Consider the following 53,567-nt stretch of genomic DNA (forward strand, 5'->3'; position numbering starts at 1 on the left):
GTTTTAAAACCACCCCTACCGGAGAGGTAATGCTCAATGACTACTAGCTTGAACTCTTTGCTGTATTTGGACATGAGACTGACCCTGTTGAGTTGGATTGGGTGTCCAACTTTTGTGGGTCAGTTCAAATGCAGTCCTTTTTTACTAATGCGAATTGAATTACTTCAGTTCAGCAAAAATAGAAGCGGTGATGTCTTCAACGTTACCAGTGCCACTTACCTTGCGATAGACTGGCGCTTTTACCTTGTCGGCTGGATTGCCTTGCGCAGCCCAAGAGGAGTAGTACTCCACTAATGGACGGGTCTGATCGTCATATACCTGCAAACGTTTGCGAACAGTTGCCTCTTTGTCGTCGTCACGCTGAATAAGATCATCGCCAGTCACATCATCTTTGCCTGCAACCTTGGGTGGGTTGTATTTGATGTGATAAGTACGGCCAGAGGCAGGGTGAACACGACGTCCGCTCATACGATCGATGATGGCATCAAATGGCACATCGATTTCTAAAACGTAATCGATAGGAACACCAGCATCTTTCATGGCTTGTGCTTGAGGAATGGTTCTTGGAAAACCATCAAACAAATAGCCTTTGCTGCAATCCGGTTGAGTCAGGCGATCTTTAACGAGGCCGATGATGATGTCATCAGAAACGAGGCCACCCGCATCCATAATTTTTTTGGCCGCAATACCGAGTTCAGTTCCTGCTTTCACAGCAGCGCGCAACATATCGCCAGTGGAAATTTGTGGAATAGCAAATTTTTCGCAAATAAACTGAGCTTGTGTGCCTTTTCCAGCACCTGGTGCACCGAGCAGAATCAACCGCATTGTTTTCCCCTTAGAAGAGCTGTCATTGTCCCGTATTTTGTCGGGATCTTAGAAACCTATTGCCTAGGATTATCCCCGAGAAGCTCCAAACTACTGAGGTTTTGACGTATTGGCCTAGGAGCCAGCCAGTAACTGGCGCACTCTTTCGAGGTCCTCTGGGGTGTCCACCCCAGCAGGCGGGGCTTCAGAGGCGGTATGAACGGCTATGCGATAACCATTCCAGAGGGCGCGTAGCTGTTCTAAAGCTTCAGCCTGCTCTGGAGGTGCTGGCTCTAGACGGGTGTAGGCCTGTAAAAAGTCAGCCCTATAGGCATAGATCCCCAGATGGCGTAAATGCGCTATTTTTTGGTTTGCCTGAGGATCTCTCACAAACGGAATCGGCGCTCTGGAAAAGTAGAGCGCTTCACCGGAGCGGTTAAGAACCACTTTCACCACATTGGGATTATTGATCTCTGTGGCATCGGTAATCGGTACGGCAACTGTGGAGATAGCACACTCTTGATGCTTGGCCAAAGTGCTGGCAACTTGATTGATTAATTCAGGTGGAATGAGCGGCTCATCGCCTTGTACATTCACAATCAATGCATTGCTAGGCAGCTTCAGTAGCTGCGCAACTTCTGCAATGCGATCGGTTCCTGTTGGATGGTCTGCACTAGTGAGTAAACACTCAATACAATGCTCATCGCAAGCAGCTTGTATCTCTGGTGAATCAGTTGCCACTACAACGCTTTGCGCAAGCGATTGCTTGGCACGTTCAGCCACGCGAATCACCATCGGTTTACCACTAATGTCCGCTAGAGGTTTTCTCGGTAAACGAGTGGATCCCAGGCGAGCCGGAATCACTACTAAAAAATCTGGAGCTTTGGAAGAATGATTCATTAAAGTGACTTGCTCAATGTATTAAGCAAGTTCATCAGCATTCATGTTGCGTGCTTCTTCAACCAGCATTACTGGCACATCATCCCGAATGGGGTAGGCCAGGCGATCGGCCTTGCAAATAAGCTCATGTTTCTCGGCATTTAAATGCAATGGGCTTTTACATAAGGGGCAAACCAAAATATCGAGCAGTCGTTTATCCATGATTTCTTTAATGGTGATCTATTTAGGTGATGACACAGTGTAGTGCTATGTACGCCAAACCTACAAGGTATAGCGGTAAGGATTGGGTCTTTGCAGAATGGATTGCAGCCAGTCAGCCAAGCTGTCTGGGAGGGCGAGAGTCATTGGGACCACCCAAATGCGCTCATCTGTAATTGCGGCGCATTTCACAGCATCCTTTTCAGTAATGAGGATGCATTGCGCATTGATCTTCTCAAAGAACTCGGTTGTATAGGTCGCATGATCTGGCAAGGGAATCGATTTAGCGGCAATCCCTTGTTTGAGGAGATCATCAAAAAAGCGTTGTGGATTACCCAAGGCGGCAACGGCAGTAATTTTGTTTGGTAAATAACTATCTGCAATTTGAGCAAGCATCTGCGTATTTGTAGGGTTGATCAATTGATAGGCATTACCCATATTACCTAAGAGCGAGAATGCGCGACGCCCTAAAAAATACTCATCCTGAGGACCAAGCTTAGATTCAGCACCTTTTGCTTTTCCAGTAAAGAGGGTGGCATCACGTTCACGTGTGGCGGGTTCGCGCAAAGGACCGGCAGGAAGTAGAAAACGATTGCCTTCACCCCGTCCATCGCGCACTACGAATTCAATATCACGCCCGCCTTCGCGAGCAGGCCAGCGCGCTAAACCACTGTGCTGCAAGCCATCGTCGCTAATGATGACGTTCACATTGGGTGAATACTTTAGTAAAGCCTGAATACTTTTTAGACGCTTTGGAAAAACCCAAATCGGAAATTGATCATGTGTACGTTTTGCAATCAATACAGGCTCGTCACCAACTAGGGTTGGATCAGAATCACTGCGAACTTGTAATGGTGTGATTTGAGAAGAAGATCCATAGCCTCGACTAATAATTCCAGGCCTCCAACCAAGGTGACTAAGACGTTCTGCTAGAGCGATCACGATAGGCGTCTTGCCAGTTCCGCCTACACGAATATTGCCCACAATAATGACTGGTACTGGAGCAGGCTGTTGCTTTACTAAGCCCGTATCCAGAATTAATTTACGAACGCGTATTACCAAGCCATAAAGCCAAGAGAGCGGCCAGAGCAATAAGCTCGTAGGGCCACGTCTTTCCCAAAACTTGGGGGCTTTACGGAAGTAAGAAAATGACATTGAGTAGTTTCTTGATTCGGTAATTACTTCTTGGTTTGGCTGCTAAACACGATATTGGACAGGTTAGCATCGCGCGCTGCTTCCAGTGCGCTCATGACCGCCTGATGGGGCGCTCTAGCATCGGCATCAATATTCACTTGCAGAGAGCTGGTGGCTTCCTTCTGGCTGCTTTGTCCATTTAGCTGAGTTAATGCATTGCTGAGTTGTGATCGATCTACCACTTTGCCATTCACTGCGAAGCGGCCATCGCGACTGACTGCAAGATGAATTTGCTTGACCTCTGCCTGGCTCTCATCGCCATTAGCGGTGGGTAAAGTGATGGCCAATTCTTGATAGCGCGTGAAGGTTGTGGAGATCATCAAAAAGATTAAGACCACCAACAACACATCAATAAAAGGAATGAGATTGATTTCTGGCTCTACAGGTGTAGCACTACCCCCAAGAGAAAATCTTCTCTTGGCTCGTGGGTGTGTTTCTAGCCAACTCATTTTGAAATGTCAGCAGCGTCGTTTGAAACGTTTGGATAGAGCTTCTTAAACAGTTGACGAGTAAATTCTTCACATTCACGTTGACGTTGATTGGCCATTGCGCGCAAACCACGCCAAGCTGCAAGAGCAGGAATAGCAATCAAGAGTCCAAATGCCGTGTTGTACAAAGCGACTGAAATACCGTGGGCTAATTGTTGTGGACTACCAGCAGCGCCATTAATAGCGCCTTGACTGCCAAAGATTTCAATCATGCCCACGACAGTGCCAAATAAACCCAATAGCGGAGCGACTGTGGCGATCGTGGCAAGTGCGCCTAAGTAGCGGTCCAACTTAAGCCAAGTGCTCTGTGCGGTCACTTGCAACTCCTCCAGCGCAGCATCAGCATTGCTGCCAGATAATTTCTCTTTTAGTGCGCATGCCAATAAAGGGCTTGCAGGAGAAAGGTTGGCCAATTCCGTAATCTGCTGCTCAGAAACGCTGGATTTGCTTCCAACCAACTGATTTGCAAGAGAAAAAACGCTTTCTAGGCAATTTTTGGGGAATATGTGCGTTTGACGCAGGTACCAGCAACGCTCTAATGCTATTGCTAAGCCCAATATGGAAATGATGAGGAGGGGCCAAATAGGCCAGCCAGCGGATAGTAAGATGGAGTACATAAGCTCAGTACTTTAGCTGAATTAAAAAGCCTGTTTCGGAAAGCTAGCCTGTGGATAACTCTGTGCAAAACTTTTTTGAGTTTGGTCTGTAAGTCCTTGATACATGGTCAGCGTGGTTTTATATTGGTTCAAATCGAATTTATTAGGCAGATTAATTCCTATATAAATCAATGGCTTGTATTTTAGATGTTGGATTTATGAGACGTTTTGGGTCAGTAATTACTTACTTATACGCATTAAACCTAGAGTGAATCTGTATCTGTGGATATTTATTGGCGCCTAAGCCAGATGGCTGTGAGATTAAAGAGAAAAAATGTCGGAAATATCAAGGGAAATTCTGAGTGTTGGCGATCTAAACCGCGCCATTGCTGCCTCTTTAGAGGACCGTTTCGATACTGTATGGGTGAGCGGGGAGATTTCCAACTTCAAGGCTTATGACAGCGGGCATTGGTATTTCTCATTAAAAGACGCAGAAGGTCAAATTCGTTGTGTCATGTTTCGTGGTCGCAACGGCCAAGTTGGGTTCATGCCGCAATCTGGGGATTTGGTTGAAGTTAGCGCTAGCTTAGGAATGTATGTTCCTCGTGGGGATATACAGCTCACGATTCAAACTTTGCGTCGTGCTGGCATGGGAGGTCTCTACGAAGCCTTCTTAAAGCTGAAAGCCAAGCTCGCAAAAGAAGGCTTGTTTGATGATGAGCGCAAGCGTGAGATCCCAACGCATCCGCGATCAATCGGCATCATCACATCACTGCAAGCAGCAGCACTCAAAGATGTGCTGAGTACTTTAGCGAGAAGAGCGCCGCATATTCCGATTGTGATTTATCCAACGCTAGTACAAGGACCTGATGCACCAGCCGGCATTATTGCCGCACTCAAAGCTGCCGAAAAAGAAAAAGCAGTAGATGTTATTTTGTTAGTACGCGGTGGAGGCAGTATTGAAGATCTCTGGGCATTTAATGATGAACAACTGGCTTATGCGATTGCAGATTCATCTATTCCAATAGTGAGTGGTGTTGGACATGAAACCGATTTCACGATTGCGGATTTTGTTGCAGACTTGCGCGCACCAACACCAACTGGCGCGGCAGAGCTAGCAGCGCCACGCCGAGATCAAATGCTGCAAGAGCTTGATGCCATCATGCAAGCGCTACTCCAGCGCATTAACCAACGAGTAGAGCGTGAGGCACAAACGCTGGATCAATTAGCGCTTCGCTTGAGTCATGCATTGCCCAATCCGGATCGCATGCGTGAGCAAATTCAGGGATGGCAGCAGCGCCTGAACCAGGCCTGGTCTGTGCGCATGGAAAATTGGAAGCGCAATCAATCGCACTATCAATCTCAGTTGGAGATGTTGAATCCACAGAGAACGTTAGAGCGTGGTTATGCAGTCATTCTGAGTAAAAACAAAGAAGCGTTGTGTGCGGTGCGCAAGCCAAATGAACTGGTCACCGATCAAGAGTATGAAATACAGGTTGCTGAAGGTAGTGTGACTGTGGAGTTAGCTAAAGTAGCTATTGTGAAATAGGAGATATTTCACTTGCCCAGAGGGCTAGAGGATATTGGGCTCTATCTGCAAGCTAACACCAAATTTATCGTGCACTTTATCGCGAATACACTTTGCTAGGCCTAGGATATCTTGAGCCGTGCCACCACCATGATTGACCAGCACCAGCGCTTGGTTTTCATAAACGCCGACTGAGCCCATACGCTGTCCCTTAAAGCCACATTGATCAATGAGCCATCCAGCCGCTAGCTTGCGTTTGCCTGGTGCGTCGGGATATGAGACTAGGTCAGCATGAGTTTTGAGCAGGGTTTCATATTGTTCATTCGGAACAATGGGATTCTGAAAGAAGCTGCCGGCATTGCCAATCACTTTTGGGTCAGGCAATTTATGTGTGCGGATCTTACAAACCGCTAAGAAAATTTCTTCTGCAGTGGGATTGGAGTTTTCAGCAAATTGTTTTGCTAGATCTGCGTAATGAATACGAGCCTGCCAATTTTTAGGAATACTAAAAACAACCTTTGTCACAATAAAGCGCTGGGGATTTTGCTTGAAGTAGCTATCGCGATAAGCAAAGTGGCAGGCCTCTTTTGCGAGGGTGACAAAGGCATGATCTTTCGTATCAAAGGCTTCGATACGATCGATGTAATCGCCGATCTCAACACCGTAAGCCCCAATGTTTTGAATTGGTGCTGCTCCAACGGTTCCAGGGATGAGTGCTAAGTTTTCTAAACCGGGTAAATCATTCTCTAGGGTCCAAGCAACAAGTTCATGCCAATTCACACCACCACCCACAGCTAAAAGACTGGCATCCGCATCGCTGGAAATAATTTCTTGTCCGGCAATATTCATGAGAAGGGTAGCCCCCGGTAGCTTGTTGGGAAGAATGACATTGCTGCCTCCACCCAAAACACGCCATGCTAGTTTTTGCTCGGCAATATCGGAGATGACTTCCGGAATTTGCTCGGGCGCGGTAATTTCGTAGGCTAGCTCTGCATTGGCGTCAAAGCCAAAGGTATTGCGCTGCTTCAAGCCCAAATTGGGTATTGATTTTGCTGCTTGGGGCGCATTTTGAGCACGGTTCATGCCACAATCTTATTCGTAAAAGAATCTAGCGAATATTTTTTAGGTGCAAAACTTGTAAAAGTCTCCAAAATATCTAGAAAATATGAAGATTGCTTGAATATTTACCAAAAAATATAGGGAGTAAAAATGCCAACATTTGACGTAGTTTGTGAGCCGGACATGATTGAACTCAAAAATGCTGTTGAGCAATCTAATAAAGAAATTACCAATCGTTTTGACTTTAAGGGCTCCGATAGCCGTGTAGAGCAAAAAGATGAAACTTTAATCTTGTTTGGTGATGACGACTTTAAATTAGGCCAAGTGCGTGATGTGTTGATTAGTAAAATGGCTAAGCGCAATGTGGACGTGCGTTATCTCAAAGATGACAAAACAGAAACCATTGGCAGTGATAAGCGCAAGCAGACCATGAAGATTCAAAAGGGTATTACTTCAGACTTAGCTAAAAAAGTAGTGCGCATCATTAAAGATAGCAAGCTCAAAGTGCAAGCCAGTATTCAGGGTGATGCAGTACGTGTCACTGGCGCTAAGCGTGATGACTTGCAAGAAACTATGGCTCTGCTCAAAAAAGAAGTTACCGAAGCGCCATTAGGCTTTAATAATTTCCGTGACTAATGTGATGTTTGAGGGGGTATAAGAGACCCCTTGCTTTATAGGTGCATGTATATTATGATAATATACATGCATGATAGATTTTCACCGAATTACTGGGTTCCAGTGGGATGCTGGAAACGCTTACAAGAGCGAAGAGAAGCATGGTGTAACTCAAGGAGAGGCAGAAGAAATTTTCTTTAATCAGCCCCTATTGGTTTCTGGTGATGAGAAGCATAGCGAAGATGAGCAACGTTATTTGGCTCTTGGTGTTACCTCGATTGGTGAATTTTTGTCCGTAGTTTTTACCTTGCGAAAGAGTGGCACTTTAATTAGGGTGGTTTCCGCAAGGCCAATGAGTAAGAAAGAGAGGGCATTCTATGAAAAAGCCTAGCAAAACAATTCCTAAATTCAAGAGTGAAAAAGAAGAGCGCGCCTTCTGGGAGAAGAGTGATTCTTCAGAATATTTTGATTTGTCAAGGGCTGTAAGAGTCACAATGCCAAATCTGAAGCCAACAACCACTTCAATATCGCTCCGCTTATCCCAGAGTATTTTGGAGAATATTAAGTTGCAAGCGAATAAGCTTGATGTGCCATATCAATCTTTGATGAAGATATGGCTTGCAGAAAAACTGGAAGAGGTTGCTAAGTAGTTATTGATATTTGGCTGCCTAGAGCCATGCAATCTTAAATGCCAATCTCTAAAAACATCCAAAATCAGATAGCCCCAGCAAGCCAAGAAGCCATTGAGCGCTTCTGCGATGCTTGCTGGTTGGAAGATGGCTTAGCTCAAAATAGTCTGTCCGCATACCGCAGAGACTTATTGTTATTGGCCCAGTGGCTCTATAAGGACTCGGGAGCTGATCTGTATGGAGTGACAGAAAAAGATCTAACAGCATATATTGCCCATCGACGTGCTGATAAAGCTACTACTGCTAATCGGCGCTTAACGGTTTTCAAACGCTTCTATCGTCATGCACTCCGTATCAATTTAGTGAAGAGTGATCCTTGTATTGGATTGCGTGCTGCTAAACAAGCACTCCGTTTTCCAAAGACCTTGAGCGAGGATCAAGTCACCGCATTACTCAATGCCCCCGATATCGAAACGCCATTGGGTCTACGTGATCGCACCATGTTGGAGCTAATGTATGCCAGTGGCTTACGCGTTTCAGAAATCGTTTCTTTAAAAACTGTTGCACTAGGTCTAAATGAAGGTGTAGTGCGAGTGGTCAATGGCAAAGGTGGAAAAGAGCGCTTAGTGCCATTTGGTGGTGAAGCAGGACAGTGGTTAAGACGCTATTTAGCAGAAGCGCGTACCCCCTTGTTGGAAGGTAAAACCACTGATGCGGTTTTTGTGGGTCGCCATACTGGCACAGGCTTAACCCGTCAGGCATTCTGGGCTTTGATTAAGAGATACGCAACAGTAGCTAATATTCCAGTAGCGCTGTCACCCCATACCTTGCGCCATGCATTTGCCACCCATTTACTGAATCATGGGGCTGATTTAAGGGTAGTACAGCTCCTTTTGGGCCATGCGGATATCTCTACTACCCAGATCTACACCCATGTGGCCCGTGAACGCCTCAAATCGATACATCAGCAGCACCATCCTAGGGGTTCATAAGTGTTTAAGATAGCGGTATGGATTTAACCCTCGACCTCTTGATTATCCCAATCGCCTATTTAATAGGCTCTATATCTTTTGCAGTGGTTGTGAGTAAGTGCATGCGCTTACCGGATCCTCATTCCTATGGTTCAGGTAATCCTGGCGCGACCAATGTGCTGCGCACGGGTAATAAATTAGCTGCAGTGCTAACTCTCGTTGGCGATGCATTAAAGGGTTACTTTGCTGTCATGTTGGCACGAGTTTTACTCGGTGATGAATCTCTTACTTCCACCATGAACTCCTGGCTCTTATGCGGCGTTGTGATCGCAGTGTTCTTGGGTCATCTCTTCCCCATATTTCATGGCTTTAAGGGTGGCAAAGGAGTTGCTACCGCTTGCGGTATTTTGTTTGGTATTAATTGGATTTTGGGATTAGCCACACTGAGTACTTGGATTATTGTGGCCACGTTTATGCGTTACTCATCACTGGCTGCATTAGCTGCTGCGATATTTGGTCCAATCTATTTCGTTTTCTTATTCGGCTTTCAGCCGATGGGCATTGCATTGCTGATCGTTTGCGCACTCCTCATTTGGCGTCATCGTAGCAATATTCAAAATTTGCTCAATGGTACTGAGGGCCGCATTGGTAGTAAGAAGACTCCAAAATAAGCATTCCTACTTCTCGCAAATAACTTCACTTTAATAAGGCCATCATGACTATTGCTTATGCATGCATTCTCTTTATGGGACTACTTCCCTATGTTGCTGCCGGTATCGCCAAAAAAGGCTTTGAAGGCTATGACAACGGTATGCCAAGACAGTGGCTTGCTAAACAAACTGGCTTTAGGGCGCGCGCTAATGCCGCTCAAGCCAATATATTTGAGTCGCTCCCTTTTTTCTTTGCCGCCGTCATCATTGCATCGATTGCTCATGCCCCACAGGACAGAATTGATCTCCTGGCAATCGGCTTTGTGATTGCGCGTATTGCTTACCTAGCTTGCTATATCGCTGATTGGCCTACTACCCGCTCCACAGTTTGGCTATTTGGCATGATTTGCGTAGTAGCCTTGTTCTTCCAGATTTAATTACAAAAAATACAGAACTGATTCTGAAAATATTCGAGACAAAAATTTATATGCCCATTAAAAAAACACCAGCCAAAAAAGTGGCTAGTAAAGCTGTGACGAAAAAAGTAAGCAGCAAAGAGGATGTGGGCACTCCACTATCAGTGGTGATTCGTCGTCGTATTGAGGCTCAAAAAGTGCGCTTTCATGCGAATGACAATATCTCTGCATTTATTAAGCCAGGTGAGTTGGAGGGTTTAGTAGATGAGGTTGCTGAGAAGATGCAGGCTGTTCTAGAAAGCCTCGTGATTGATACTGAAAATGATCACAACACTCAAAATACTAGTCGTCGTGTAGCAAAGATGTATGTCCAAGAGGTCTTTAATGGCCGCTATGTAGATCAGCCAACACTAACCAAGTTTCCGAATGTGAGCCGTTTAAATGAGCTCATGATTATTGGGCCTATTACGGTCCGTAGCGCCTGTTCGCACCACTTATGTCCCATCATGGGCCGCATTTGGATTGGCGTATTACCTAGTAAAGACTCTGCATTGATCGGTCTTTCTAAATACTCGCGCTTGACTGAGTGGGTAATGTGTCGCCCGCAGATTCAGGAAGAGGCGGTAGTAGAGTTGGCTGACATGCTCGAAAAGAAGATTAGGCCTGTTGGCGTAGCTGTTGTGATGGATGCTGATCACTTCTGTATGCAATGGCGTGGGGTTAAAGATCGTGACTCCAAGATGATCAACAGCGTCATGCGCGGTGCTTTCTTGAAAGACTCCAATCTGCGTCGTGAGTTCTTGGCTTTGATTGATCGTAAATAGGCCAATGAAAAAACTCCTCATTCTGTTAATCGTCTTGCTGGTTGGTTGCACAGTTGGCCCTCAGCGACAGGATTATCAAACGGCCATGAATGAAGAGGTGGAGTCACCGTTCTTTTACATTCCGGCGCTGAATCAAAAAGATTTTGCAGATCGCAGTTGGATTCTTTTGGCAGAATCTAAGTCTAAGGTCTGGTTTTATGACCCCTATACCTTAAATGAAGATGAAGAGGGCGTTGTTACTTTTGATGCATTCTTTTCCCCTAGGGAGAAAAATACTCTAGCGCCGTATAACGCTACTATCGTCGGCCCTTATCGCCAAAAGATGGATTGCTTTGGCAATTACCAATGGTCGGAAACTCTCTATACCCAAAATATTGTTTCCAAGGCACCTCTAGTGGGCGACACCAAGCCAGTCAATGGTTCTGGCTGGGTCAAGATCGCCCCAAGAACCGCTATGGCCTATATGCGTTCCCGAGTCTGTGGCAGAAAATTTATTGATGACCAAAACATCAATTATTTCTTATATCAAGAAAGCCCATTGCCAGCTCCGGTTGCCAAGAAGGCGCCCGTTGAAGTTTTTGATGAGAAGCTCAATAAGCAGATAGCACCTCCTAAGGAAGATGCAGTTGTCGAATCAACCGATGCGAAGCCACCAGTTTTCTATGAAGTCATTAATAACGAAGTCACTATTGTTGATATCAAGAAAGATATCCGCCAATTGAGGTTGAGTTCTTACTTGTTAAATAAAGATTTTCCCAAGCAAGTGGATTATGTATTTACGGCTAATTGCCAAAGTAATTCTTACTCAATCACCCCTCAGATCAGCGGTGAAAAATCCAGCAGCGCATTGGGCGCAAAAGATTCTTTAGCGGCCGTGGCATTTAATCGAGCCTGCGGAGATCATGGTGTCTATATGAAGTTGTCTAGTAAGGGCGGAAGATGAGCTCAAGATTGTTCTTCAGAGCGTCCCAAATTTGCTTGGTCATCTTAATGTTGGGGGTGATGATTTCTTGCTCCAGTTTTCCTTCTGAAAATCAGGATCCTTCAAAAAACAATAAAGCGACCTATAACAAGGACCTCAAGGACTGCCAAGAAGACTACCCAGAAGCTGGCTCAGGCGTGCATATCAGGCAATGGATCAATTGTATGAATTTGAAGGGCTGGAAATAGCTTCTCTTCGAAGCAACTTGTTTCTTTTTGGGTGTTGAATTCAGTCTTATCTTTCGCGGTAACCTTGCATTGCAATATTTGAGAATAATTCTCATCTATATCTTCATATAAATCATAGACTTACATGCTATCTGGATAGATTAATTCTTCTGCACTATGATCACCTTTAGTTTTTAGGGTGCATTGTCATTGCACAACATTCGCTGTTTTATTTTTTGGAGAATCCATGAAAAATAGTCGTCGCCAATTTATGATTTTGTCTGCTGCTGGTGCTTGTACATTGGCTTTGAACGGTAAAGTTCAAGCTCAAGCTATGGTTGCAGAAACTGATCCACAAGCAAAAGCTTTGCAATATGTTGCAGTATCTAAAGATGCTGGCAAGAATTGCGCTAATTGCGCTCTCTACCAAGGCAAACCAGATTCTGCTGCAGGTGGATGCGCACTCTTTGCTGGCAAGCAAGTGGCTGCTAAAGCTCATTGCAGTGCTTGGGCTAAAAAGGCTTAATTTAAAGTCAGTAATTACTTTGATCAATAAGGAAGACTGCTTCGGCGGTCTTTTTTATTGCCTCAACAGTTTGAAATCAGAAGCATTGCTGGGGTATAACAAAGATTCTTTATGACGCAATCTATGAAACACTCACTTAAATTTCTTCTAAAGCGCTACTCCTTTTACTTGGGTGGAGATCAACCTGCTGTGACCTGGTACGAGCGTTTTCGTTCTGCTTTAGGGGCTTTTATAGGTTTGATGTTAGTAATTACTGTCGCCATGTACCTTAGAGAGCTTAGTGGTATCGATGAATGGCTGATGGCTTCATTGGGGGCAAGCGCTTTATTGGTCTTCGTTCTGCCTGGCAGTCCAATGGCTCAACCTTGGGCTGTTATTGCTGGCAATACTCTGTCTGCCTTAGTTGGGGTGAGTTGTGCAATCCTGGTTTCGAGCCCCTTGCTGGCTTTGCCGATGGCTGCTGCACTCTCTATTTTGGGAATGTTTATGTTGCGCTGCTTGCATCCACCAGCAGCGGCAGTGGCTTTAATTGCGGTTTTGGGTGGCATAACGCATTACCGCTATGCCTTTTTCCCGGTGATGGTGGATTCAGCTCTTTTGATACTGTCTGGGGCGGCTTACAGCAATCTGACTGGTAAACCTTACCCCAATAGGCCGCCTAAATAATAGGCAGCTCTAACTCAAGCCCAGTCTTTATTTGCTGATTCTGCCTGCTGCGATTGAGGCTTTGCAGTCCTTAATAGCGTAGTTTTGGTATTTGCCAGCGTTTTCTTTGCGGATCGATTGGCCGCATTCAGTCAAAGAGTTGCGTAAGTTGATTTTTGGGATGTTGCCTGTTGTCATGATTGACTCCGTAATTAGTGGTTTTAGTTGTGAATTTAAGCCCCAAGGACCCTCATTAAGATCTAGGCTTTGGGCTTAATAGCGCTATCTTGCGCTGCTGATAATTCTAGTGAGTTTTTTGGGTTCGGGGGTAATCATGGGTTAAATGAAGTTAAATCCATTGTTAACCCCTAGTTTCATGAAAATAGCCGCTTAAAACCTTTAAAATCACCGGATATTTACAAAAAGCATAAATGCTTTGCTAATTGATGAGCTTAATCAAACTGTCAGCTAATACCGTTATCCCAGTCATCCTTTGTGGTGGGTCTGGCACACGCCTATGGCCGTTATCTCGCGCAGGATTTCCGAAGCAGTTTTTAGTATTGTCTGGTGATGACTCTGGCAAGAGCTTATTTCAGCAGGCAGTTGAGCGTTTAAATACACTCTCTAAGAATGATATTGGGCCCACTTTAATTGTGACTAATGAAGAGCATCGTTTCTTAGTGCTCGATCAATTACGAGAAATGCCCAGCATTAATGCAACTTTGCTTTTAGAGCCAGAGGGGCGTAATACGGCACCAGCATTAAGCTTGGCTGCTTTGTACGCTAGCGAGCAAAAAGATAGCAGTAGCAACCCCATTGATCCGATCTTGGTCATTACACCGGCAGATCAAACAATACAAAATGGTGCGGCCTTTACTAAAGCACTCAATGAATGTGTCGAAGTTGTAAAAGCGGATTCCAGCGCAAAGACGATTGCTATCTTAGGCATTACTGCAAGCGCCCCGGAAACGGGTTATGGCTATATTAAGAAAATGGGCCAGCAAGGATCCCATGGTGAATACACCGTTGAGCAATTTGTAGAAAAGCCTGATGCCAAGACTGCGCAAAGTTATTTAGATGATGGCAATTACTTTTGGAATGGCGGCATGTTTGTGCTGCGCGCCAGCACTTGGCTTGCCGCTTTGAAGGAATTTCGCCGCGATATTTATGGTGCGACCGAAACCGCTTGGGTGGCTCGCAAGACAGATCAATCTGGCGAAACTCAATTTGTCCGCCCTGATGCAGCCATTTTTAAAACGATTCCGAGTGAATCGATTGACTATGCAGTTATTGAAAAATGTGCTGGCAATGCAAATAGCCAGTTCAGCATCAAGATGGTGGAGCTCAATGCGGGTTGGAATGACTTAGGCGCTTGGGATGCAGTCTGGCAGGTAGGCAAAAAAGATGATCAAGGTAATGTTACCTCTGGCGATACCCTACTTAGCGATGCGAGTAACTCTTTGGTGCATGCAAGTAGTCGTTTAGTAAGTGCAGTGGGCGTGGATAACTTAGTCATTATTGAAACGGCCGATGCTGTATTAGTTGCGCACCGCTCTAATAGCCAGGATGTGAAGCACATCGTTAATCAGCTAGAAAAACAAAAGCGTGAAGAGAAGAATCTTCACCGCAAGGTAGCAAGACCCTGGGGTTGGTATGACAGTGTGGATGAGGGTGAGCGCTTTAAGGTGAAGCGCATTCAAGTAAAGCCAGGTGCAAGCCTCTCATTGCAGATGCATCACCACCGTGCAGAACACTGGATTGTAGTTAAAGGAACGGCTGAAATTACGAATGGCGAGAAAGTCATTTTGCTCTCCGAGAATCAAAGTACTTATATACCGCAGGGCCAAACTCATCGCCTTGCCAACCCAGGAAAAACTCCGTTGGAGATCATCGAGGTTCAGTCCGGTAGTTACTTGGGTGAAGATGATATTGTCCGTTTCGAAGATAACTACGGACGCTAAATAGTGCAGTCATCAAACCAATGAACCAATCAATCTATTTAACCGACGCCGGCAAACGAGTTGCACTAATTTGTGGGGTTAGCGGTCAGGATGGTAGTTATTTAGCTAAGTTACTGCTAGATAAGGGTTATGAAGTCTTCGGTACTTCACGTGATGCGCAAGGCGCATCTTTCGGTAACTTGAAAAAATTAGGAATAGCCGATCGTATTCAATATGTTTCTATGGTTCCTGAGGACTTTCGTAGTGTCTTGATGGCATTACGAAAGAGTAATCCTGATGAGATCTACTACCTTGCAGGACAATCATCCGTAGGCCTCTCATTTGAGCAGCCTGCAGAAACGATTCAGAGTATTACTATGGGCACCCTCAATATTCTTGAGGGTTGTCGCATGATGGATAAGAAGATCAAGATCTATCACGCTGGTTCAGGCGAATGCTTTGGTGATACTAAAGGCGAGCCTGCAATCGAAAGTACTCCTTTCTATCCGATGAGTCCCTATGCGGTTGCTAAAACCTCGGCATATTGGTTGGTAAATAACTATCGTGATGCTTATGGCCTTTTTGCCTGTACGGGAATTTTGTTTAATCACGAGTCTCCTTTGCGCCCTGAGCGTTTTGTAACGCAAAAAATTATTCACTCAGTTAAGCGAATCTCGGAAGGCAGTCAAGATAAGCTCAGCTTAGGTCGCCTAGATATTTCTAGAGATTGGGGTTGGGCCCCGGAATATGTAGAGGCAATGTGGCTCATGTTGCAACAAGAAAAGCCACAAGACTTTGTTATCGCTACTGGCACCACAATTACCTTGGAAGATTTTGTAAAAGCAGCATTTGATCAGGCTGGCCTCAACTGGAAGGATCATGTAGTTCAAGATCCAAGCCTCTTCCGCCCAACAGATTTAGCGATCGGTCGCGCTGATCCAAGCAAGGCATTGAAAGAGTTTGGCTGGAAAGCGTCAACCACTGGAATTAATGTAGTGAAAAAAATGTACCAATCAATTTAATAGAGACATATCCGAAATACTATGAACGACAAACAAAAAGTTGCTTTAATTACCGGTATCACTGGGCAAGATGGCTCCTACCTTGCCGAATTCCTTTTGGAAAAAGGATATATTGTTCATGGTATTAAACGCCGTGCATCATCATTCAATACTGATCGCATCGACCATCTCTACCAAGATCCTCATGTGAATCACCCAAACTTGATTCTGCATTATGGTGATTTAACCGACACTAGTAACTTAGTGCGCATTATTCAAGAGAGTCAGCCTGATGAAATTTATAACTTGGGCGCACAATCTCACGTTGCAGTTTCTTTTGAATCCCCTGAATACACTGCCGATGTGGATGCAATGGGGCCATTACGTATCTTGGAGGCCATTCGGATTTTAGGTTTAGAGAAGAAAACCCGTTTCTATCAAGCATCTACTTCTGAGCTCTATGGCTTAGTTCAAGAAATTCCACAAAAAGAAACCACACCTTTTTACCCAAGAAGCCCTTATGCAGTAGCAAAGTTATATGCTTACTGGATTACCGTGAACTATCGCGAAGGTTATGGCATGTATGCCTGTAACGGTATTTTGTTTAATCATGAGTCTAAGCGTCGTGGTGAGACTTTTGTGACTCGCAAAGTGACTCGTGGCTTGGCTAATATTGCTCAAGGTCTTGAGAAATGCTTATTTATGGGCAATATTGATGCCCTACGTGACTGGGGTCATGCCAAAGATTACGTCCGCATGCAGTGGTTGATGTTGCAGCAAGATAAGCCGGATGACTTTGTGATTGCCACTGGTGTGCAGTTCACCGTGCGTGAATTTATTACTCGTAGCGCTAAGCAGCTTGGTATTACTATGCGCTTCGAAGGCTCAGCAGAGAGCGAAAAAGGTATCGTTGCAGCCATCGAAGGCGACAAAGCCCCAGCATTAAAAGTAGGTGATGTGATTGTGCAAATCGATCCACGCTACTACCGTCCTACAGAGGTTGAAACTCTGTTGGGTGATCCAACGAAGGCTAAAGAGAAATTGGGCTGGGTTCCTGAAATCACTCTCGATGAAATGATTGTGGAGATGGTAGCCAATGATTTAGATAAGGCCAAGCAACATGCCCTATTGAATAAACATGGGTATGAGGTTACTGTAGGAAAAGAGAATTAAGAAAATTATCTCGATCTCTATAAGCTAAACATCAAATGACAAGTAATCTCCAGCAAAAAATCTACGTAGCTGGCCATCGCGGGATGGTTGGCTCTGCCATCGTGCGTAATTTGCAATCTCTGGGGTATCAAAATATTATTGGTCGTACACGCACAGAATTGGATCTCACCAATCAAGCAGCGGTTGCTGAGTTCTTTGCTGCTGAGAAGCCTGATCAAGTGTATTTAGCTGCTGCAAAAGTGGGCGGTATTTATGCCAATAACACTTTTCCTGCTGAGTTTATTTACGACAACTTGATGGTGCAGGGCAATGTAATTCATCAAGCATTTTCAAATGGCGTGAAGAAGTTGTTGTTCTTGGGTTCGAGCTGTATTTATCCTAAGCTAGCACCTCAACCCATGAATGAAGATGCTTTATTGATGGGTAAGTTAGAGTCGACCAATGAGCCATACGCTATTGCAAAAATTGCTGGCATCAAGATGTGCGAAAGTTATAACCGTCAGTATGGTGAGTCACATGGAGTGGATTACCGCTCTGTAATGCCAACTAATCTTTATGGGCCTGGCGATAACTATCATCCTGAAAATAGTCATGTGATTCCGGCTTTAATCAGAAGATTTCATGAGGCTAAAGATGGCAGTGCTCCAGAAGTATTAATTTGGGGTACTGGCACGCCTAAGCGTGAGTTTTTGTATGTTGATGATATGGCTGCCGCTTCAGTATTTGTTATGAACTTAGATAAGGCTACTTATGATCAGCATACCGATCCAATGCAAAGTCATATTAATGTGGGTTTCGGTAGTGATATCTCTATTGCTGAGTTGGCAAATGCGGTAAGCCAAGCGGTTGGCTATCAAGGAAAAATTGGTTTTGATGTTACTAAGCCTGATGGCACTCCACGTAAGTGGATGGATTCATCCAGATTAAATGGTTTGGGTTGGACTCCAAAAGTTCAGTTAACCGAAGGTCTAAAACAGGCCTATGCAGAATTTTTGTTGGGACATAGGGATGCCTGAGATGTCTTCAGTGACGCCTCCTGTAGTTCCAGTAATCGATGAGGTAATTTCCGTCTGCTCAATTAAGGATATTGATGTTTGGACGGTTGCAGCAAAGCACATTGTGCAATTTATCTCAGCCAAGCAATACACCGTCATTGTGCCGGATGCTCAAGTGCAGATGTTTGCCGCCGTTACTAAGGCGCCATATCAAGTTAAGCCAGAATCGCTCTTTGTTGGTAATTTAAAAGAAAAAATAGCACAGACCTTAACGCCAGAGAATCAAGATCGGGTGGGTTGGTATTTGCAGCAGTTTGTGAAGATTTCTGCTGTATTGACTCATGACGACCAGGATGTAGTCCTAATTTGGGATGCAGATACTGTGCCTTTAAAGAAGCTTGAGTTCATTAATTCGAGTGGACAGTTTATTTATTACAAGGGTGATGAGTATCGTAAGTCTTACTTTGACTTCATCGAACGTGCTTTAGGACTAAAGCGCACGCAAAACTTTTCTTTTATTGCTCAAAGCTTGATTCTGAAAGTCAGTTGGGCTCGTGAATTAACAAATGCATTAGCGCAAAGCGCTCAACTTCCTTGGATTGATGCAGTCTTATCATTCTTAGACAAGGCGGAGCCCGCAGGCTTTGCTGAATTTGAAACCTTGGGCACCTGGATATGGAATCATCATCACGATGAAATACTCATTAGCGAGCATCCTTGGTATCGTAATGGTTTAAGTTTGGTTGGAAATCCATTAAAACTCTCACAATCTGTATGGAATGGTTTAGCAAAATCTTATGCTTTCATTAGTTTTGAGGCGTGGGATGAGCTTGTTGGTCTGCGAAAAAGATTAAAAAGAGTTGCGAGAAGGTATCAATACTCCTATCGAGGCAAGTGCTGTCTAACTCAGGACGTCTGAGAAGACATTTCTTTGCATTGTAAATCTCCCCAATTAAAATGTCGGTCACCCATATCAAGCCAATGCCACATACTCTTGTGCTAGTTCTGTGTGTGTTATTTTCTATCTTGTATGGTGTGTGGTTATTGCCTCATACTGTCTTTATTCGCCACTCTTGTTTAGTAATTGGCTCTCTATTAAGTTTGCCATTCATATTTTTTAACTGGAAAATTTATATCCAGCGCCGCGCTATACCAATTGCACTCATCTTATTGTTGTTGGTATGGGTCAGCATCCATCTATGGTTTATTGGCGTTGACTATACAATGCAGTACGCTGAGTACACTAAGATTTGGAAAAAGATTGCGATCAGCCTCCCATTTGCACTGGGTCTTGGCATTGGCTTATTAAGCAACTCCACTGATGCTGCTAAGACCAAAATCTATTGGCGAATTCTATTCATTGGTTTTTTATCCCCAACACTGATTTACTTATTTAAATATTGGATTACTCTGAATGCAGGTCGCTGGGGATTAGCGCTCTCACCATTCTTATTGAGATCAAACGATATTAATCATCCTTTTGGCATACATAAGGTGGGCTACGTGTTCTTTTGTCTTCCCGCAGTGGCTTTAGCGGTAGGATGTTTGCAAAATCTCATTCGCTCAGGCAGTAAAAACGTTTTGGCGTATTTGATTTATTTATCAGTATTGCCAATTACTCTATTTAATTTTCAAGTCGAGGATACTCGCAACGGATTTGCGTACACATTGATCTTGGTGATATTGGGCTTGTTTGGATTGTGGCTCAGTAAATCACGTCAATTCATGCTTCGGAAGCTTACATTGACTGCCTTGTTATTTGTGGTTATTTCTTACGTTGGATATCTAGGCTTTAAAGATGACGCACGTTGGAATACCTTTGTTCCTGATGCTAAGGTAGCGGTTCAGGTAGATCAATTTGATCACTGGAAATACTGCGGTGCTGTACCTCACGGCTATCCTGTCAATGAGCTTGGCAAGACCGTTACTCAGTCAAACTATGAACGCATAGCTTGGGCTGTTGTGGCATTGAGGCTTATCCGAGATAATCCGCTTGGCTATGGTGTCATGGATCTTTCATTTGCCTACTTAGGAAAGCTACAGTGGCCAGAGGCGGAGTGCCTACATCAGAGCCACAGTGCATGGCTTGACTTTGCGTTAGGGTACGGCATCCCTGGGGTTCTTCTATTGCTGTTGGCTGCCATTCTGGCCTGGGTTTATAGTAAAAATACCCCGCAGCCTTGGGCGAATATCGGACGCTGGGGTCTGGGATCAATGATGTTGTTGCTCATCACAACGGAAATATCCTCTGAAGTATTTATTAACGCATTGATCTTTTTAATCGTGTTGACAAGCACTTTGAGTCTGATATTTTCGCAAATAAAAAGCGGTACCAATGAAAACACAACTCAGTTATCGAATGAAAAATAAATATTTTCAAATGAATCGATTTTTTCATGAGTAGGGCGTTCTTATCTGCATCTTCTGCGCTCTTAATTGATAGAATATTTAGAGCGGGCATTGGCTTATTGGTTGGTATTGCAATTGCTCGGCATTACGGGCCAGCAGAGTTTGGTCAACTGAGCTATGTTCTTTTGGCGGCAAGCTTATTCGGAGGTCTAGCTACTTTAGGGCTGGATGAAATGGGTCCACGAGATATGGCTGCAATGCCATATAGCCATCTTTCACGTGAGGATATGCTTAAAACAATACTGCGCATGCGCAGTATTGGGGGTTTGCTGGCTTATGTCTTGTTGGTCTTGTTTGTGTATCTTGAGTTAGGAGTAGACGTTACTTGGTGGATTGCATTGATCTTAGGCCTATATCTCCCTTTGCAATCTGCCGATGCCTTTGAATACCGTTTTCGGGTTGAAGGAAAGTTTCTCCTGATAGCGCTCACTCGTAGCTTGTCTGCTCTTTGCTCATCGACGCTCAAAATTCTTTCCGTTTTCTTCGGCTGGCCAATTTATGTGATTGCAGCATCAATGACGGGAGAGTACGCTTGTAATGGATGGATATTTTCTCGCATTAATCGAACCCAGTTCGGCATCGGCGGAGCATTTAATCGACCTTATGCAAAACTACTCCTCAGTCGCTCGTGGAAAATAATGCTTGCAGGAGTGATGATTGCGCTTCAGGTACGTATCGAGTATTACTTAATTGAAAAGATGATGAGTTGGAGTGATGTGGGGCAATACTCCGCAGCCCTCAAGATCTTTGAGATTCTGGATGTAGTGCCTATCATCTTTTCTTTGATATTGATGCCCCAATTAGCGTTAAGTTTGCATGGCGCCTCTGAAGAAAAGTTAAAGCAATCATTTCAGGGGTCTTACCTCTCGGGACTATTGATTTACCTTGCCCTTATTCCCGTTATGCTAATCATTATTTGGGCGTTTCCCTTGGCCTTTGGTAAGCAGTATCTTGCTGCTCAAGCTTTGCTGCCACTATTAATGATTCGTCCGCTATTTGGAATGTTCAATGCTATCCGAGGGATCTATGTCATCTTGGAGCATCGCTATTTTTTCCCTTTGTTATCGGCATCGATTGGCCTGTTGATAAGTTTTAGTGCTGCCTACCTGCTAATCCCGGTATATGGCCTTTTGGGTGCTGTTATTGCCAATCTACTAGGTCTTTTAGGTTCAACTATTCTGGCAGATTTACTGTTTTACAGAAAAAGTACTGTCGCCTTAGCCACCTGCTTTCAGCAGAGTCATTCCTTAATTGAAAAGCTACGCTCTTTTCGAATAACTACCAAATAATGAATTCAGACTTGAAAAAATTTGGGGTTGTTGTGGTGCTCTACGGTAAGGGTGCCAATGATGTTCTACGAAACTATCCTACTATTTTTGAAAAGTTAAATACTTTATCAATTCCAGTAGTGTTGGTAGATCATGGTGGTCACCAATTTCAAGTTGATGACTTTACAAGAGGGTATATCACCTATCTTGCTCAAAAAAATAAAGGCTTTGGTTCTGGTGTGAATCTAGGTTGTCGAACCTTATTCCAATCTTGTGAATACGCTATTGTCCTTAACCCAGATTTACACTTTTCTGTAGAGGAGCTTTTAAATGTTGGTGCCAACCTAGATAAGCCCTTTGCCGTTTTAGAAACGCAAGAGGGTGGCATAAAACGGGCTATCCGATATTTTAATGGCCTCACTGGTGTTATATCTGATCAGTTTTCCGCATTTTCTGTTCCTTACTTTAACGGCGCAGCATTCTGTATTAGCAAGGAGTTGTTTGAAAAGACAGAGGGCTTTGATGAAAAGTTCTTTCTCTATTTTGAAGATATCGATTTTTCTATGCAGATAGCGCGCCTCTCGATTCCAATGGATCTAATTAAGACAAATTCATTTGTTCATGAAGTGGGCGGAAGTCAAATCGAGGGTAGAACTGGAAGTAGTTTTATCCAGAAATCTGGAGCTAAGTCAGCTTTAAGGCTCACATGCAAGTGGTTTCCCTGGAACCTGTGGCTCTATATTCGCTATTCGCTAAAGTGGCTTATGGCTGAGTTTCGTGGCTCTAGATAAATTCCAGGAATAAACTGAGCCCATGATTACGATTGATGTCCGCTGGATAAATTCTTCAGGAATTGGCACCTATATACGCCATATAGTTCCAGGTATCCTGAAGGCAATGCCAAGCGAGCAATTTACCTTAATCGGTAATCCTGTTGAAATTAAGCAGTTCATTCTGAAGAATCTGGATACAACAACTAATATTGCTATAGCTGAAGCCCATTCGGGGATGTATTCAATCAAAGAGCAGTTTGAGTTGCTTAGGCTAATTCCATCAAGCACCAAACTTTACTTTTCACCGCATTATCCTATTCCACTTGGGTATCAAGGCAAGCTATTGGTGACAGTGCATGATGTATTCCATTTAGCAATGCCAAAATTAGTTGGTGGTTGGCCTAAACGCTTATACGCTAATTTGATGTTTAGGTTCTTGTGCAATAAAGCTGCAGCAATCATCACAGATTCTGATTTTACTAGGCAGGAGCTGCATCGTTTGGTGCCCACTGAAATGCCGCCGATTTACCCAATTTATTTGGGGGTTGATCGTTCTTGGTTTGAAGTTGATAAAAAGAGTTCACCGCATCACAAGCCTTATTTGGTTTTTGTGGGAAATATCAAGCCTAATAAAAACTTAGCAACCCTTGTAGCTGCGTACATCAAGATTCTTCCCGAAATTTCGCACGACCTTATATTGATTGGTAAAAAAAGTGGTTTTATTACCGGCGATTCCAAGGTTGCAGCTCTCGCAGGGCAATACCCTGAGCGTATTATTTTTACGGATTTGGTTTCGGATGAGTTGCTAAAGAGTTATGTAGCCAATGCCTCTGCTCTCGTCTTTCCATCACTTTATGAGGGTTTTGGTTTGCCGCCACTAGAGGCTATGGCTTGTGGTTGTCCAGTAATTGTGTCTGACAGAGCATCGCTCCCAGAGGTTTGTGGTCATGCGGCCATCTACTGTAACCCTGAAAGTGAGATTGATATAGCAGGGAAAATCCTCGGACTTACAAAAAATGAAACCATGCAAGAGGATCTTCGTCAGCGCGGGCTTAAACGCGCACAGCAATTTACTTGGGAGAGAAGTATTACTCAAACAGTAGATGTTGTTAGAAAGTTGTTGGGGTAGACTGTGGAGAGAAATGCTGGGATTCTGAGGAAGATAGACCGCTATGTGGGCACCTCTTTGTTATTTCTAATCGGCTTATTTAGAGCCAAAAGAAATAAGCCGAAAACGATTACAACTATTGGTATTTTTGCATTTGCTGCAATAGGGGACTCTATTTTGTCCTCAAGTCTACTTCCGGCACTTAAAAAAGAATTTCCCAATATAACAATCATTATTTTTTGCTCCAAAGCAAATGCTGCTATCTATTCTTTGATCGAAGGGTTTGATCAATTAATAATTTTGCCAATAACTAATCCTCTAAAGACGCGGAGTCTCCTAAGGCAGCATCCGGTAGACATCATTATTGATACATCCCAGTGGTTTCATCTTGGCGCACTATATACCTGGCTTACAAATTCAAGATGGAGTATTGGCTTTAAAACCAAAAATCAGAATAGACACTACGCCTATGATGAAGCAGTGGTACATTCCGATCAAATTCATGAGTTAGAGAATTTTCAAGCACTGCTCTTACCGCTCTATTGCGCCCCTTCAAAATCTCTTGCTATACGAAAGGATTTTAAAAATGCTGAGCCATGCAAATTTGCAAAACTAGATAGTCCGTATGTAGTTTTGCATCCATGGGCAAGTGGCACTAATTCTGGGATGCGGGAATGGCCTGAACGCAATTGGATTGACCTTGCGAGTCGACTCGCTCAAAATGGCCTGAAAATTGTAATATCCGGCTCAAATGTTGATCAAAAACGTGCAAACAATTTGTTTTATCAATTGAATTTTGGGGATGCTATTGAAGTGATAGCGGGCAAAGCCACTCTAAATGAGTTGTCAAATATTCTATGTAATGCCAAGGCATGTGTGAGCGTGAATACTGGAGTTGCTCACTTATCTGCCGCCTTAGAAGTTCCTACAGTTGTACTAAACGGACCAACAAACTCTAAGCGTTGGGGTATTCGAGGCAAAAAAACAATGAACCTAGATGTTTCTAAAGAGCAGGGCGGTGCATTCTTAAGTCTTGGGTTCGAATACCCTCGCAATGCAGATAATGTAATGGCAAAAATTTCTTGTGAGTCAGTAATTTCAGCCTTAGTTGACCTAGGGGTGATAAATTGATTGGGTAAGTTGGTTAAACTATTTTCTTAATGGAGTAAAAGTTTGAATAATGGTTAACAAGATGATCTTTAAATCTAACTTTAAGGACCAATTTTCTATATAAAATAAATCGTACTCAATCCGCTTGACAAGATCAGTATCCCCTCTTAACCCATGTATTTGTGCCCAGCCCGTAATACCTGCTTTCACTAAGTGTTTTTTCATATAGTTAGGTATCTGCTCTCGAAATTCATTGATAAACTCAATTCGTTCGGGGCGCGGACCCACTATAGACATCTCGCCTTTTAGGACATTGATAAACTGAGGTAGTTCATCTAGGTTTAAGCGACGCATTAATTTCGCAATCGGATGGGTAGCCTTGTCATCTGATCCGCCCCATTGAATCCCATTCTTTTCAATATCAACAGGCATAGAGCGAAACTTTAGCATTTTGAATGGTCGGCCATTTAGACCAACACGTTCTTGTGAGTAAAAAATAGGCCCTGGTGATGTAAGTTTTACTCCCGCAGCCAGAAGTAGCATTAAAGGGCTTATGAGTGTCAAGATTAGCAAAGAGAGAAGAAAGTCTTCCGTATTCTTTAGTGCCCTATTTTCACCTAAGAATGGTGAGGCATTCAGATTAATCATATTTACCCCTAAGGTTTCCGATAGGCCATGATTAATTAATCTAAAAGTGAATAGATCTGGCGCATACTTAATGTTTGCAGCACTATGTCTTAAATGATGTAACAATAAAGGCAGCTTATTAGCATCGGAAATTTGAAGTGCAATCCAAACCTCATCAATAAGCTCATTTTCGAGCTCCTTGATTGATTCTCCATCTGTTTCGGCAATATATTTTAGAAGTTTATATTCTGAGGTTGAATTAAGCCTAATATTACTCAGCAATTGTTCGGCAACAATTCCTGATCCTATTATTGCGATTTTCTTTTTATTGCTAGCTCTGGAAGGTGATACTTTAGCAAGCAATCTAGGGATCGCAGTATTGAGAATTAATAATGAGGAACCCAGTATTGCCCAAGTAGCAAGCCAAATTCTGGAAACTAAAAGACCGCTTTGGGTAAACACCAAGATAATAAGTATTAAAAGAAAGCTTGCTATCCAGGCTTTATAGATGGACCACAGACGACTTAAGAAGTTAATGTGGTTTGCTCTTGCGTAAGTCCTTGAAGCAATCAACATGAAGATTAGGCAACCCCCATATATGCATTTATCATAATAATTATTGGGTGGGCCAGATGAATTAAAGCGTAAAAACAGTGAAAGATAACCAGCAATAAAAATCGCACCTACATCAAGAGCTCGTCTTGAGAGCTGTAGTAGAGGTCGAGATTCTTGGTGACTAAACATATATTGTATGGAGCCTCATTTTTTGGGGTTATCTAGGCACTAATCTTAACAGGAGATACTAAAAGGTTATCCCAGAATAAAGTTATGGATTACTTCCATGCGGATATATATAAGTATAGAAAGAAATATCGTGCCAAAAAATAAGTATTTATTTTGCCTTAGGTTTCCTGCGAGAAAGACTATGGGCGCTATATAAAAATCAAATAATCTTGTTTGAACGGCATGAATGGGAGCAAAAAACCAAGCAAGGAAAATTGCTAGTAATGCACTAGCAACAATATATTGATTTAGCTTAGATGAAAACTTGTCTATATCTTCCTTAATAATTATTGCTACCAAGTAAATCATTAATAAGAGATCTATTACTGGAAATTTATTTTCTCCCTCATATCCTCCGTCCATTGCTTTTTCTAGATAGGGTTGAACAGAGGTAGAGGTAAGTAGAGAAAGCTGGTCAATGGTAGGCGTTATCTGAAGATACATTCCAAGGAGACAGAGCGCAATCAAAGCAATGGCTAACCATCTTTTTTTAGAGAGCCATAAGAATGGTGCAAGAGCAATGCTAAAAATAGCCTGAGAATGGGTTAAAAAATTACTTGCTAGCAGTGTGCCACCTAAAAAAAATTTACTTCTGACTAAAAAAAAGATCGCCAAGAAATACCATCCCAATGCAAATCCAGCTCGCAAGATAGTTAAATGAAAAAGAAGGTAGATTAGCGGCGTAAATAGAATTAGTGCGAGAAGTTTTTGTCGACATAGGCGATCAATACAATAAAGTTGAATAAAAACCCCGGCAGCGCTTATGAGCAAAATTGCCTGCTCTCCGCTGAAAAAACTCTTGAGTAGTCCCACCAAGGAGAACCAAACATAGTCTCTTGGGGATTGGATGAGCTTAAAGCACTCTAAAAAAGAGCATATGTTTTTTGTGTATAAAACATAACCAGCGTCATCTATTCCCAATCCAACTGGTCGAAAGGCTGAAAATAGGATTAACATTAAACTGGCAATCCAAAATATCTCCCTTTCCCTTTTGGGATTTGGGTAGCAGTAGACATATGTGGCACCGCCAATTAGGCTCAAATAACATATACAAAAGGCTAGTGAAAATGGGCTATTAACCAAGCTTAAGAACCCTTGGGTATGTGAGTGCGCGAACGAAAAATTCATTGAGAAGGCTGTCTAGTCTTGCAATTTGGATTTAGGTGTTCATTATGGATGGATTGAAGTTAGTCAGAGATGCTTTTCACAGCCATTCTAATAAATAGTATGAATTTGCTCTCCTATTAGAGGTTAAAATACAGGATAAGTTACTGTTTTATATAACCTTTTAATCAGTTGGCAGCTTATCCAGCACAAAACCCTCTTATTTATGACTGAAATTTTCAATTTATCACTTAAAGACTTTTTATTAATTGTTAAGAAATCTTGGATTTCTATCCTAATATTCGCAATTTTTGGTTTTAGTTGTGCGTATGTGGCCTTGCAATTTACGCCAAATATCTATTTAGCAACCGTACAGATTCAGCTCTCTCAAATCAGAGGTAGTAATTATGAGTGGTCAAATTTAGAAGATCCCAATCTACTAATTGCCAGAATGAGGAGTCCTGCTAGTTTTAGTGATAAATCTCAATCTGTTTGCCAATACCCATCTGGACTTGAAATGGTTAAAAACATTCAATTCAGCCTAATTAAAGCGTCGCCTCCTACCGTTGAGATTGGTGTAAAAAATCTATCTCCTGAATTGTCGCTTAAATGTACCGAAGCCGTAGTCGGGGACTTAAAAAATTATGAAGCAGATTTAGTCGGCAAGAAGATTATTCAAAACAAAGAGTGGCTTCAATACTATTTGGAAAGAATGAATAAATTGAAGCTGGAGTACCCACAACTTCCGACAGCGCAAAGTATTGTAGCCCCGGTTGATCAAATTGCTGCAAAAGATCAAATAAGCTGGATGACTAATAAAATAATGTCGTTGGATAGTGTTATTCGCTTTGCCGATGAAGGTGCGGGAAGGCTGCTATCCCCTATTTATGCTTCACCTACACCTGTTTCCCCAAAGCGTTTAATTATTGAGATTGCAGGTCTTCTGCTGGGTTTATTGATTGGTCTATTTACCAGCATTTGTCGGTATGCTTATTTGCCTCGCATTAAAGCGTTGCAGTAACAATGATATTTTATGTCTGTTTGCTTGGGGTAACTGTCGCATGAGTAGGTTCCGAAGTTTAATGCAATTTCTTTTATTCATCGCGAGTTTTGCGTCAAACTTTGTTGTACTTTTTAAAGTGCCCCTAGATCAGGCTAAACCTTTCTACGCCACTTATTCGATTGCGAATACTTCATTTAGTCTTTTAATTACTTTAATATTTACTTGGGTAGGTATTAGCCAGCAGAGAAAAATTTGCACTGTTTTTTTGGTTGTAATTGCATGCGTAGCTAGTATTGTGCTTGGAGGATTGGTTGGGGCTGCAGTAATTTATCCGTTAGCAATGCTATGTGGCGACTATGCGGTAAGTCAGGCAAAAAGTATTAAATTGAATACACCATATAGAGCGATGATGGTCGTAACAACAATCCTTTTCTTTATTCCCGGGTTGCCATTTGAAATGGCTGTTCTAATTCGTATTGGAGTGTCCCTTCTTTTCTACACATTTATTTTGTGTCGAGAAGAGGAATTGCTGAAATTGGATATTAAATCTCCTATCGCGTTTATCGTAACAGTCTATATTTTTTATTCTGGCACTCTCATGGCGATTCCATGGCTTAATTCTTCAGCGGTCGATGTGAAGAGTTGGTATTTAGCTGCTCAAGTTTCTCTCGGCTTGCTATTGAAACGAGCAGATTTTCTGACAAGAAGTTCATTCAAGGTATCTCGAAGCGTAAATCTTATTTCATATCTCGGGGCATTTGTTGTAATTGCTGGCGCCTCTATCTATTCTTTTAATTGGGTTTATGCGCTTTTGCTAACTATGAGTTCTCTGGGTCTAATTTTGGCAGTAAACAAACTTTTGATCAAGAAAGAGGTTGAGAATGGTGCTTCATGATTTAAGGAAATATAGTTTTTGGGGGCTATTAAGTTTAGCTATTAATCTTATGTATACCAAAATTATTTTTCCTTGTGCGCTGCTCGTGCGTAGACCTGCACATATTCGAATTTTAGGAAGTTACAGCATTGGGAGAGGATTTACTTCTGGCCCCGGTTTGATACTAGATGTTTTAAATGACAACGCTGAGTTACTTATAGGTAGCAACGTAAAGTTAAATCACCGTTGTCATATTGGAGTGATGAAAAGTGTCAAGATAGGAAATGATGTTTTATTTGCTTCAAATGTTTTCATTTCCGACCATACCCATGGAAGTTACATTGGAGATATGCAATCAAATCCACTTCAACCTCCTAATGAGAGGGAAATTGTCTGTGGCAATGTAGAAATTGGAGATAAGGTGTGGATTGGAGAAAATGTTGCAGTTTTATTGGGTGTCTCAATTGGTGAGTCAAGTATTATTGGAGCCAATTCAGTGGTAACAAAGGACATACCGGCCTTTTCAATAGCAGTAGGATCGCCCGCAAGAGTCATTAAGACTTGGGATAAGGCGGTGGAAAAATGGGTTGCAGTTAGTTAATTAGGTAAAGTGCCTTGAAATCCCATATTCATATTTTCTTTCTCTCCTTAATTGCAGTTTTAGCGACTCTTATTTTTGAGAGGGCAATTGGTATTGAGTGGGACTTTCACCCTGATAGCGTTACTTACGCAACAACTTCCCATGAAATTTCGCAAAATATCTTAAACGAAGGCTTTGGCTCGGCCATAAATAATTCCTACTACTTCCTTTGTTCGCTATTGGGTCAAAATATTGTGGCAATCATTGCCATGAATATGATTTTCTTTGCACTCACTAACTTAATAATATTAAAGTTGCATATTAAATTTGCTGGTGATTTAAGTCTTGAAAAATACTCTCTTTTGCTTTTGTTGGTGCTTAATCCATACAGAATGCATCTGGCAACAACTATGCTAAAAGATACCCTGATTATTTTTCTAGCTTTGATTTCTTTAATGGGAGCACGGTGCTGGATCATATCTTTCATAACTATGCCTTTTTTGAGGGTAATAGGCGTTTTCTATTATGGAGTTCTGCTGCCTAAAGTAATTTTTGCATTCGGCGTGTTTTGCGCTATTTGTATTTTCTTTATTTTTAACGAGAGAGTTGTCGGCTTAATGCTAGAGTTCAATGCCAATCAAATGCAGTTCAGAGAATTTGACTCAGTTCCCTCGTTTCAAGATTCCGGGTTAGCGGGCATTGGAATACGATTTATATTGTGGCCAATATTAGCTCTGACTGCTAGCTTTTCGTTGTTCGGCCTTTCGGTTCCATTTATGGCGGTTGCTTTGGGTGTTGTGATGTTTAACGTCTATACGTTTGCTTTAGTGGGCCGCTCAATATTTACTTGGAAAATTTTTATTTCAATGGGGGTTTTTGCTATTTTAGTAACAGGATATGGAAGTTACATCCGTTATGTATATCCATTTTTGGTAATGGCGCCGCTGCTCGTGATATCCCAGTCTTCTTCCCGTTTAAGGTATTCCTGAATATGGCAAAAAAACATAGTTTATGGATTTTTGTTATTTCGGTCTGCGCATCGCTTATGCTTCTGGCGTTTGAACGTCAGATTGGAATTGGGTGGGATTATCATCCCGATGCTGTTACCTACGTAAGGACTTATAGCAATGTTATTGCTAACATCATTAACTCAGGTGGGCGGGATTTATTAACTCAGCTGTACTTCGTTTTTTCCTGGCTATTAAATGGCAATATTGCTGCGTTAATTGGTATCAATATTGTTGTGTATTCAATCACCAGTTGTATGATTTATGAGCAACTGAAAGGGTTTATTACATCAAGGGTCGGTTTAATCTGCGTGCTATTGATAATTTTTATGCCTTATCGCATGCATCTTGCAGTACATGTATTAAAAGATACGTTCCTCATTGCATTCTTGGCTGGATCAATCCTTGGAATTCGTTTTTTGATCTTGCCGGCAATTTTGATTAGTGTTAGATCCATTTTTTATTTCCCATCTGTTATGCGATACAGGGGCGCCATTCTCTGTTTTGTGGGATTCGCAATCTCATTAATAGCATTTGATGAGTTTCGTGGCTGGGTGCAAGCAATGGCTAGTAATGATTTCAGGTTTAGGGCGTATGACACAGTTCCCACATTCGTTGAAATTTCAAATGGCAGCATCATCCGTGCAGTAATTTGGCCAGTCCTTTTCTTAACGGGGGGGTTTATATTTCTATCCCCAGGGATGCTTATGCTCCCTTTAGCTTTTGGCCAGCTTATCGCTCAATTTGCTGTATTTGGGGTATTCAAGAGGCCTATTTTAAGTTCTGGGCTCTTTATTTCTATTGCCTTTATGGCTTATATTTCACCGGGATTCACTACCTTTTTTAGATACAGCACACCCATTTTTGTATTATTCCCACTAATATTGGCTCAATGGGCTCGCGCTGGTAAAAAAGGTGAAAAATTGAAAGCAGTCTTTGCGTTTATTGGAAGCAATGGAATCCCAAATAAGTATGGGGGATTTGAATCGTTTTTGGAGGCAATCTGCCCTGAGATGGTTAAGCGAGGCTTCAAAGTCATAGTTACCTGTGATCCCTCCAAGTATTCCGAGCGCGAACCTCGTTTTGAGGGTGTCGATAGAGAGTTCGTTCCAATTAAGGCAAATGGATTCCGCTCAACCCTGCATGATTTGGCCGCATTCTTTAAAGTTTTTTTAAAAGCAGATGTTGTCGTTGTATTAGGCGTTTCTGCTGGGCCATTTTTCCTACTTTTTAGGATGTTCTGCTGGGCTTCCGGTAAGAGTCTGGTGGTAAATATAGATGGCATTGAATGGAGGAGAACGAAATTCTCTAAGCCGATTCGATTTATTTTATGGGCTTACGATCTTTTTGCTCAAATTTCAGCAAACGTTATTATTTACGACAACAAAGAGCTTTTAAGTTTTGTAAAGCCAATGTTTAGATCTAAGGCAAAATTGATAGCCTATTCAGCAGACCATGTGCTTAGAAATCCCTCGGTAATACTGGAGCAAAAAACTGCATTAACAATTTGCAGGATCGAGCCCGAAAATAATATTGAATTGTTGCTTTTGGGAGCGCTAGCCTCAGGAATAGAAAAATATACCTTTATTGGCAATTGGAATAACAGTCTATTTGGCAAGACACTAAAGGCAAAGTACGCCAATGAGCCGCAATTACAACTTCTTGATCCTATCTACGACTTAGATTTATTGGTTAATTACCGAGAGGCATGTGCTTTTTATCTACATGGGCATAGCGTCGGCGGCTCAAATCCATCCCTTATAGAGATGCTTCCGTACGGCTGCCACATTCTTTGTTATGACTGTGGATTTAATAGAGAGACTACTGGTGTTGATGCCCAGTATTTTTCATCACCAGAGGATCTTGCAAGGTTGATTGATCTAAATTTAGCGAAGTCACCCTCAGGAGGTCGGGCAATACAGAAGCGTTATACAAAAAAATATATTGCTGATGAGTTTATTCAGTTGGGTGATGGGGTTGGTTTATGAAGAGGGTAATAGTTACCGGCGCTAGAGGATTTGTAGGTAAGGCATTGATGAATCAGCTCATAAAAGATGGCTACCAGGTATTTCCTGTCTCATTTACTAATTTCTTGCAAGAAACCCCCCACTCTCTTCCAGAGGCTGATATATGTATTCATCTGGCAGCTCGGGTGCATGTAATGAATGATTCTCACCCTAACCCTATTGAGGAATATCGTCGGATTAATTTTGATGGAACTAAATTATTGGCTGAATTTGCACATCGTGCAGGGGTTAAGCGCTTCATTTATATGAGTACGGTTAAGGCGGTGGCAGAGAGCTCCCTATGCAATAAGCCACTTACTGTATCTACCACTCCAGCGCCAACTGATCCTTATGCAATTTCAAAGTTGGAGAGTGAGAATTATCTATTAGATTTTGCCAAGACTTCAGGTATGGAGGTTGTGGTGATAAGGCCGCCTCTTGTATATGGAAATGGTGTTAAGGCTAATTTTTTATCTTTAATTAGGGCGGCTCAAAAAAGAATTCCAATGCCTTTTCTCGGGATCAAAAATTTACGCAGTTTAGTCTCCTTACATAATTTAGTAAGTTTTATCAGTTGCACCATCACTCACCCATCAGCTGCAAATCAAGTATTTTTTGTTTCTGATGGCGAGGACGTCTCTATTGCAGATCTTTACAAGAAGATCTCGATTGCTTTTGGTATCTTGCCAAGAGTATTTTTTGTCCCAGTTTTTGTTTTGAGGGGCTTGGCATTGGTTATTGGTAAAGAGGCTGCGGTAGATAGACTTTGCGAATCTTTGCAGGTGGATATTTCTAAAAATAAAACTATTTTAGGTTGGGTGCCCCCATATTCCCTAGAAGAGGGTCTTTCGGAGATGGTTAAATCATAGAATCATGAAGCGTATATTTGATTTTACTCTGGCTGCAATTTTGCTGGCCCTCTTTTGTATCCCCATCTTATTGGTTGCTTTGCTCGTAAAGATCACTTCTAAAGGGCCGGCTTTGTATTGGTCGGAGAGGGTTGGCAAAAATAACATTTTGTTTAGTATGCCTAAATTTCGTTCAATGCGGACAGATGCTCCGGTAGTAGCGACGCATCTTATGGCTGATCCAAAGCAATACCTCACACCAATCGGATCATTGCTGAGAAAATCTAGTCTAGATGAGTTGCCCCAGCTTTGGAATATTCTTATTGGGGATATGAGTTTTGTGGGCCCAAGGCCGGCACTTTATAACCAGACAGATTTGATGGAACTTAGAACATCTTTGGGGGTTAGTGCATTGACTCCTGGGCTGACTGGCTGGGCACAGATTAATGGCAGGGATGAGTTGCCGATCCCTGTTAAGGTTAAGTTTGACGCTGAGTATTTGAAATCTAAGTCTATGCGTTTTGATTTTTACATATTGTGGATGACCTTTTTAAAGGTTATTAGACGTGATGGGGTTTCTCATTAATGATTAAGAAATTTACTAGACCACTTTTGGGTCAACTAATTACGCTGCCTGCGTTCACAAAGCGTTCAATTATTTTGCTTGCTGATATCGGGTTGATTGCTGCTTCAGTATGGATTGCATTTTCATTGCGATTCGGCGAGTTCTATTTATTAAACTCAAGTCAGATTTATGCTCTAGGTGGAATTGTTGCAATAGAGATTTCATGCCTCATAATTTTTGGGGCTTATCGATCTGTTATTCGTTATTTTGGTGGAAAGTCTGCGTGGATAATTTTTAAGGCCACCATAATTAGTTCGGTTCTTTGGGCATGGACAGCATTTATGTTTCAAATAACTGGAATTGATGGGGTGCCCAGAACGATACCTATTATTTATGCATTTATTTTTAGCTTCTTTTTAATTGGTGGCAGATTTTATGCAAAATGGTTACTTAATTCTGCCTATCAAGCCTCTTATATGGGCCGTAAGACTTTAATTTTTAATGCTGGCAGTGCTGGTCGTCAATTGGCGGCCTCGTTGAATCATTCCAATGAATTACGGGTTTTAGGTTTTGTAGATGATAGTCCAGCATTATCCGGAAAGGATGTTGATGGATTGCGCGTTTTTGCATCCGAGCGACTTGAAATATTAATTTCTAGGCTTGGAGTGGAGGTTGTCATTGTTGCCTCGTCAGACTTATCCGGTAAGCGACATAAGGATATCCTAGGGCTTCTAGAAAAGCATAAAGTACAAGTTAGAGTGCTTCCAGCAATTTCAGATATAGCAACCGGACGCCACCTAGTTAATATGGTCCGAGAGGTAGATATAGGCGATCTTTTAGGCAGAGAACCTGTTATTGCAAATCCTGAATTATTAGGGCGCTGCATTAAAGGAAAGTCTGTTTTAGTTACTGGTGCCGGGGGATCAATCGGCTCTGAGTTATGTCGTCAAATTTTGGGACTTGGACCTAAACGACTTATTTTGCTTGAAGCTAGCGAGGCAGCGCTTTACCAAGTAGATAGAGCTCTGCGAAAAATAAATGATTGCGAGGTTGTGCCCGTCTTAGGCTCTGTAAAAGACTACGAAAAGCTGAAGAACATTCTGCAAGAATATTCTATAGACACTATTTATCATGCTGCCGCTCATAAACATGTTCCATTAGTAGAGGCAAATGTCGCCGAAGGTGTATTAAACAACATCTATGGAACGCGTTCACTTATCATAGCTGCATATGAGTGCACCCAATTGGGGGGTCTATCTACATACAAAGGCCCAAGCAATTTTATTTTGATATCTACCGATAAAGCAGTAAGACCAACTAACGTAATGGGCGCAACCAAACGGTGGGCAGAATTAATTTTGCAAGATTATGCTGAAAAAGTTAAATCAGAAGGCGGTGATTTAGTTTTTACTGCCGTACGATTTGGTAATGTACTTGGATCGTCTGGATCGGTAGTTCCACTTTTTAAAGAGCAGATTGCTCAGGGCGGCCCAATAACGGTTACCCACTTAGAGATTACGCGTTACTTTATGTCTATCCATGAGGCAGTGGAATTGGTCATTCAGGCCGGCAGTATGGCTCAAGGTGGCGAAGTCTTTCTTCTTGACATGGGGGAGCCGGTGAAAATTGTAGATCTTGCTGAAAAAATGATCGCATTATCTGGCAAAACTGGTCAAATTAATATTGCAGTTACTGGATTGAGGCCTGGAGAAAAGCTATATGAAGAGTTATTGATTGGAGCAAATAATGCTGAGGCTACAGGCCATCCAAAAATTATGAAAGCTACAGAGCCGCTAATTGGCGATGAATCACTTTCGACCTTAATGCATAAAGTCGAGTGCTTTCTGGAGAACGCCTCTAATGAGGAGTTGCGCCAACTATTGTTGAGGGTTGCGCAATAATAGGTATCCTAGTGTTAGCTTGTTAGGTAGGCAATTTAGTTTAAATTCATTAATCATGCCAATAAAGCAGAAAATGTTTGATTAAAATTTTCAAAACTATTAAACATTCGATAAATTTTGATGGCAGCATATTTTGAAATATGCCACATAATATTCAATATTATTCCATTTATTGGGCCAATCACTCTTCTAAATCATTTATCTAGTCGGATTGGTTTTATGGAGAAGGTAAGCGAGGTCTAAGCGTTATTCTGTGCATGGTAATGCAAGGTCGCTAAGCGGCATTGGCACTCTTGTCTTCCGATTTATCCTGAATATGACGGTTTGATGTCTTGTGGGTGACTTTACCGCCCCCCAGTCGTTATAATCATCATATGTAAACAGGTTTAAGTCCTTTGAGGTCATTTTGTCATTAATAATTAGTCAAAATTGGTTAGAAACTATTGTAAATGACTGATTTTATTGAGAAAAATATCATTGTAGCTCTCAATTCTAATGCCCCTTTGGTGGCGATCTTGCTGTGTACCTATAACGGAGACCGCTTTTTAGCAGAGCAATTGGACTCTTTAGAGGCTCAAGCTCACCAAAATTGGATGGTAAGAGCCAGTGATGACGGATCCATAGATCAAACCCTGGAAATACTGCAGCAATATCAGGCTAAATGGCCTGCTGGAAAACTCACTATTCGCAGCGGCCCCCAAAGAGGCTTTTGTCAGAACTTTTTATCTCTTGCGTGCGACCCAGAAATTAAGGCTGATTATTACGCCTTTTGTGATCAGGATGATGTATGGTTGCCATCCAAGTTGTCCGTTGCGCTTGAGAATATCCTCTTAAATCAAGAGGTCCAAAAGCCCTATGTCTATTGTGGGCGCACACAATATGTAAACGATCTGCTAAAGCCCTGTGGATTCTCCCCTTTATTTGTTTTTCCGAAAACTTTCCGTAACGCTCTGGTGCAAAGCATTGCTGGCGGCAACACCATGGTTTTTAATCAAGCTGCGAAAAATTTGATTGAACAAGTCGGTCCTTTGGAGGTGGCTTCTCATGACTGGTGGATTTATCAATTAGTTACTGGTGTGGAGGGGGAAGTTTTTTACGACCCGATGCCACAAGTCCTGTATCGTCAACATGAGTATGCTTTGGTGGGTGGAAGTAATTCTTTTTCAGCCAGAATGGACCGAATTTGGATGTTATTGCAAGGACGCTTTCAAAAGTGGAATACGAAAAATATTAACGCCCTAAATCAAGTCAGCCACTTGCTAGTAAAAAATCATCAAGAGATTTTAAAAATGTTTGAGGTATTAAGGGTTGCAAGATTTAAAGATCGTTTTCGCTTGATGGGGGTTTGTGGCTTGTACCGCCAAACAAGACGAGGCACCATAAGTCTCTACTTGGCGGCGTTAATAAAAAAGATTTAACACATGAATAATCAGAGGGGCGAAGTTAAGAAAATCTGCGTAGTACATCTTGTTAGAAAAAAAAATGAATTAGCTGTTTTTGAACGATTTATAAACTCATATAAATTTTTTGATGCGGGGATAGACCACGATTTGATAATAATTTATAAGGGATTTAAAGCAGAATTTGATATTTTTCCATATGAAGAAAAAATCATTGATACAAAACACAAAATTTATAAGTGCTCTGATATTGGATATGATTTAAAGGCCTATTCTTCATGCTTTAAAAAATTCAAGAATAACTATGAATACTTTTGTTTTTTAAATTCCTTTAGTGAGCTCAATGGCGAAAATTGGTTGAGAAAACTTTGGATGCCATTTAATGATAAGGGGGTGGGATTGGTTGGCGCCACAGGTTCTTATGGGACTATGGTTCCAAAATATCAAGCTCCATCATCCAATCTAGCTACGTGGAAGAAAGTATTAAGGCCTATATTATTACCCCTTTTAATTCGATTTAAAGAATTATCATTTGATGGGTTTCCAAATCCACATATTCGGACTAACGGATTTATCATCAGTACAGCAATTTTTAATAAAATAAAATTCCCCTTATTTTTTAGGAAGCTAGAAGCATATAAATTCGAGAGCGGAAGGTTTGGGCTAACCAATCAAGTTAAGTTGTTAGGATTAAAATGCGTAATTGTTGGCAATAATGGAAATTCATATTCAGAAAATAACTGGCTAGAAAGCGAAATATTTTGGAGCTCAAAACAAGAAAATTTGTTAATAAAAGATAATCAAACAAATTATTATGAAAATGCCGATAATGTAACCAAGAAAAAGTTAACTATATCTGCTTGGCATGGTTCCTAAAATATAATCTATGAAAAATAATAAAATTCTATCCAATATGGAATATGCAATAAAAGACATCAAAGAGGGATTTTTGAGTATTCACATATGGCCCATGTTGGGTTGGCTTGAAATAAAGCAGCGCTATCGAAGATCCATCATTGGCCCCTTTTGGTTGACAATTAGCACTGGCGTAATGATTGGTTGCATGGGTCCCTTGTACGGCAGATTATTCAAGACCGACATATCTGGATATTTTGCATACTTTAGCATTAGTTTTATATTGTGGATGTTTATTTCAAATATTATTTCTGATTCGTGCACTATTTTCATTAATTCTGCTGGATATATTCAGCAAATGAAAATGCCTTTTAGCATATATGTTTTAAAAACGGTCTATAAAAATATTATTATATTTTTTCATAATTTTATTATTATCGCTGTAGTATTAATTTTTTACCCCCCCTTAATATCTTGGATAAACTTATTATTTATTGTTGGTGTAATTTTGATTGCATTAAATGCATTTTGGGTTGGGATAATTTTGGGAATGCTCTGTGCAAGGTATAGAGACATACAACAAATAGTGGTGAATGTGATTCAGTTAGCCTTTTTCATGACCCCAATTATTTGGAGGGCAGACATGCTTGGAAAGTATAGCTATGCCGCCAATTTCAATCCTCTCTACCATTTTCTTGAAATAGTGCGTGGGCCATTACTGTACGGACAAGTAAATGCATTATCTTGGGGGGTGGTTGGAATAATTACTATGGGAGGCTATTTATTTATGTTTAAAGCTTTCTCCGCTTACCGATCTAAAATTGCATATTGGATATAAAAATGCATCAAATAATTGCTAAAAATTTAGTAGTTGAATATCCAATATTCGAGTGGGGCGATAGATCTATCAGGAGCTCAATTGTAAATTCAGCTACTGGTGGAAAGTTATTGAGTAGTGGTAACAAGACAATTGCCGTTAGAGCCTTAGACGGTCTAGATTTTAGTATCCAGGAGGGTGATCGGATCGGATTGGTGGGCCATAACGGCTGTGGTAAATCGACTTTATTGAAGGTGTTAGCAGGCGCTCTCCAGCCGAGCTCAGGAGAGTTATTTATAAGTGGAAAAATTGCATCAATGTTAAGCATTTCCGTAGGCTTAGATTCAGAGGCAACGGGGTATGAAAACATCTATATTCGCGGTGCGATTATGGGATTGAAGCCAGCCGAAATTGATATTTTGGTGGAGGATATCTGTTCATTTGCCGATCTAGGGGACTATATAAATCTCCCGATTAGGACTTATTCAAGTGGCATGTGGATGAGACTGGCTTTTGCTATTTCTACCAGTATGCCGGCAGATATTATTTTAATGGATGAGTGGCTTAGCGCTGGGGATTCAACATTCTCAACTAAAGCAAATCATAGAATTCAGAGCTTAGTAGATGGCGCAAAAATTCTTGTAATCGCTTCACATAGCCCCGATCTTATTAGAAGAAGTTGTAATCGAATATTAAGATTAGAGCATGGTCGGATTGTGTCTGAGGTTCCAGGGGGGTACATCTCACGCCCCCAAAAAAAGGCTCAAGTCAAAAATATATTTACCAAGGATTCCCACTCAATCACTTCAGAGTCATCTTTGGAAGACTATGAAGAGGGAGCTGTTGATAATTGGGAAGTTAACAGAGCAATTCCAATGGTTGAGAGACTCGAGAAATGGGCTTTGCTTGGCGATCCTAGTTATGACGAAAACGCATTGACAAGTTGGTCCAAATCAGTTGATTTTTTTCAGACCCCCAAATTTAAATCTGCATACAAAAGAGGAATGAATTCTGGCCATCAAATTCTCCGACCAAGAGGCAGCACTATTGATATAGGATTAAATTGGCGAGTCGCTATTTGTTGCTGGGCTGCAGAATATGCCAAAAAGCTTGAGGGTGATTTTGTTGAATGCGGAACAAATACAGGAATAGATTCATTGGCGGTATGCGAATATATTGACATTAATAAAAGTAAAAAGACCTTTTGGTTGTTTGATACTTTTGAAGGAATTCCAGCTGAACAAATATCTGAAGAAGAGTTGGCAGCGGGACGCCTGGCCGAAAGCAAAGCTAATTACTTTTCATGTTTTGAAATGGTGAAAAATAATTTCAAGAGTTTCCCTGGTGCGATCTTAATTAGAGGGACAGTTCCTGAGTCCCTTAAAACCGTAAATATAGAAAAGGTTGCCTATCTCGCTATTGATATGGGTATCGCTTATCCAGAAAAGGCGGCGCTTGAATATTTTTGGAATAAATTAATCCCAGGGGGTATTGTGGTGCTGGGGGGGTATGGATGGGCCCCTTATCGATCCATTAAAAATGCGATTGATAAGTTTGCAGCTGAAAAAAACTTTGAAGTTATGACCTTGCCGACTGGTCAAGGTTTAATAGTTAAAAACTAAATTTAAATAATGGTCAAAAATTAAACTATGAAATTTTCGATAGTAATTCCTACGAGAAATAGACTGTATTTATTGCGTGAGGCGGTGGAAACCGTAAGACTGCAAAGTTATGATAACTGGGAGTTAATTGTTTTTGATAACGCCTCAGATGATGGGGCTGCAATTACAACATATTTGAATGAGTTAAAAGATGCGAGGATTAAGTACTACAGATCATCAAGGTTCCTATCTGTAACTGACAGTTGGAATAGCGCAATTAATAAAGCCGAGGGGGACTATATCACCCTAATAGGGGATGATGACGGTTTATGCCCAAATTACTTTGAGCATATAAATAAAACTGCTGTGGAAATGAATTTTCCTGAGCTTATCTACAATCCATTCTATCAATTTTGGCACCCCGGTGTTGCGCCGTGGGAATCAAGAGGCCACCTAATTGAAATTAAACATGGATTCTTTTATGAGAACAAAACAAAGCCCTTTCTTCTTGGTCGAAAGGATTCATTGAGGGCCATAAAAGACTCACTTAATTTTGATATTAGTTTTAGCTTTAATAGCCAAGCTTGTGTATATAAAAGGTCACTTTTTAACAAAATAAAGGAAGGTAGTGTTTTTTACCAATCCCCATACCCTGATTTTTATATTGCAAATGTAGCTTTATTTATGTCTGAAGCAACAGCTATTATTCCCCACCCCATAGCAATCGCTGGGGTATCGAAATCTTCTGTTGGATACACTATTTACAATGACCAAGATTCGATTGGCGAGGCTATTTTAAATAACGATTTATTTTCTGATCCAATTTTCAAAAAAAATAAGAATTTAATATTGTCTGGACCTGCTTACAACACAAATTATTTTATAGCCATGAAGTATGTGGAAAAAAGGTTAGTTAATTTTAGGCATAAATTTAATGTGAAAAAATATAGAAGAATTCAATTTTACGAAGCCATAACAAGAATTTTAAGTGGTGAGCAAGTTGAAAGCTGGTGGCCAAAAATGCGTCTACAGATGAGTGTTATTGAAAGATATTGGTGTGCATTAAGCTATAGATTGAGAGACCCCAATTATTATCAATTTAGGGGTAAAGAAAAAATATTAAGTCTAATAAAAAAAGGGGTACACACCTCTGGCTGTGACCCACAGGTTAAGCAATGTGGATTCTTTGAAACCTCTAAGGTAAGTGATATTTATAAATTTCTCAATGAAAAAAAATAATGGCATAGCTGTAGTTTATTTGGCAAGATGCGCTGATGGGCTTGATGCATTTGCTCGCTTCGTCAATAGCTATAAGAACCATCCGGCAGGTATTGATCATAAGCTTGTTATTATTTACAAGGGGTTTGAGTCGTCCGAGAGTCTGGAGCAGGCTAAGCTGATCTTTAAAGACGTGCTTCATGACCAGATATTCTTAGAGGATGTTGGCTTTGATATAGGGTCTTATTTTGAGGCAAGCAAGGTAATTACAAGTGAGTATCTTTGCTTTCTGAACACCCATAGTGAAATTAGTGCTGATGACTGGCTTAAATTAATGATGCAGGCCGCGACCAAGGATGAGATAGGTCTTACGGGGGCAATGGGCTCTTATGAGAGTTTGATGCAATCTTGGAAATTAATTCAAATGTTTTACTGGCTTTTTTACATGAAAGGATACGTATGCCCAGAAAATATTTACGAGTACTATCGTAAATTTACCGAATATCTACCGGTAGGAGATTTAAAAATCTCAAGAGGGCGCGGCCCAATAATGAAATTAAAAAATTACTACCATAATTGGGTACTTGCAAGGGCTGTGTCAAATACATTCAAAGAATTTGAAATGCATTGGCAGCAACTTTTGATGCCGGGAAAAATGTTTGAAGATTTGGCAACTATAGAAAAATTTCCCAACGCACATATCAGATCTAATGGTTTTTTAGTAAAAAATGCGATTCTTAAAAAATTAAATATTTTAAGAATCCAAACTAAGTCGGATGCATGCCTATTTGAAAGTGGTCCACAAAGCATGACGAATGTCATTAAGAATTTAGGGCTTAAGGTTGTTATTGTCGGAAAAAATGGCACGATCTATGATGAGGAAAATTGGTGGGACAGTCACACCTTTAGGCAGGGCGATCAATCTAATTTACTTATAAGTGATAACCATACGCGAGCTTTTATGGATATGGAATGTAAGAATAAATTTCTGCATAACTATTTAACATGGGGAAATTTAGGCGCACACAATCCGCCTGATTTTTGTGAGCTCGGGATTTCTTTTGTCACTAGGGGCTGAAATGACCTCAAGCATAGCTGTAGTTTATTTGGCAAGATGCGCTGATGGGCTTGATGCATTTGCTCGCTTCGTCAATAGTTATAAGAACCATCCGGCAGGTATTGATCATAAGCTTGTTATTATTTACAAGGGGTTTGAGTCGTCCGAGAGTCTGGAGCAGGCTAAGCTGATCTTTAAAGACGTGCTTCATGACCAGATATTCTTAGAGGATGTTGGCTTTGATATAGGGTCTTATTTTGAGGCAAGCAAGGTAATTACAAGTGAGTATCTTTGCTTTCTGAACACCCATAGTGAAATTAGTGCTGATGACTGGCTTAAATTAATGATGCAGGCCGCGACCAAGGATGAGATAGGTCTTACGGGGGCAATGGGCTCTTATGAGAGCATTAAAGATTCAGTAAATTTATACAGATGGATAATTTTGGAGTCTATGGGCGCCAATTTAGAGATCAAAAAGTTTATCGCCATATACTTTGAATATATATTAAGTCGTTACCATAGAAAATGGTATCTCGGCAATATATTTGATGAAATTGAAATGGAGCAGGACAATCGTTTAAAAAGGTTAGTCTTATTTTTAAGAAAAATAGTTTTTCTTCCCGGCTTCTATAGCTCCGGAACGCAGTCAATTTGGTTATCGGCACCTAAATTTGAATCTAATATATTCCCATCCTTTCCAAATCCTCATATCAGGAGCAATGGATTCATTATGAAGGGGCAAATTTTTCGAGGTTTACTTACTCGAAATTTGATAAACAAGGCCGAAGCAAATTTATTTGAAAGTGGCCCACAAAGCATGACGAATGTCATTAAGAATTTAGGGCTTAAGGTTGTTATTGTCGGAAAAAATGGCACGATCTATGATGAGGAAAATTGGTGGGACAGTCACACCTTTAGGCAGGGCGATCAATCTAATTTACTTATAAGTGATAACCATACGCGAGCTTTTATGGATATGTCCGAGCCTTCGAGAGAGTCTCATGAGTGGCTTACCTGGGGAGTTTCTAAAAAAACCAAACGACCAACTATATTCGATTACAAATATAAAATATAATTTACAAAGATTAAAAATATGAAAAAAATTTCCTTTCTAATACCATCAAAAAATAGATTAAATTTACTAGACCATGTAATTAAATCTATACTTATACAACCGTTTTCAAATTATGAAATTATAGTGGTTGATAACTGCTCTTCAGAAAATTATGAAGCTTACGTTAGGGGTTTAAATAATGCGAAAATTACTTATTTTCGACAGAAAAACCCGGTGCCAGTAACTGAAAATTGGCAAAAAGCTCTTTTGCTTGCCTCTGGAGATTATGTATTAATGTTGGGTGACGATGATGCGTTATCCCCAGAATTTTTTAATTTAATTAATCCGCTGTTGGAAAATGAGTCTCCAGATTTAATTTATTTATCCGCATTTCACTATTGCTATCCAGGCGTTATGCCGGGTTGTGATGCGGGATATGTTGCAAGAGTGAAAAGTGAATTTCTTAGAGAAAAAATTACTCCCTTTCATCTTGACTTAGATTACGCAAGAGAGTTATCTGATGCCGTTCTTAATTTTAGGCATCGTTTTAATTTCAACGCTCAGCATTTCTTATTGAGGAAAGGTTTTGTTAATCAGTTTAATGATGCTGGGGGGCTATATCAGAGTCCATATCCTGATTTTTTTGCAGCCATTCTTATCTTTCATTATGCTAAGTCCATATTGGTACTGCCGCAAGAATCAGTAATTATCGGAATTTCACCCAAGTCATTTGGTGCCTATTACTTTTCAAATAGACACAAAGATGGATATAAGTTCCTTCAAAATGAAGAGGTTGATCCAAGCGTACAGGAATTTGTATTAAAAAATGAATTTCCTGGTGATATGAACAATACAAATTGGTTGATTTCTGCGGAAATGGCTAGATGTCACTTGCCTTTTAACAATTCTACCGAAGTGAATATTGAGAGATATAAGGCCATCCAAATCCTTTCTCTTTTGAGGAATAAATTTTGGCATCAATCGCAGGATCAGGCTGAGTTAGATGATATTAAAAATAAGTTGACTGAGTCTGAATCAATGCTCTTTAGTTTCTTGCAAATGGCATTACAAAATATCGTACAGCAAGATAAGAATTTGATAATCCCTATGCTTGAAAAGGTTGAGCAGCAAGTGGCTCAATACCCTGCAGGGTTTTATCAAATGGTGGATATTGGTGCGCACCATAATATAAGTGACTTAATTTTGTGGTTATCTCAGCCTCCAGGGCAAGAAATCATCCTTTCAAAATTTGACAATCACCCTAACACTGGAAGCATTAAAAAGATGGCAAAAATTAAATCGATAGCTGGCAAAACTGTGCGGTCTATTTTTCCAAAAAATGGAGATAGGATTGTTCAGATACTAAAAAGAGGGCCAACCTCAATCCTAGCCAGCATTGGGCGAAAGGTAAAAACGAAATTAACTCCAGAGCCACCTTCAACAGGACATTCGAGTAGTTTGGAGCCAATTTCATTCGACGGTCATGAGCTTCAAATTTCAATTAGAAGGGGAGGGGAGAGATGTGTTTTATCTCCGGGTTTATTTGATGATTTTGATTTCAAAGATGGAGATGAGATTACTATCATTCCTGAGGCCAAGGCTTCAAGCCTATTAAGAACCCCTGAGGGTAATTTACATTTGGTTACAGCTGATGGAACTGGTATACGTGTGCCTTCAAGAGTTGAATTAACGCCATTTAAGGGCTATATGATGCCTGAGCATTTAGTCAGGTTGACGGGTGCTGGGTCTGCAACATTCGATGAATTGGGACAAGGGCATATTAAGAACTATCAGAAATATATGGGAATTGAATCTGGCATGAGTTTTTTAGAGATTGCTAGTGGAATGGCTAGAGATGCATTTCCATTGATTGAGCTTCTTGGGCCAAATGGAAAATATGTTGGAATAGATGTTCAGCGCGAATCAATAGTGTGGTGCCAAAAAAATATTACAAGAAAACATCCTAATTTTGAATTCGTCCATTTCAACGCCTATCATGAGTTACACAACCCCTTTGGCACCAAAACAACAATGGATTATCCATTGCCTGTTGCCGATCGATCTGTAGATCGGATTGGCCTCCAGTCCTTGCTGACTCATATTTTTGAAGATGAAGTTGTGCATTATCTAAAGGAGATTGCTCGTGTTCTTAAGCCAAACGGGGTGGCTTATGTAACCTTTCTTCTATATTCAGAGGAAGTGGTTGCGGCCTCAAGAATTAATGACTGCACTCCATATGGACTTAGATTTGAGCATCAATATGCTGATGGATGTTATATAAACAATCTACAGTACCCTACGGGCGGAGTTGCATTTACAGCCGAAAAAATGAATGAAATGATTAAGAAAGCTGGCCTTAAATTAACAAGACCATTTCTTAGGGGTTACTGGTCTGGCTTTTATGAGAACCCGGATGATGATGGTCAGGATGTAGCTTTATTAACTCCAGACATATGAGAATTATTAATGTCAAGATTTGAATCTAAAGTTTTCTCGGTGCTGAGGCGAATAGTTCCGCAGGTTCGAATGCTATCCGATGAATTTGAGGGCCTCGAAAAGAAAAATATTGCTTTGGAATTGCTGGCTGAATCTCAGCGTAAAGAGATCTCTCGCTTAGAGTTGCTGGCTGAATCTCAGCGTAAAGAGATCTCTCGCTTAGAGTTGCTGTCTGAATCTCAGCGTAAAGAGATCACAAGTTTTTATATGGAGCCGATCAAAAATTCATTTCCCATCCTATATCCGGAATTTTCCAAGGAGGATAGAGAGCTAATTAATAATTTTGGAAAGCTTTATTACGATGCTGGACAAAATAGGGGGTTGCATACCTTTCAAATTTCATGGTTTGGTCATGTTTTATTAAAGTGCCCCCTAGATTTGTGGGTATATCAAGAATTAATCTGCCGAGAGTTGCCTGATTTAATAATTGAAACTGGAACCCATAGAGGCGGATCTGCACTTTATTTAGCCTCGATCTGTTCCATGCTAAATCATGGTCAGGTTATGTCTATTGATATAGATGAAACTTATGTTGATGATTTGCCTAAGCATGAAAGAATTACATATATAACTGGATCTAGCGTTGACTTAAATATAGTTAATAATCTGAAATCGATCGCTAAGGATAAAAATGTATTAGTTATATTAGATAGCGATCACCGTATGGAGCATGTCCTTAATGAATTAATGATTTATAAAGATCTTGTTCCAGTGGGAGGATATTTGATAGTTGAGGATACCAATATAAATGGAAATCCCGCTTATCCTGACTTTGGCCCTGGACCAATGGAGGCCGTAAATGAATTTCTTAAGGATAACGAATCATTTGCAATTGATTTGAGCTGCCAAAGATTTTTATTAACAATGAATCCGCACGGATATCTAAGAAGAATTAAATAAATGTTGAACCGTTTTTTCCAACACTGCAGAAATAGAGCACTCTCAAAGCGAATAGCATTGATGGTTTCAGAAATTAACAATTCTTCGGAAATATATCGCCCTTCTAATTTTTGGAAAAATCTGAATCAGATAAATTCATCCCAGTTATACAAAGATGGATATGAAAATTTTAAGAGAACATTGAATCAAAACTATTTCAATTGGGCTCCAACTACATTTGAAGATAATCAGCTTAAAAATCTACTAGAAATTTGGAATGCAAATCGGGCTGTAGATCCTTTCATGACATCGATTGATGAAGATCATGAAATGTGGAATATGTTTGGTCAAAATCTACTGGAAAATAAAGAGAAGGCAGCGATATATTCTTTTTTTGTAGGATTATTGTGGTGGTATGCAAGCCTAGATGATCCGCTAGGCCTAACAAATAAGCTTAGAGAGCCGGTGATAGGGAACCCGATTCCTGTTAATTTTGGCAAGAATTTGATCTCACAGGATTTAGCAAATTCTATAATTGAATTTAATACTATCTTTTATCATCTAAATGGGTTTGAAAAAAAACAGTTAGTTGTTGCTGAAATAGGCGCTGGATATGGAAGGCTTGGCTATGTCTTTGAGAGCGCATTAGATTGTAAATATGTCATATTTGATATTCCACCAGCCTTATATATATCGGAAAGATATCTAAAAGAGTCATTTCCCAATAAGAAGATTTTTCATTTTAGAAGCTTTAAAAATTTTAACGAAATAAGAGAGGAATTATTGCAATCTGATATAGCTTTCTTTACACCGAATCAGATTGAATTCTTCCCAAAAGATTATTTTGATATTTCAATTTCTATAAGTGCACTTCATGAGATGAGGTCTGATCAAATTAAGAATTTTATGGCTAAGTTAGATATGCTTACATCAAAAATTATTTATTTAAAAAATTGGACATCTTGGCGTAATGAAGATGATCAAATCAGCATTGATCAAGGCGAATTTTTATTAAGCTCCTCATGGCAATCAGCCTTAGATAGATTGGATCGAATACAAAATTTATTCACTGAAAAATTATTTTTGAAGAGAGTTTGATAAAAATGAAAGCCGTAATACTTGCTGGAGGACTGGGGACTCGTATTAGCGAAGAGTCTCATTTAAAGCCAAAGCCAATGATTGAGATTGGCGGAAAGCCAATTCTTTGGCATATTATGAAAATGTACTCTCATTATGGAATTAATGATTTCATCATCTGCCTTGGGTATAAGGGTTACATAATTAAAGAGTATTTCTCTAATTATTTTCTGCATATGTCTGATGTTACTTTTTGTATGCGAGAAAATAACACTCAAATCCACCAAAAGTATGCTGAACCCTGGAAGGTCACTTTAGTTGACACTGGAGAAGATACTATGACTGGAGGGCGTTTAAAGCGTGTACTTCCTTATGTGGGCGATGAAACTTTTTGCTTTACATATGGAGATGGTGTTTCTGATATTGATATTGCGTCACTAATTTCCAAACATAAATCGCACGGGTTGGCTGCAACGGTTACCTCAATACAGCCCCCCGGCAGATATGGGGCATTAAATATTAATAATGATCTGGTCCTGGACTTTCAAGAAAAGCCTGCTGGAGATGGTGCATGGATAAACGGTGGATTTTTTGTTTTGGAACCATCCGTAATTGATTTAATTGAGGGTGATGAAACAACTTGGGAGCAGGGGCCCTTGAGAAATCTCGCGGCTAACGGACAGCTTGCTGCATATAAGCATGAGGGCTTCTGGCAAGCTATGGATACGCTGCGAGAAAAAAATATTTTAGAAGATTTGTGGCAGTCAGGTAATGCACCGTGGAAGAGTTGGTGACTATGTTTAAGGGTGTTTATGGTGGTCGGAAGATATTGGTTACAGGCCATACGGGCTTTAAGGGTAGCTGGCTTTCATTATGGCTGTCAGCACTAGGGGCAGATGTTGTTGGACTTTCATTGCCTCCAACGACAGACCCTAACCATTGGAATTTACTTAAACTGAATGTTGAATCATATTTTGCGGATATTCGAGATGAAGTTTCGATACGAAATAAAATCCATGCAATTAATCCTGATATGATTTTCCATTTAGCTGCACAACCATTGGTTAGGCGCTCCTACCAGGAACCACTGGAAACTTGGTCAACAAATGTCATGGGCACCGCTAATATCTTGAATGCTGCTCGTGATCTTGATAGCTTAAAAGCGGTTGTGGTTGTTACAACTGATAAGTGCTATGAAAATAAAGAATGGGCGTGGGGATATCGTGAAATTGATCCATTGGGCGGCCATGATCCTTATAGCGCATCTAAAGGTGGCAGCGAACTTGTAGCTGCCAGTTTTCGCAACTCCTTTTTTAATTTACCAACAAGCGCATTAATCGCATCAGCTAGGGCTGGAAATGTCATTGGGGGTGGAGACTGGTCAGAAGATAGATTAATTCCCGACTTAATTCGATCTATTGAGTCAAATAATGCCCTTTATATCAGATCGCCAAATGCAACTCGACCATGGCAGCATGTTTTAGAGTGTCTTTCGGGATATCTTGCTCTAGGGCAGCAATTGTTACAGGGCAACGAATCGTGTGCTGAGGCTTGGAATTTCGGTCCCGAAAGAGATGGTAATCGCCAGGTTAAAGAGGTGCTACAGACAATTAAAAAGCATATTCCAGGTTTTCAGTGGTCGCAATCAGAGGGTCTACAACCTCATGAAGCTCAGCTTTTGCATTTAGATAGCGGCAAGGCTAGAGAAAATTTATCTTGGAAGCCAGTTTGGTCTTTTGAGGAAGGTATCGAAGCGACGGTTAATTGGTATAAGGCGTGGCTGGACAGAAAAGAGCTTATTAGCAAAGCTCAACTAAAGGCTTATTGTGAACTGGCTCGTACGCGTGGTTTGCAATGGGTCTCTGGAGCTTCCATATGAATGTAATGGATACCATTTTAGAGGGCGTTAAAGTTATTGAGGTTATACCCCTGCGGGATGAGCGCGGAGAATTTGCAAGAATCTTCTGTGACGATGAGTTACAAGGGGTTTTAAAGGGAAAAACTATTAAGCAGATTAATCGTTCAATGACCCGTAAGATAGGTGCAGTTCGAGGCATGCATTTCCAAAATGCCCCATATGCTGAGATCAAAATAGTGAGATGTCTGAAAGGTAGGGTATTTGATGTCGCAGTTGATTTAAGAAAAGATTCGGCAACATTTCTAAAGTGGTTTGGTATTGAGCTAAGTCCGCTAAAAAATATTGCATTGGTTATTCCTGAGGGTTGCGCTCATGGATTTCAAGTCTTGGAGAAAGATAGTGAACTATTGTATTTACACACAGCCCCATACACACCTTCGTCTGAGGCTGCTATTCGTTTTGATGAACCCTTGATTCATATTTCCTGGCCAATTACCCCTACTGACCTCTCTCAGAGGGATCTATCCCATCCTTATTTAAATAAAGTCTTTAAAGGAATTTCCATATGAAATGTCGTCATTGCCAAAATAAATTAGAGCATGTATTTCTGGACTTAGGATTTGCGCCTCCATCAAATGATTATCTAAACAAATGTGATTTAAAAGCGCCAGAGAAAACTTTCCCCTTGAAATTATATGTTTGTGATGGTTGTTGGCTAGTTCAAACTGAAGATTATTCACAAGCTAACGAATTATTTTCCAAGGATTACGCATACTTCTCTTCAACATCTAAAAGCTGGTTAGATCATTCGGCTAGGTATGTGGAGAAAATTAGCACGAATTTAGGTCTATCTAAAAATAGTTTTGTAATTGAAGTCGCATCAAACGATGGATATTTGCTAAAGAACTTTGTGGAAGCTGGGGTGCCATGTTTGGGGATTGAGCCAACCGACAGCACGGCTGATGCTGCGGAAAAAATTGGGGTGCCTGTGCTTCGGAAATTTTTTGGTGTCGAGGTTGCAAGAGAATTGGCCTCCTCTGGTAAAAAAGCTGATTTAATATGCGGTAATAATGTTTACGCTCACGTGCCCGATATTAATGATTTTACTGAAGGTCTAAAAATTGCCTTAAAAGAAGACGGGGTTATCAATCTCGAATTTCCACATTTAATGCGTTTGATTGAAAATAATCAATTTGACACTGTTTATCACGAGCATTTCTCATATCTTTCTTTAAGTACCGTGGCAGAAATTTTTTCTTCAGTTGGCCTGAGAATTTTTGATGTAGAGGAAATGCCTACTCATGGTGGAAGTTTGCGTATTTATGGCTGCCATGCTGATGACACAAGGCCAACTATAAAATCCGTCATTGACTTGCTGGCAAATGAAGTGAGGTTTGGGTTGAAGGCTTTAAATGTATATCAATCTTTTCAAACTAAGGCGAATAAAGTAAAAAATGATTTCCTTTTCTTTCTAATTGAGCAAAAGAGATTGGGAAAATCAATAGCAGGTTATGGCGCTGCGGCAAAGGGCAATACTTTAATGAATTATGCTGGCCTTAAAAATGACTTAATTGACTTTGTATGCGATGCTGCGCCATCTAAGCAGAATAAATACATGCCAGGTAGTCATTTGCCAATTCTTCACCCTGCAGAGCTTGCCAATCATAAGCCGGATTGGGTCGTGATCTTCCCATGGAATATTGCAAAAGAGGTACAAGAGCAAGAAAATGTAGCGAAGTGGGGTGGCAAGTTTGTGGTGGCAGTGCCTGAGTTGAGGATTTTTAATTGAGGATTATGGTTACGGGTGCCACTGGTTTCATCGGTCGGCACTTGGTTAAAAAATTGCTGCAGAATGGGCATCAGGTTATTGCTGTTGCTCGGAATCTAGGGCGTGCCAAGGAATTTGAGTGGTTTGATGAGGTCAGCTTTATTCAGGTTGATTTACATCTTAACTATCGCCCAGTAATTGAGGGGCTGGATGGAGTGGATGCTTTAATTCATCTTGCGTGGCCAGGACTTCCAAATTACCAGGGCAGCTTCCATGTTTTTCAGAATCTTATATCGGATCTAGCTTTTCTTAAAGAGGCCATAGAATCGGGGCTATCTCATCTAGTCGTTGCTGGTACTTGTCTCGAGTATGGCTTGCAAACTGGGGCACTTACCGAGGATATGGATACCTACCCCATCACCCCGTATGGTTTTGCGAAGGATTGCTTACGTAAATCTTTGCAGTTTTTCCAGAAAGAGCATACCTTCACTTTGCAATGGATGCGACTATTCTATACGTATGGAGAGGGACAAAGCCCTAAAAGTCTCTTATCTCAATTGGATGCGGCTATTGATGAAAAACGACAGTCTTTTGATATGTCGATAGGAACTCAGCTTAGAGATTATTTGCCAATAGAGTCTGTTGCTGAAAGAATATGTGTTGCTGTGGAGAATTCTACTATCAATGGTGTTATTAATTGTTCAAGTGGATTGCCGATCTCAGTGCTCGATTTGGTCCGCTTGCGATGCCTACAGCGTGCATCAGAGATTCGGTTAAATACTGGACATTACCCTTTGCCAAATTATGAGCCCGTTGAATTTTGGGGGGTTCCAGATAAATTAAATTCATTGCCCTTTGCTGCTGGTATCTAGAGCTTACGTAAGTTAATTCCTTTAGTTTGGATCCCTCTCTTCCAAATAACGCATAACAGTATCAGTTTTGAACCAGCGCCCCATATTCATAATAGTGGCCATGCTAGCTCCGGATTTCAGATTTGAAGTAGAAAACCCCTCTAATTTGTTTGCCGGTCGGTTAAAATGACTATTTAAATTAGTAGGTTAGGCATTACAGTTAGCCTAAACTCCCCTTGGGGTGTAGTATCCCCCGTCAATCCGACATTCCTAAAGTGTTGTTTTCTGCCTGTGCTCGATAGTCTCTAGGCGATATTCTGCCAAGAGAGCTGTGCGGTCTTTCTTCGTTGTAAATCGTGATCCAGTTTT

Annotated in this window: 55 protein-coding genes; 44 read left to right on the forward strand and 11 right to left on the reverse strand. The window is 41.0% G+C overall.

The annotated features are described in order from the left end of the window. Positions 1-159: 159 nt before the first annotated feature. The 6 genes from adk to ICN44_RS11880 form a co-directional block, all read right to left on the reverse strand. Complete coding sequence (gene adk / locus ICN44_RS11855) at positions 160-825, reverse strand: adenylate kinase (protein ID WP_216121653.1); 666 nt, start codon at positions 823-825, stop codon at positions 160-162. 114 nt (positions 826-939) lie between these two features. Further along, entirely contained in the window at positions 940-1,704 is a 765-nt protein-coding gene (gene kdsB / locus ICN44_RS11860) for a 3-deoxy-manno-octulosonate cytidylyltransferase (RefSeq protein WP_216264131.1), read from the reverse strand. A gap of 21 nt (positions 1,705-1,725) precedes the next feature. Further along, positions 1,726-1,905 (reverse strand): Trm112 family protein, encoded by a 180-nt coding sequence (locus ICN44_RS11865; protein ID WP_216264132.1) that lies wholly within the window; start codon positions 1,903-1,905, stop codon positions 1,726-1,728. A 60-nt stretch (positions 1,906-1,965) separates the two neighbouring features. Continuing rightward, the gene (lpxK, locus tag ICN44_RS11870; RefSeq protein WP_216264133.1) at positions 1,966-3,057 is read right to left on the reverse strand and encodes a tetraacyldisaccharide 4'-kinase; all 1,092 of its coding nucleotides are present in this window, start codon (positions 3,055-3,057) and stop codon (positions 1,966-1,968) included. A 23-nt stretch (positions 3,058-3,080) separates the two neighbouring features. Next, the gene (locus ICN44_RS11875) at positions 3,081-3,545 is read right to left on the reverse strand and encodes a biopolymer transporter ExbD (RefSeq protein ID WP_216264134.1); all 465 of its coding nucleotides are present in this window, start codon (positions 3,543-3,545) and stop codon (positions 3,081-3,083) included. After that, on the reverse strand, positions 3,542-4,201 hold the full coding sequence (locus tag ICN44_RS11880) for a MotA/TolQ/ExbB proton channel family protein (protein ID WP_216264135.1): 660 nt from the start codon (positions 4,199-4,201) through the stop codon (positions 3,542-3,544). The genes ICN44_RS11875 and ICN44_RS11880 overlap by 4 nt, the downstream gene beginning before the upstream one ends. A gap of 313 nt (positions 4,202-4,514) precedes the next feature. Here ICN44_RS11880 and xseA point away from each other — a divergent pair, with 313 nt between their 5' ends. Then, positions 4,515-5,729, forward strand: coding sequence for an exodeoxyribonuclease VII large subunit (gene xseA, locus ICN44_RS11885; protein WP_216264136.1), 1,215 nt, complete (start codon positions 4,515-4,517; stop codon positions 5,727-5,729). Positions 5,730-5,753: 24 nt separating this feature from the next. On the opposite strand, the gene murB is transcribed toward xseA, so the two are convergent. Then, complete coding sequence (gene murB, locus ICN44_RS11890) at positions 5,754-6,791, reverse strand: UDP-N-acetylmuramate dehydrogenase (protein ID WP_216264137.1); 1,038 nt, start codon at positions 6,789-6,791, stop codon at positions 5,754-5,756. A 126-nt stretch (positions 6,792-6,917) separates the two neighbouring features. On the opposite strand from murB, the gene ICN44_RS11895 reads away from it, so the two are divergent. From ICN44_RS11895 to ICN44_RS11940, 10 genes are all read left to right on the forward strand, one after another. Then, the gene (locus ICN44_RS11895) at positions 6,918-7,403 is read left to right on the forward strand and encodes a YajQ family cyclic di-GMP-binding protein (protein ID WP_072583283.1); all 486 of its coding nucleotides are present in this window, start codon (positions 6,918-6,920) and stop codon (positions 7,401-7,403) included. A 70-nt stretch (positions 7,404-7,473) separates the two neighbouring features. Continuing rightward, positions 7,474-7,773 carry a BrnT family toxin gene (locus ICN44_RS11900; RefSeq protein WP_072583282.1) on the forward strand — a complete coding sequence of 100 codons (300 nt, stop codon included), beginning with the start codon at positions 7,474-7,476 and terminating at the stop codon, positions 7,771-7,773. Next, a complete protein-coding gene (locus ICN44_RS11905; RefSeq protein WP_072583281.1) occupies positions 7,760-8,032 on the forward strand; it encodes a BrnA antitoxin family protein in 273 nt (90 codons plus the stop codon). The genes ICN44_RS11900 and ICN44_RS11905 overlap by 14 nt, the downstream gene beginning before the upstream one ends. A gap of 38 nt (positions 8,033-8,070) precedes the next feature. Further along, positions 8,071-9,003 carry a site-specific tyrosine recombinase XerD gene (gene xerD, locus ICN44_RS11910; protein ID WP_216264138.1) on the forward strand — a complete coding sequence of 311 codons (933 nt, stop codon included), beginning with the start codon at positions 8,071-8,073 and terminating at the stop codon, positions 9,001-9,003. Positions 9,004-9,020: 17 nt separating this feature from the next. Next, on the forward strand, positions 9,021-9,653 hold the full coding sequence (plsY, locus tag ICN44_RS11915; RefSeq protein WP_216264139.1) for a glycerol-3-phosphate 1-O-acyltransferase PlsY: 633 nt from the start codon (positions 9,021-9,023) through the stop codon (positions 9,651-9,653). Between the two features lie 44 nt (positions 9,654-9,697). Then, positions 9,698-10,069, forward strand: coding sequence for an MAPEG family protein (locus ICN44_RS11920; RefSeq protein WP_216264140.1), 372 nt, complete (start codon positions 9,698-9,700; stop codon positions 10,067-10,069). Between the two features lie 50 nt (positions 10,070-10,119). Then, positions 10,120-10,872 (forward strand): GTP cyclohydrolase I, encoded by a 753-nt coding sequence (folE, locus tag ICN44_RS11925; RefSeq protein WP_216264141.1) that lies wholly within the window; start codon positions 10,120-10,122, stop codon positions 10,870-10,872. A 4-nt stretch (positions 10,873-10,876) separates the two neighbouring features. After that, complete coding sequence (locus tag ICN44_RS11930; protein WP_216264142.1) at positions 10,877-11,815, forward strand: hypothetical protein; 939 nt, start codon at positions 10,877-10,879, stop codon at positions 11,813-11,815. A gap of 453 nt (positions 11,816-12,268) precedes the next feature. Further along, positions 12,269-12,547 (forward strand): high-potential iron-sulfur protein, encoded by a 279-nt coding sequence (locus tag ICN44_RS11935; protein ID WP_216264143.1) that lies wholly within the window; start codon positions 12,269-12,271, stop codon positions 12,545-12,547. Positions 12,548-12,658: 111 nt separating this feature from the next. Further along, positions 12,659-13,213, forward strand: coding sequence for an HPP family protein (locus tag ICN44_RS11940; RefSeq protein WP_255537617.1), 555 nt, complete (start codon positions 12,659-12,661; stop codon positions 13,211-13,213). Between the two features lie 27 nt (positions 13,214-13,240). On the opposite strand, the gene ICN44_RS11945 is transcribed toward ICN44_RS11940, so the two are convergent. Next, positions 13,241-13,390 carry a hypothetical protein gene (locus tag ICN44_RS11945; RefSeq protein ID WP_216264144.1) on the reverse strand — a complete coding sequence of 50 codons (150 nt, stop codon included), beginning with the start codon at positions 13,388-13,390 and terminating at the stop codon, positions 13,241-13,243. A gap of 248 nt (positions 13,391-13,638) precedes the next feature. Here ICN44_RS11945 and ICN44_RS11950 point away from each other — a divergent pair, with 248 nt between their 5' ends. The 10 genes from ICN44_RS11950 to ICN44_RS11995 are packed head-to-tail and all read left to right on the forward strand — an operon-like array spanning position 13,639 to position 24,990. Further along, positions 13,639-15,153: a mannose-1-phosphate guanylyltransferase/mannose-6-phosphate isomerase gene (locus tag ICN44_RS11950; RefSeq protein ID WP_216264145.1), complete on the forward strand. Its 1,515-nt coding sequence runs from the start codon at positions 13,639-13,641 to the stop codon at positions 15,151-15,153. Between the two features lie 20 nt (positions 15,154-15,173). Continuing rightward, positions 15,174-16,154 carry a GDP-mannose 4,6-dehydratase gene (locus ICN44_RS11955; RefSeq protein WP_216264146.1) on the forward strand — a complete coding sequence of 327 codons (981 nt, stop codon included), beginning with the start codon at positions 15,174-15,176 and terminating at the stop codon, positions 16,152-16,154. Positions 16,155-16,175: 21 nt separating this feature from the next. Next, positions 16,176-17,306 carry a GDP-mannose 4,6-dehydratase gene (gene gmd, locus ICN44_RS11960; RefSeq protein ID WP_216264147.1) on the forward strand — a complete coding sequence of 377 codons (1,131 nt, stop codon included), beginning with the start codon at positions 16,176-16,178 and terminating at the stop codon, positions 17,304-17,306. A 35-nt stretch (positions 17,307-17,341) separates the two neighbouring features. Continuing rightward, entirely contained in the window at positions 17,342-18,322 is a 981-nt protein-coding gene (locus tag ICN44_RS11965) for a GDP-L-fucose synthase (protein WP_216264148.1), read from the forward strand. Next, the gene (locus ICN44_RS11970; RefSeq protein WP_216264149.1) at positions 18,315-19,220 is read left to right on the forward strand and encodes a DUF6492 family protein; all 906 of its coding nucleotides are present in this window, start codon (positions 18,315-18,317) and stop codon (positions 19,218-19,220) included. The genes ICN44_RS11965 and ICN44_RS11970 overlap by 8 nt, the downstream gene beginning before the upstream one ends. A 38-nt stretch (positions 19,221-19,258) precedes the next feature. Then, complete coding sequence (locus ICN44_RS11975) at positions 19,259-20,671, forward strand: O-antigen ligase family protein (protein ID WP_216264150.1); 1,413 nt, start codon at positions 19,259-19,261, stop codon at positions 20,669-20,671. 26 nt (positions 20,672-20,697) lie between these two features. Beyond that, positions 20,698-21,999: an oligosaccharide flippase family protein gene (locus ICN44_RS11980; protein ID WP_216264151.1), complete on the forward strand. Its 1,302-nt coding sequence runs from the start codon at positions 20,698-20,700 to the stop codon at positions 21,997-21,999. Next, on the forward strand, positions 21,999-22,769 hold the full coding sequence (locus ICN44_RS11985) for a glycosyltransferase family 2 protein (protein ID WP_216264152.1): 771 nt from the start codon (positions 21,999-22,001) through the stop codon (positions 22,767-22,769). The genes ICN44_RS11980 and ICN44_RS11985 overlap by 1 nt, the downstream gene beginning before the upstream one ends. A 22-nt stretch (positions 22,770-22,791) precedes the next feature. Beyond that, positions 22,792-23,880 carry a glycosyltransferase family 1 protein gene (locus ICN44_RS11990; RefSeq protein WP_216264153.1) on the forward strand — a complete coding sequence of 363 codons (1,089 nt, stop codon included), beginning with the start codon at positions 22,792-22,794 and terminating at the stop codon, positions 23,878-23,880. 57 nt (positions 23,881-23,937) lie between these two features. After that, a complete protein-coding gene (locus ICN44_RS11995; RefSeq protein WP_216264154.1) occupies positions 23,938-24,990 on the forward strand; it encodes a glycosyltransferase family 9 protein in 1,053 nt (350 codons plus the stop codon). Between the two features lie 18 nt (positions 24,991-25,008). On the opposite strand, the gene ICN44_RS12000 is transcribed toward ICN44_RS11995, so the two are convergent. Both ICN44_RS12000 and ICN44_RS12005 read right to left on the reverse strand, forming a co-directional pair. Beyond that, complete coding sequence (locus ICN44_RS12000) at positions 25,009-26,340, reverse strand: exopolysaccharide biosynthesis polyprenyl glycosylphosphotransferase (RefSeq protein WP_216264155.1); 1,332 nt, start codon at positions 26,338-26,340, stop codon at positions 25,009-25,011. 66 nt (positions 26,341-26,406) lie between these two features. Continuing rightward, entirely contained in the window at positions 26,407-27,507 is a 1,101-nt protein-coding gene (locus ICN44_RS12005) for an EpsG family protein (protein WP_255537618.1), read from the reverse strand. 202 nt (positions 27,508-27,709) lie between these two features. Here ICN44_RS12005 and ICN44_RS12010 point away from each other — a divergent pair, with 202 nt between their 5' ends. The 23 genes from ICN44_RS12010 (at position 27,710) to ICN44_RS12120 (ending at position 53,219) form a co-directional block, all read left to right on the forward strand. After that, complete coding sequence (locus ICN44_RS12010; protein WP_216264157.1) at positions 27,710-28,504, forward strand: hypothetical protein; 795 nt, start codon at positions 27,710-27,712, stop codon at positions 28,502-28,504. Positions 28,505-28,565: 61 nt separating this feature from the next. Then, positions 28,566-29,381: a hypothetical protein gene (locus ICN44_RS12015; RefSeq protein WP_216264158.1), complete on the forward strand. Its 816-nt coding sequence runs from the start codon at positions 28,566-28,568 to the stop codon at positions 29,379-29,381. Next, positions 29,368-29,961, forward strand: a complete 594-nt coding sequence (locus tag ICN44_RS12365) for a DapH/DapD/GlmU-related protein (protein WP_216264159.1) — start codon at positions 29,368-29,370, stop codon at positions 29,959-29,961. Before ICN44_RS12015 ends, ICN44_RS12365 begins: the two co-directional genes overlap by 14 nt. A gap of 14 nt (positions 29,962-29,975) precedes the next feature. Beyond that, the gene (locus ICN44_RS12025) at positions 29,976-30,929 is read left to right on the forward strand and encodes a hypothetical protein (RefSeq protein WP_216264160.1); all 954 of its coding nucleotides are present in this window, start codon (positions 29,976-29,978) and stop codon (positions 30,927-30,929) included. A 2-nt stretch (positions 30,930-30,931) separates the two neighbouring features. Then, positions 30,932-32,935, forward strand: coding sequence for a DUF1972 domain-containing protein (locus tag ICN44_RS12030; RefSeq protein ID WP_216264161.1), 2,004 nt, complete (start codon positions 30,932-30,934; stop codon positions 32,933-32,935). Beyond that, the gene (locus tag ICN44_RS12035) at positions 32,932-33,822 is read left to right on the forward strand and encodes an NAD-dependent epimerase/dehydratase family protein (protein WP_216264162.1); all 891 of its coding nucleotides are present in this window, start codon (positions 32,932-32,934) and stop codon (positions 33,820-33,822) included. Before ICN44_RS12030 ends, ICN44_RS12035 begins: the two co-directional genes overlap by 4 nt. Before the next feature lie 4 nt (positions 33,823-33,826). Next, positions 33,827-34,387 carry a sugar transferase gene (locus ICN44_RS12040; RefSeq protein WP_216264163.1) on the forward strand — a complete coding sequence of 187 codons (561 nt, stop codon included), beginning with the start codon at positions 33,827-33,829 and terminating at the stop codon, positions 34,385-34,387. Beyond that, complete coding sequence (locus tag ICN44_RS12045) at positions 34,387-36,267, forward strand: nucleoside-diphosphate sugar epimerase/dehydratase (protein ID WP_216264164.1); 1,881 nt, start codon at positions 34,387-34,389, stop codon at positions 36,265-36,267. Before ICN44_RS12040 ends, ICN44_RS12045 begins: the two co-directional genes overlap by 1 nt. 449 nt (positions 36,268-36,716) lie before the next feature. Further along, positions 36,717-37,685, forward strand: a complete 969-nt coding sequence (locus ICN44_RS12050; RefSeq protein WP_216264165.1) for a glycosyltransferase family 2 protein — start codon at positions 36,717-36,719, stop codon at positions 37,683-37,685. A gap of 3 nt (positions 37,686-37,688) precedes the next feature. Further along, positions 37,689-38,543 carry a hypothetical protein gene (locus ICN44_RS12055; protein WP_216264166.1) on the forward strand — a complete coding sequence of 285 codons (855 nt, stop codon included), beginning with the start codon at positions 37,689-37,691 and terminating at the stop codon, positions 38,541-38,543. Positions 38,544-38,553: 10 nt separating this feature from the next. Next, positions 38,554-39,360 (forward strand): ABC transporter permease, encoded by an 807-nt coding sequence (locus ICN44_RS12060; protein ID WP_216264167.1) that lies wholly within the window; start codon positions 38,554-38,556, stop codon positions 39,358-39,360. Then, on the forward strand, positions 39,351-40,961 hold the full coding sequence (locus ICN44_RS12065) for an ATP-binding cassette domain-containing protein (protein WP_216264168.1): 1,611 nt from the start codon (positions 39,351-39,353) through the stop codon (positions 40,959-40,961). Before ICN44_RS12060 ends, ICN44_RS12065 begins: the two co-directional genes overlap by 10 nt. A 27-nt stretch (positions 40,962-40,988) precedes the next feature. Continuing rightward, a complete protein-coding gene (locus ICN44_RS12070) occupies positions 40,989-42,179 on the forward strand; it encodes a glycosyltransferase family 2 protein (protein WP_216264169.1) in 1,191 nt (396 codons plus the stop codon). Next, positions 42,166-43,236 carry a hypothetical protein gene (locus ICN44_RS12075; protein ID WP_216264170.1) on the forward strand — a complete coding sequence of 357 codons (1,071 nt, stop codon included), beginning with the start codon at positions 42,166-42,168 and terminating at the stop codon, positions 43,234-43,236. Before ICN44_RS12070 ends, ICN44_RS12075 begins: the two co-directional genes overlap by 14 nt. 1 nt (position 43,237) lies before the next feature. Further along, positions 43,238-44,290, forward strand: coding sequence for a hypothetical protein (locus ICN44_RS12080; protein ID WP_216264171.1), 1,053 nt, complete (start codon positions 43,238-43,240; stop codon positions 44,288-44,290). Between the two features lie 18 nt (positions 44,291-44,308). Beyond that, the gene (locus tag ICN44_RS12085) at positions 44,309-46,726 is read left to right on the forward strand and encodes a glycosyltransferase (RefSeq protein WP_216264172.1); all 2,418 of its coding nucleotides are present in this window, start codon (positions 44,309-44,311) and stop codon (positions 46,724-46,726) included. 9 nt (positions 46,727-46,735) lie between these two features. Next, positions 46,736-47,665 carry a CmcI family methyltransferase gene (locus ICN44_RS12090; RefSeq protein ID WP_216264173.1) on the forward strand — a complete coding sequence of 310 codons (930 nt, stop codon included), beginning with the start codon at positions 46,736-46,738 and terminating at the stop codon, positions 47,663-47,665. 60 nt (positions 47,666-47,725) lie between these two features. Then, on the forward strand, positions 47,726-48,742 hold the full coding sequence (locus ICN44_RS12095) for a putative sugar O-methyltransferase (RefSeq protein WP_216264174.1): 1,017 nt from the start codon (positions 47,726-47,728) through the stop codon (positions 48,740-48,742). Between the two features lie 5 nt (positions 48,743-48,747). After that, complete coding sequence (gene rfbF / locus ICN44_RS12100) at positions 48,748-49,515, forward strand: glucose-1-phosphate cytidylyltransferase (RefSeq protein ID WP_216264175.1); 768 nt, start codon at positions 48,748-48,750, stop codon at positions 49,513-49,515. A 2-nt stretch (positions 49,516-49,517) separates the two neighbouring features. Further along, the gene (gene rfbG / locus ICN44_RS12105) at positions 49,518-50,600 is read left to right on the forward strand and encodes a CDP-glucose 4,6-dehydratase (RefSeq protein WP_216264180.1); all 1,083 of its coding nucleotides are present in this window, start codon (positions 49,518-49,520) and stop codon (positions 50,598-50,600) included. Continuing rightward, positions 50,597-51,148, forward strand: coding sequence for a dTDP-4-dehydrorhamnose 3,5-epimerase family protein (locus ICN44_RS12110; protein ID WP_216264176.1), 552 nt, complete (start codon positions 50,597-50,599; stop codon positions 51,146-51,148). The genes rfbG and ICN44_RS12110 overlap by 4 nt, the downstream gene beginning before the upstream one ends. Then, positions 51,145-52,368 carry a class I SAM-dependent methyltransferase gene (locus ICN44_RS12115; RefSeq protein WP_216264177.1) on the forward strand — a complete coding sequence of 408 codons (1,224 nt, stop codon included), beginning with the start codon at positions 51,145-51,147 and terminating at the stop codon, positions 52,366-52,368. Before ICN44_RS12110 ends, ICN44_RS12115 begins: the two co-directional genes overlap by 4 nt. Before the next feature lie 5 nt (positions 52,369-52,373). Next, on the forward strand, positions 52,374-53,219 hold the full coding sequence (locus ICN44_RS12120) for an NAD(P)-dependent oxidoreductase (protein ID WP_255537619.1): 846 nt from the start codon (positions 52,374-52,376) through the stop codon (positions 53,217-53,219). Positions 53,220-53,454: 235 nt separating this feature from the next. Here the strand turns inward: ICN44_RS12120 and ICN44_RS12125 are convergent. Beyond that, a partial coding sequence (locus tag ICN44_RS12125; protein ID WP_216262962.1) for an integrase core domain-containing protein occupies positions 53,455-53,567 on the reverse strand: 113 nt, incomplete at its 5' end.

Source organism: Polynucleobacter sp. JS-Fieb-80-E5, from assembly GCF_018882015.1.
GTDB lineage: Bacteria > Pseudomonadota > Gammaproteobacteria > Burkholderiales > Burkholderiaceae > Polynucleobacter.

What these genes read in the sequence shown, in the direction of transcription:
- ICN44_RS11895 (WP_072583283.1), top strand. Translation starts at nt 6,918, where the DNA reads ATGCCAACATTTGACGTAGTTTGTGAGCCGGACATGATTGAACTCAAA.
- xerD (WP_216264138.1), top strand. Translation starts at nt 8,071, where the DNA reads ATGCCAATCTCTAAAAACATCCAAAATCAGATAGCCCCAGCAAGCCAA.
- ICN44_RS11985 (WP_216264152.1), top strand. Translation starts at nt 21,999, where the DNA reads ATGAATTCAGACTTGAAAAAATTTGGGGTTGTTGTGGTGCTCTACGGT.
- ICN44_RS11990 (WP_216264153.1), top strand. Translation starts at nt 22,792, where the DNA reads ATGATTACGATTGATGTCCGCTGGATAAATTCTTCAGGAATTGGCACC.
- ICN44_RS11955 (WP_216264146.1), top strand. Translation starts at nt 15,174, where the DNA reads ATGAACCAATCAATCTATTTAACCGACGCCGGCAAACGAGTTGCACTA.
- ICN44_RS11920 (WP_216264140.1), top strand. Translation starts at nt 9,698, where the DNA reads ATGACTATTGCTTATGCATGCATTCTCTTTATGGGACTACTTCCCTAT.
- ICN44_RS12120 (WP_255537619.1), top strand. Translation starts at nt 52,374, where the DNA reads ATGGTTACGGGTGCCACTGGTTTCATCGGTCGGCACTTGGTTAAAAAA.
- plsY (WP_216264139.1), top strand. Translation starts at nt 9,021, where the DNA reads ATGGATTTAACCCTCGACCTCTTGATTATCCCAATCGCCTATTTAATA.
- ICN44_RS12000 (WP_216264155.1), bottom strand. Translation starts at nt 26,340, where the DNA reads ATGTTTAGTCACCAAGAATCTCGACCTCTACTACAGCTCTCAAGACGA.
- ICN44_RS12045 (WP_216264164.1), top strand. Translation starts at nt 34,387, where the DNA reads ATGATTAAGAAATTTACTAGACCACTTTTGGGTCAACTAATTACGCTG.
- rfbF (WP_216264175.1), top strand. Translation starts at nt 48,748, where the DNA reads ATGAAAGCCGTAATACTTGCTGGAGGACTGGGGACTCGTATTAGCGAA.
- ICN44_RS12060 (WP_216264167.1), top strand. Translation starts at nt 38,554, where the DNA reads ATGAAAAATAATAAAATTCTATCCAATATGGAATATGCAATAAAAGAC.
- ICN44_RS12055 (WP_216264166.1), top strand. Translation starts at nt 37,689, where the DNA reads ATGAATAATCAGAGGGGCGAAGTTAAGAAAATCTGCGTAGTACATCTT.
- folE (WP_216264141.1), top strand. Translation starts at nt 10,120, where the DNA reads ATGCCCATTAAAAAAACACCAGCCAAAAAAGTGGCTAGTAAAGCTGTG.
- lpxK (WP_216264133.1), bottom strand. Translation starts at nt 3,057, where the DNA reads ATGTCATTTTCTTACTTCCGTAAAGCCCCCAAGTTTTGGGAAAGACGT.
- ICN44_RS11970 (WP_216264149.1), top strand. Translation starts at nt 18,315, where the DNA reads ATGCCTGAGATGTCTTCAGTGACGCCTCCTGTAGTTCCAGTAATCGAT.
- ICN44_RS12010 (WP_216264157.1), top strand. Translation starts at nt 27,710, where the DNA reads ATGACTGAAATTTTCAATTTATCACTTAAAGACTTTTTATTAATTGTT.
- ICN44_RS12030 (WP_216264161.1), top strand. Translation starts at nt 30,932, where the DNA reads ATGGCAAAAAAACATAGTTTATGGATTTTTGTTATTTCGGTCTGCGCA.
- ICN44_RS12050 (WP_216264165.1), top strand. Translation starts at nt 36,717, where the DNA reads ATGACTGATTTTATTGAGAAAAATATCATTGTAGCTCTCAATTCTAAT.
- ICN44_RS12095 (WP_216264174.1), top strand. Translation starts at nt 47,726, where the DNA reads ATGGTTTCAGAAATTAACAATTCTTCGGAAATATATCGCCCTTCTAAT.
- ICN44_RS12070 (WP_216264169.1), top strand. Translation starts at nt 40,989, where the DNA reads ATGAAATTTTCGATAGTAATTCCTACGAGAAATAGACTGTATTTATTG.
- adk (WP_216121653.1), bottom strand. Translation starts at nt 825, where the DNA reads ATGCGGTTGATTCTGCTCGGTGCACCAGGTGCTGGAAAAGGCACACAA.
- ICN44_RS11875 (WP_216264134.1), bottom strand. Translation starts at nt 3,545, where the DNA reads ATGAGTTGGCTAGAAACACACCCACGAGCCAAGAGAAGATTTTCTCTT.
- ICN44_RS11945 (WP_216264144.1), bottom strand. Translation starts at nt 13,390, where the DNA reads ATGACAACAGGCAACATCCCAAAAATCAACTTACGCAACTCTTTGACT.
- ICN44_RS12040 (WP_216264163.1), top strand. Translation starts at nt 33,827, where the DNA reads ATGAAGCGTATATTTGATTTTACTCTGGCTGCAATTTTGCTGGCCCTC.
- ICN44_RS12075 (WP_216264170.1), top strand. Translation starts at nt 42,166, where the DNA reads ATGAAAAAAAATAATGGCATAGCTGTAGTTTATTTGGCAAGATGCGCT.
- ICN44_RS11940 (WP_255537617.1), top strand. Translation starts at nt 12,659, where the DNA reads ATGACGCAATCTATGAAACACTCACTTAAATTTCTTCTAAAGCGCTAC.
- kdsB (WP_216264131.1), bottom strand. Translation starts at nt 1,704, where the DNA reads ATGAATCATTCTTCCAAAGCTCCAGATTTTTTAGTAGTGATTCCGGCT.
- ICN44_RS12080 (WP_216264171.1), top strand. Translation starts at nt 43,238, where the DNA reads ATGACCTCAAGCATAGCTGTAGTTTATTTGGCAAGATGCGCTGATGGG.
- ICN44_RS11935 (WP_216264143.1), top strand. Translation starts at nt 12,269, where the DNA reads ATGAAAAATAGTCGTCGCCAATTTATGATTTTGTCTGCTGCTGGTGCT.
- ICN44_RS11865 (WP_216264132.1), bottom strand. Translation starts at nt 1,905, where the DNA reads ATGGATAAACGACTGCTCGATATTTTGGTTTGCCCCTTATGTAAAAGC.
- ICN44_RS12005 (WP_255537618.1), bottom strand. Translation starts at nt 27,507, where the DNA reads ATGAATTTTTCGTTCGCGCACTCACATACCCAAGGGTTCTTAAGCTTG.
- ICN44_RS12035 (WP_216264162.1), top strand. Translation starts at nt 32,932, where the DNA reads ATGAAGAGGGTAATAGTTACCGGCGCTAGAGGATTTGTAGGTAAGGCA.
- xseA (WP_216264136.1), top strand. Translation starts at nt 4,515, where the DNA reads ATGTCGGAAATATCAAGGGAAATTCTGAGTGTTGGCGATCTAAACCGC.
- ICN44_RS11905 (WP_072583281.1), top strand. Translation starts at nt 7,760, where the DNA reads ATGAAAAAGCCTAGCAAAACAATTCCTAAATTCAAGAGTGAAAAAGAA.
- murB (WP_216264137.1), bottom strand. Translation starts at nt 6,791, where the DNA reads ATGAACCGTGCTCAAAATGCGCCCCAAGCAGCAAAATCAATACCCAAT.
- rfbG (WP_216264180.1), top strand. Translation starts at nt 49,518, where the DNA reads ATGTTTAAGGGTGTTTATGGTGGTCGGAAGATATTGGTTACAGGCCAT.
- ICN44_RS12085 (WP_216264172.1), top strand. Translation starts at nt 44,309, where the DNA reads ATGAAAAAAATTTCCTTTCTAATACCATCAAAAAATAGATTAAATTTA.
- ICN44_RS11880 (WP_216264135.1), bottom strand. Translation starts at nt 4,201, where the DNA reads ATGTACTCCATCTTACTATCCGCTGGCTGGCCTATTTGGCCCCTCCTC.
- ICN44_RS11980 (WP_216264151.1), top strand. Translation starts at nt 20,698, where the DNA reads ATGAGTAGGGCGTTCTTATCTGCATCTTCTGCGCTCTTAATTGATAGA.
- ICN44_RS11950 (WP_216264145.1), top strand. Translation starts at nt 13,639, where the DNA reads ATGAGCTTAATCAAACTGTCAGCTAATACCGTTATCCCAGTCATCCTT.
- ICN44_RS12365 (WP_216264159.1), top strand. Translation starts at nt 29,368, where the DNA reads ATGGTGCTTCATGATTTAAGGAAATATAGTTTTTGGGGGCTATTAAGT.
- ICN44_RS12115 (WP_216264177.1), top strand. Translation starts at nt 51,145, where the DNA reads ATGAAATGTCGTCATTGCCAAAATAAATTAGAGCATGTATTTCTGGAC.
- ICN44_RS12090 (WP_216264173.1), top strand. Translation starts at nt 46,736, where the DNA reads ATGTCAAGATTTGAATCTAAAGTTTTCTCGGTGCTGAGGCGAATAGTT.
- ICN44_RS12110 (WP_216264176.1), top strand. Translation starts at nt 50,597, where the DNA reads ATGAATGTAATGGATACCATTTTAGAGGGCGTTAAAGTTATTGAGGTT.
- ICN44_RS12015 (WP_216264158.1), top strand. Translation starts at nt 28,566, where the DNA reads ATGCAATTTCTTTTATTCATCGCGAGTTTTGCGTCAAACTTTGTTGTA.
- gmd (WP_216264147.1), top strand. Translation starts at nt 16,176, where the DNA reads ATGAACGACAAACAAAAAGTTGCTTTAATTACCGGTATCACTGGGCAA.
- ICN44_RS11900 (WP_072583282.1), top strand. Translation starts at nt 7,474, where the DNA reads ATGATAGATTTTCACCGAATTACTGGGTTCCAGTGGGATGCTGGAAAC.
- ICN44_RS11930 (WP_216264142.1), top strand. Translation starts at nt 10,877, where the DNA reads ATGAAAAAACTCCTCATTCTGTTAATCGTCTTGCTGGTTGGTTGCACA.
- ICN44_RS11975 (WP_216264150.1), top strand. Translation starts at nt 19,259, where the DNA reads ATGTCGGTCACCCATATCAAGCCAATGCCACATACTCTTGTGCTAGTT.
- ICN44_RS11965 (WP_216264148.1), top strand. Translation starts at nt 17,342, where the DNA reads ATGACAAGTAATCTCCAGCAAAAAATCTACGTAGCTGGCCATCGCGGG.